Annotated in this window: 34 protein-coding genes, 2 pseudogenes and 4 CRISPR repeat arrays (1 of these 40 only partly in view); of the genes and pseudogenes, 21 read left to right on the top strand and 15 right to left on the bottom strand. The window is 67.2% G+C overall.

The window, feature by feature from the left end:
- Positions 1-660, top strand: partial view of a LysR family transcriptional regulator gene (locus tag IF22_RS0111280; RefSeq protein WP_030331001.1) — the 3' portion only. 270 nt of this gene lie to the left of the window's left edge; 660 of the gene's 930 nt are visible here — the last part of the coding sequence; the start codon falls outside the window, past its left edge; it ends in the stop codon at positions 658-660.
- Positions 661-848: 188 nt separating this feature from the next.
- On the opposite strand, the gene IF22_RS0111285 is transcribed toward IF22_RS0111280, so the two are convergent.
- A complete protein-coding gene (locus IF22_RS0111285; RefSeq protein WP_245233600.1) occupies positions 849-1286 on the bottom strand; it encodes a transposase family protein in 438 nt (145 codons plus the stop codon).
- A gap of 363 nt (positions 1287-1649) precedes the next feature.
- Here IF22_RS0111285 and IF22_RS0111290 point away from each other — a divergent pair, with 363 nt between their 5' ends.
- From IF22_RS0111290 to IF22_RS32995, 8 genes and pseudogenes are all read left to right on the top strand, one after another.
- Positions 1650-3314 carry a hypothetical protein gene (locus tag IF22_RS0111290; RefSeq protein ID WP_245233601.1) on the top strand — a complete coding sequence of 555 codons (1665 nt, stop codon included), beginning with the start codon at positions 1650-1652 and terminating at the stop codon, positions 3312-3314.
- Positions 3315-3369: 55 nt separating this feature from the next.
- Positions 3370-3614: pseudogene (locus tag IF22_RS35885) on the top strand (IS701 family transposase); the annotation flags it as partial.
- A 947-nt stretch (positions 3615-4561) separates the two neighbouring features.
- Positions 4562-5422: a MerR family transcriptional regulator gene (locus IF22_RS0111300; RefSeq protein WP_209444534.1), complete on the top strand. Its 861-nt coding sequence runs from the start codon at positions 4562-4564 to the stop codon at positions 5420-5422.
- Positions 5423-5479: 57 nt separating this feature from the next.
- Positions 5480-6340: a TrmH family RNA methyltransferase gene (locus IF22_RS0111305; RefSeq protein ID WP_051708345.1), complete on the top strand. Its 861-nt coding sequence runs from the start codon at positions 5480-5482 to the stop codon at positions 6338-6340.
- Positions 6341-6617: 277 nt separating this feature from the next.
- Positions 6618-6920, top strand: coding sequence for a hypothetical protein (locus IF22_RS34320; RefSeq protein WP_209444535.1), 303 nt, complete (start codon positions 6618-6620; stop codon positions 6918-6920).
- The gene (locus IF22_RS0111320; RefSeq protein WP_030331011.1) at positions 6914-7615 is read left to right on the top strand and encodes a GDSL-type esterase/lipase family protein; all 702 of its coding nucleotides are present in this window, start codon (positions 6914-6916) and stop codon (positions 7613-7615) included. Before IF22_RS34320 ends, IF22_RS0111320 begins: the two co-directional genes overlap by 7 nt.
- 41 nt (positions 7616-7656) lie before the next feature.
- A complete protein-coding gene (locus IF22_RS0111325; RefSeq protein WP_209444536.1) occupies positions 7657-8814 on the top strand; it encodes an MFS transporter in 1158 nt (385 codons plus the stop codon).
- A gap of 409 nt (positions 8815-9223) precedes the next feature.
- Positions 9224-10190, top strand: a pseudogene (locus tag IF22_RS32995) (type IV secretory system conjugative DNA transfer family protein); the annotation flags it as partial.
- A gap of 237 nt (positions 10191-10427) precedes the next feature.
- On the opposite strand, the gene IF22_RS0111335 reads toward IF22_RS32995, so the two are convergent.
- Positions 10428-10853 carry a hypothetical protein gene (locus IF22_RS0111335; protein ID WP_030331017.1) on the bottom strand — a complete coding sequence of 142 codons (426 nt, stop codon included), beginning with the start codon at positions 10851-10853 and terminating at the stop codon, positions 10428-10430.
- 150 nt (positions 10854-11003) lie between these two features.
- Here IF22_RS0111335 and IF22_RS0111340 point away from each other — a divergent pair, with 150 nt between their 5' ends.
- From IF22_RS0111340 to IF22_RS33000, 4 genes are all read left to right on the top strand, one after another.
- The gene (locus IF22_RS0111340) at positions 11004-11645 is read left to right on the top strand and encodes a DUF998 domain-containing protein (RefSeq protein ID WP_030331020.1); all 642 of its coding nucleotides are present in this window, start codon (positions 11004-11006) and stop codon (positions 11643-11645) included.
- A 40-nt stretch (positions 11646-11685) separates the two neighbouring features.
- Positions 11686-12057, top strand: a complete 372-nt coding sequence (locus IF22_RS0111345) for a YciI family protein (RefSeq protein WP_030331021.1) — start codon at positions 11686-11688, stop codon at positions 12055-12057.
- A gap of 67 nt (positions 12058-12124) precedes the next feature.
- The gene (locus tag IF22_RS0111350; protein WP_030331023.1) at positions 12125-13363 is read left to right on the top strand and encodes an RNA polymerase sigma factor; all 1239 of its coding nucleotides are present in this window, start codon (positions 12125-12127) and stop codon (positions 13361-13363) included.
- Positions 13364-13549: 186 nt separating this feature from the next.
- Positions 13550-13912, top strand: coding sequence for a tyrosine-type recombinase/integrase (locus IF22_RS33000; protein ID WP_245233602.1), 363 nt, complete (start codon positions 13550-13552; stop codon positions 13910-13912).
- 171 nt (positions 13913-14083) lie between these two features.
- Here IF22_RS33000 and IF22_RS34325 read toward each other — a convergent pair whose 3' ends face one another.
- The 3 genes from IF22_RS34325 to IF22_RS0111370 all read right to left on the bottom strand — a co-directional run bounded on the left by IF22_RS34325 (position 14084) and on the right by IF22_RS0111370 (position 24253).
- Positions 14084-14491, bottom strand: coding sequence for a hypothetical protein (locus IF22_RS34325; protein ID WP_081883791.1), 408 nt, complete (start codon positions 14489-14491; stop codon positions 14084-14086).
- A gap of 5 nt (positions 14492-14496) precedes the next feature.
- Positions 14497-21273, bottom strand: a complete 6777-nt coding sequence (locus IF22_RS0111365; RefSeq protein WP_030331025.1) for a polymorphic toxin-type HINT domain-containing protein — start codon at positions 21271-21273, stop codon at positions 14497-14499.
- A 199-nt stretch (positions 21274-21472) separates the two neighbouring features.
- Positions 21473-24253, bottom strand: a complete 2781-nt coding sequence (locus tag IF22_RS0111370; RefSeq protein WP_051708348.1) for a LamG-like jellyroll fold domain-containing protein — start codon at positions 24251-24253, stop codon at positions 21473-21475.
- A gap of 385 nt (positions 24254-24638) precedes the next feature.
- Between IF22_RS0111370 and IF22_RS33005 the strand changes: the two genes are divergently transcribed.
- From IF22_RS33005 to IF22_RS0111395, 5 genes are all read left to right on the top strand, one after another.
- Positions 24639-25474, top strand: a protein-coding gene (locus IF22_RS33005) for an IS5 family transposase (protein ID WP_245233603.1) whose coding sequence is annotated in 2 segments (ribosomal slippage) — positions 24639-24870 and positions 24870-25474 — 837 coding nt in all. Because the reading frame shifts where the segments join, the coding sequence is not laid out codon by codon here.
- Positions 25475-26509: 1035 nt separating this feature from the next.
- A CRISPR array of direct repeats spans positions 26510-26965; the repeat unit is 28 nt; unit sequence CTGCTCCCCGCGCACGCGGGGGTGATCC.
- 92 nt (positions 26966-27057) lie between these two features.
- Positions 27058-27818: direct repeats of the CRISPR family, unit length 28 nt; unit sequence CTGCTCCCCGCGCACGCGGGGGTGATCC.
- A gap of 323 nt (positions 27819-28141) precedes the next feature.
- Positions 28142-28897 (top strand): DUF429 domain-containing protein, encoded by a 756-nt coding sequence (locus IF22_RS0111380; RefSeq protein ID WP_030331029.1) that lies wholly within the window; start codon positions 28142-28144, stop codon positions 28895-28897.
- 13 nt (positions 28898-28910) lie between these two features.
- Positions 28911-30140: a DUF6361 family protein gene (locus tag IF22_RS0111385; protein ID WP_036411175.1), complete on the top strand. Its 1230-nt coding sequence runs from the start codon at positions 28911-28913 to the stop codon at positions 30138-30140.
- Complete coding sequence (locus IF22_RS0111390) at positions 30127-31878, top strand: phospholipase D family protein (protein ID WP_156057455.1); 1752 nt, start codon at positions 30127-30129, stop codon at positions 31876-31878. Before IF22_RS0111385 ends, IF22_RS0111390 begins: the two co-directional genes overlap by 14 nt.
- Positions 31875-34964 (top strand): helicase-related protein, encoded by a 3090-nt coding sequence (locus IF22_RS0111395; RefSeq protein WP_036411177.1) that lies wholly within the window; start codon positions 31875-31877, stop codon positions 34962-34964. The genes IF22_RS0111390 and IF22_RS0111395 overlap by 4 nt, the downstream gene beginning before the upstream one ends.
- Before the next feature lie 642 nt (positions 34965-35606).
- Here the strand turns inward: IF22_RS0111395 and IF22_RS0111400 are convergent.
- The 10 genes from IF22_RS0111400 to IF22_RS0111445 all read right to left on the bottom strand — a co-directional run bounded on the left by IF22_RS0111400 (position 35607) and on the right by IF22_RS0111445 (position 51096).
- Positions 35607-36275 (bottom strand): HNH endonuclease family protein, encoded by a 669-nt coding sequence (locus tag IF22_RS0111400; RefSeq protein WP_030331037.1) that lies wholly within the window; start codon positions 36273-36275, stop codon positions 35607-35609.
- Between the two features lie 379 nt (positions 36276-36654).
- Positions 36655-39002: direct repeats of the CRISPR family, unit length 28 nt; unit sequence CTGCTCCCCGCGCACGCGGGGGTGATCC.
- Positions 39003-39850: 848 nt separating this feature from the next.
- The gene (gene cas2e, locus IF22_RS0111405) at positions 39851-40207 is read right to left on the bottom strand and encodes a type I-E CRISPR-associated endoribonuclease Cas2e (protein WP_030331040.1); all 357 of its coding nucleotides are present in this window, start codon (positions 40205-40207) and stop codon (positions 39851-39853) included.
- Entirely contained in the window at positions 40207-41157 is a 951-nt protein-coding gene (gene cas1e / locus IF22_RS0111410; protein WP_030331042.1) for a type I-E CRISPR-associated endonuclease Cas1e, read from the bottom strand. The genes cas2e and cas1e overlap by 1 nt, the downstream gene beginning before the upstream one ends.
- Before the next feature lie 14 nt (positions 41158-41171).
- Complete coding sequence (gene cas6e / locus IF22_RS0111415; RefSeq protein WP_030331044.1) at positions 41172-41837, bottom strand: type I-E CRISPR-associated protein Cas6/Cse3/CasE; 666 nt, start codon at positions 41835-41837, stop codon at positions 41172-41174.
- Between the two features lie 2 nt (positions 41838-41839).
- Complete coding sequence (cas5e, locus tag IF22_RS0111420; RefSeq protein ID WP_030331046.1) at positions 41840-42541, bottom strand: type I-E CRISPR-associated protein Cas5/CasD; 702 nt, start codon at positions 42539-42541, stop codon at positions 41840-41842.
- Positions 42538-43662, bottom strand: a complete 1125-nt coding sequence (gene cas7e / locus IF22_RS0111425) for a type I-E CRISPR-associated protein Cas7/Cse4/CasC (protein ID WP_030331048.1) — start codon at positions 43660-43662, stop codon at positions 42538-42540. The genes cas5e and cas7e overlap by 4 nt, the downstream gene beginning before the upstream one ends.
- Positions 43659-44333 (bottom strand): type I-E CRISPR-associated protein Cse2/CasB, encoded by a 675-nt coding sequence (gene casB, locus IF22_RS33715; protein WP_051708353.1) that lies wholly within the window; start codon positions 44331-44333, stop codon positions 43659-43661. The genes cas7e and casB overlap by 4 nt, the downstream gene beginning before the upstream one ends.
- Complete coding sequence (gene casA, locus IF22_RS0111435) at positions 44330-45991, bottom strand: type I-E CRISPR-associated protein Cse1/CasA (protein WP_030331053.1); 1662 nt, start codon at positions 45989-45991, stop codon at positions 44330-44332. Before casA ends, casB begins: the two co-directional genes overlap by 4 nt.
- 162 nt (positions 45992-46153) lie before the next feature.
- Entirely contained in the window at positions 46154-48994 is a 2841-nt protein-coding gene (locus IF22_RS0111440; RefSeq protein WP_030331055.1) for a CRISPR-associated helicase/endonuclease Cas3, read from the bottom strand.
- A complete protein-coding gene (locus IF22_RS0111445) occupies positions 48991-51096 on the bottom strand; it encodes a UvrD-helicase domain-containing protein (RefSeq protein ID WP_030331057.1) in 2106 nt (701 codons plus the stop codon). The genes IF22_RS0111440 and IF22_RS0111445 overlap by 4 nt, the downstream gene beginning before the upstream one ends.
- Before the next feature lie 235 nt (positions 51097-51331).
- On the opposite strand from IF22_RS0111445, the gene IF22_RS33015 reads away from it, so the two are divergent.
- From IF22_RS33015 to IF22_RS0111455, 3 genes are all read left to right on the top strand, one after another.
- Complete coding sequence (locus tag IF22_RS33015; RefSeq protein WP_245233604.1) at positions 51332-52627, top strand: serine/threonine-protein kinase; 1296 nt, start codon at positions 51332-51334, stop codon at positions 52625-52627.
- 157 nt (positions 52628-52784) lie between these two features.
- Entirely contained in the window at positions 52785-53021 is a 237-nt protein-coding gene (locus IF22_RS34965) for a hypothetical protein (protein WP_156057457.1), read from the top strand.
- A 572-nt stretch (positions 53022-53593) separates the two neighbouring features.
- Positions 53594-55690, top strand: coding sequence for an HsdM family class I SAM-dependent methyltransferase (locus IF22_RS0111455; protein WP_081883793.1), 2097 nt, complete (start codon positions 53594-53596; stop codon positions 55688-55690).
- A gap of 276 nt (positions 55691-55966) precedes the next feature.
- Positions 55967-57356: a CRISPR direct-repeat array (repeat unit 28 nt; unit sequence CTGCTCCCCGCGCACGCGGGGGTGATCC).
- The last annotated feature ends 315 nt before the right edge of the window (positions 57357-57671 follow it).

Consider the following 57671-nt stretch of genomic DNA (forward strand, 5'->3'; position numbering starts at 1 on the left):
GTCAACGGTACGGTGCGGGTCGGCGCGTTCGCGTCCGCAGCCGGCGCGCTGGTGGCTCCCTCCGCCGCCCGCCTACGGGCGAAGCACCCGGAGCTGGATGTGCGGGTGATCGAGGCCGAAGACCAACAGAGCCGCCTCGACCTGCGCTCCGGCACCCTCGATGTGGCGGTGCTGCAGGAATACGACCACGTGCCCGCGCCGCTGGTCGACGACCTGGACCGGCATCCGGTCACCACAGACCCGATGCACCTGATCACCCCGGTCCGGTGGCGTCGTCACACCGGCCGGCTGACCGAGCTGAGCGACGTGCCATGGATCGCCAGCGCCGAGCACACGCCGTGCCTGCGGTCCACATTGCACGCTTGCCGGCTCGCCGGCTTCGAGCCGGACATCCGGCACCGTGCCGTCGACTTCGCGCTCACGCTGGACCTCGTCGCGGCCGGGCTGGGCGCCGCGCTGGTGCCGGAGCTGGCGCTGCGCCACGTGCCACTCGGGGTGCACGTGGAGCCACTGGTCGAGCCGGTCACCGAGCGACGCATCTTCGCAGTCACTCGCGCCCTCGGCGGCACGCCGCAACGGCCCGCGGTGGACGCCCTCCTGGCGGAGCTATGCGGCTCGGCCGGCGTCCCCCGTGGACAGCGCCGGCCGATCATCGCCTGATGTACGGCTGATCTTGGCCCCCAGAACGGCGAAAGGGTCGACCCGATTTCCGGATCAACCCTCTGACCTGCGTCGGGACGGCCGGATTCGAACCGACGCCCCCGCTGGCCCTGCCGCCGTGTGGCGCCTGCCTCACGGCATGGGTGCTGACCGAATCTGTGGCAGCCCTTCCTCGGTCAGCGCAACCGTCAGCCGACTTCACCGACCCGACCACCGCCTGCCTGGTTTAGTGCGGTCAGCAGGTGCACCTGGGTCCCGGTCGGCCCACTGCCGCGCAGTGTCTTGCCGTCGACCGCGATCACTCGCCTGCCGGCCCCGGTCAGAACCGCCCGGCTGAGCAGCCAGCGGCACACCGCAGTATCGAGGGCGCCGGCGTCGATACCGGTCAGTACCCGGGACAGGGTGCTGTCGTCAGGCACCCGCCGGGCAACGGTGAACGCCTCGCGGGTTGCACCGAGACGATCCCACGCCGCGTCCGGCAGGTCGGCGGCCCATTCGACGATCTCCGCGACGCGGCTCGATCTCGAAACCACCGCCGCGATCGCGATCGCGGGCAGTCCCGGCAGCGGATGGATCCGGCCGCCGGCGTCCCGCGGGTCCGGAACCCGGGCGAGGGCCTGCAGCAACCCTGGCCTGTCCTGTTTCGGAAGCGGCGAGATGCGCCGCTACACCGATCGCGACTCCTGCGTGACAAGACGCCTTGATAAACAGCGTAAGTCCCGGCTACCAGAACGACATTGATCGAGGTCTTGACTCTATGCGCCGCCCTGCTCATGATTTACTGCGGCGGTTCAACAGTGAGGGTCAATGTGATGACGCAGGTAGAGCCACCGGCAGGAGGCCCCACATCAGCCGCCACTCTCAGCGAGCTTGGAAAAAATGGCCGACTCGCGCGTGCCGGTTCAGGCACGAGGAATTGGCTGACACGTGGGGTCCATCGGCGGGAACTGAGCATCGCGGGCCTCGGTTCAGTGCTCCTCGCTGTCGCGATGATCTGGCTGATTCCGCCGTACGCGGTTCGCGCGATGACTGCCGGCGCCAGGACTGCGCCGATCGCCGACCCGGCCCACACCATCGTCGGTGACGCGGGTGACCCGACGGCCCAAGCATGGCTGGTGGGATGGGGTGGCCACGCTCTCACCCACGGCCTGCGCGGCCTGTGGGATACCAACGCTTTCTATCCCGACAAGTACGGTCTGGCCCTGAACGACAGCCTGCTCGGCTATGCCCCGGCAGGGCTGATAGGCAGCGGTGTAGTCGGCGCCGTGCTGCGCTACAACATCCTGTTCGTGCTGGCTTTCGCGCTCGCCTTCCTCGGCGGCTACGCGCTCCTGCGCCAACTGGGCGCGAATCAGGTCGCCGCCGCGGTAGCCGGGGCCGCCCTCGCCTACGCGCCCTGGCGCTACGGCCACGCCGGCCATCTGAATATTCTCTCCACCGGTGGCATCACTCTGGCCCTGGCGATGCTGGCGCGCGGCCACGGACTCTCGTTCACCCGCGGCTACCTTCCCGAACGAGTCCGGCCGGGATGGGCGTTCGCTGGCTGGCTGGTCGCGGCCTGGCAGGTCAGCCTAGGCTTCGGCGTGGGGCTGGGATTCGTATACGTCCTCGCCGCCCTCTCCCTGATCACACTGACAGCCTGGCTGATCCACCGCCCACGCCTTGGCCTCCGGCTGATCGTCAGTGATCTGATCGGGGGGCTGGTCTTCACCGCGGTGACCGGATACTTCGCTTACGCGTACCAACAAGTCCGCGAGCTCAACCCAACTGTCACCCGGGACTGGGACTACGTCGCGTACTTCTCTCCGACACTGCGCGGACTTCTCGTGGCGCCGCAGTCCTCCCTGCCCTGGGGCACCCTGCACAACGACGCCCGCATCGCTCTTGGTGGGGCACCGACTGAGAAGGTGCTGCTGTGCGGGTACGCCCTGTATCTACTGGCCTTCGCCGGCCTCTTCCTGTCCCGCTGGTCACCGACGCAACGGCTTCTGCTGCTGCTTGGGACGGTCGTCGGAGTGCTGCTCGCGCTGGGCACGAACGGGCCGATCTACCGCGTGCTCTATCTTTACGTGCCCGGGTTCGATGGATCCCGTACACCAGGCCGGTTGATCTTGTGGCCCACTCTCTGCCTGGCCATCCTCGCGGCCGGCCTGGTTACCCACCTGGCCGACGTGGCTCGCAGGGGCGCCAAGCCGAAATGGTCGGTGGGAGAGGCACGGCTACTGACCGTTCCGTTGCTGGTCCTCGTGCTCGCTGAGGGCCTGCCTGACCTGGACCACCCCCAAACCCCAGCCAAACCGGCCGCGATGGCGCTAGCCTCCGCGCACGCCCCGATCATGGTATTGCCATCCAACGACGGCATCGACCTCCACGTCCTACTGTGGTCGACCGACGGTTTTCCCGCCATGGTCAACGGTGCGGCCAGCTACACCACACCCAACCGTCAGGCGATCCGCGACGTCATGACGACCTTCCCCAGCCAGCCGGCCTTGGATCAGTTGCACCAGCTCGGCATCCGCAGCGTCGTCCTGCTGCGCGACCGGGTCCAGGGCACCCCATACGAACCACTGCTCAACATCCCCGACGTACCCGGCATCACCCGCCATGACGTCGGGCCAGACGTGGTTTACACCATCGACACCAACACGAAGTGATGTTGGGCGTGCCCTCGCCGTGGGCTTCGGCCTGGCCGGCATCCAGGACGAAGACCTGATCCGTATCACCGGGACCCGGCGGGCGATCGAGGAGTGCTTCCAGGCCGCCAAGACCGAGGTCGGCCTGGACCACTACCAGGTGCGTCGATACGACGCTGGTACCGCCACATGACGCTCGCTCTGTGCGCCCACGCCTACCTCGCCGTCACCGCCGCCCACGCCAAAAACGGGGCGCCGAATCCAATCACGGCCTCACACCCCTCCCCCTCGGCGAGGTCCGACGTCTCCTGGCACACCTGATCACCACCAACCGACCCATCGACCACACAGATCGATGGCCATGAGGGCGACGCCGACACCAATACCGCGCCAAACCAGCCAACTACCAGCGAAGACTCCAACTCCACCAGGTACGGCTGGAGTACTACGGCAAGGACCAGGGGCCAACTGGCGGTCCTGCCGCAAATCGAAGGCTCATCCGGCCGCCCGATGCAGCGACATCTGCAGCGCTTGACGCGCAATCAAGAGCAGACCTGCCGGTGCGTGCCAAGGACTCGTGGAGTGTCGAGTCGTATCGCACTGCCCGCAGCCCGCTGCACGACTACTCGATCGAACGCCGTCATGCCCCATGGGTGACGTCCGCCGACGTCCAGGCGCTGAACCAGGTCGCGGCGGCAGTGGTATCCCAACAACCCGGACTACCGGATGTGGCGAACGGATCTGCCACGACGGAACCACCCACCGCACTGCTGGAGATCACCTCAATCGGGCCACGAAACGACTGGTTCTTCCCACCCCGGGAATCGGTGGAACGGCTTCTGCTCGCCTTAGCCCTGCACGGGCACGAAGTCGGCGCAAGCGTCGCCACCGAGGCAGGGGTGCCCGCCTGGGACGGCTCGGGACGGTGGAGCGGCCCGATCCAGGCCCCGGCCGGATCGCATCACCCGGTGACTTTGACGGTGGAGTCACTCACCGTCGCCGTCACCACGGCCCGTCGCCTCGCCGCTCGCTGCCACGAGAGCAGGCATGACGGGGTGAACGGCAACTACAGGACCCGTTCGAGCACGAGACCCGCCGCACCGACCCGCGCTGCGACGGGGCAAGACGCAGCATGTGACAGGCCCAGCTATGCACACGTAGCGCGCGTCTGTTCATAGGAACAGGCTGGTGCTGTGAAGCGACGTTGGGGATGGGAAAATAGGAGGGCGCAGTAGCCTCAGGTAGCGCGGATCGGGAGGGAACTGAGAGTGGATGTGAACGTGCCGGAGTCGATGACGCCTTGGCTCCGGGGTCAGACCGATGAGGCAGCGCTTGAGCAGGTGTCGCAGGAACTGACGGTCGGTGATGTGGCGTCACTTGTCGGCGTTACCGTGCGGACCTTGCATCATTGGGATGCAGTGGGTCTGGTTCAGCCCCGAGGCCGCACGCCGGGAGGGTATCGGGCATATTCAGCCGTAGACGTAGGGCGCATCCATCGAGTGCTCGTCTACCAGGAACTCGGGTTCGCCCTGACGAAGATTGCCGCGCTTCTAGACGATCCCGCTGTGGACGAGACGGAACAGCTTCAGCAGCAACGGCGACTGCTCGAAGAGCGGATCACGAGGCTTCGGCAGATGGCTGACGCCGTCGATCAGGTCTTGGCATCGAGCACGGCGGGAGCCACGCTCACCGCGCAGCAGCAGGCGGAGATCTTCGGTCAGGGCTGGCGTGAGGATTGGGCGGAAGAAGCACGCGAACGCTGGGGAGACTCCGACGAGTGGGCGCAGTTCGAGCGGAACGCGGCGGTGTTCTCGGAGGACGACCGGAGACGGATGCAGGCCAATGGTGATGCCCTGTATTCGGAACTCGCGGCAGCGAAACGCTCTGGTGTCGCACCCGGCAGCGATGAGGCCAACGACCTAGCGGAGCAGCATCGAGAGATGATCGGTCAACTCTTCGCCTGCACCCATTCGATGCAGGTGTGCCTTGGACAGCGCTACGTCCAGGACGCACGATTCAGCGCCTACTTCGACGCGCGAGAACCAGAGCTTTCCTCGTGGCTTTCCGAAGTCATCGATGCGAACGCGCTGCGCCACGGCGTCGATCCTGCCAACGCTCGGTGGGAGTAGGCGCGCGCCCTCCCGCATCTTGACCCCGACGTCGCGTGAGGGCCCACGCTTCTGCGCATGGAGGCAGCGACGATTGCGAGCGAGACGCGTGAACCGGCGACGGTGCAAACGATCGACAGCACACGCCACCCGGTCGTTCGGCGCATCGCCGACGTGCTGCGCAACCGCTCCGAGAGACCGAGCATCTTCGTCCTCGACGATCTGGAGAACATCGAGCAGGCCATCGCCTGCGGGGTCGAGGTGGACACCCTGTACCTCTCGGCCTCCGCCGACCCTTCTACGTTCGCCGGCATCGACGCAGACGTGCCGCGCTACGTCCTTGACGACAGTGTGGCGCGAACGCTGTTCGGGGAGCAGAAGCGTTCGCGCGCCTTTGCGCTGGCGCGTGCACCGAGACGTCCCAGACTCCGCGACCTGATCGGAACGACGGGTGACATCATCATCCTCGACGGGGTGCGGATCGTCGGCAACATCGGAGCGATCACGCGGACGGCCTGCGCGCTCGCCGCGGCGGGCATCGTGCTGGTCGACAGCGGCCTGCGCACGATATGGGATCGCCGCCTGATCCGCGCCAGTCGCGGATTGGTGTTCGCGACCCCTGTCGTGCTCGCGACTCGCGCGGAATGCGCCGAGTTCATTCGGCAGGAGGGGCTCGTGCTCGCCGCGCTCTCGGCCGATGCTGTCGAACCGCTGAGCTCGATCCGCACGGCGCGAGAACGTCTCGCGCTCGCGATGGGCAGTGAGCGCGAGGGAGTGTCGCGTGAACTGGATGCGCTGACCACATACCGATGCTCGATCCCTATGGCTTCGAACGTGGAGTCCTTGAACGTCTCGGTCACCGCAGGTATCGCCCTCTTCGAGCACAGAACCGGGGAGCACCAGGACTCCCGATTGCGCGAGGTCGGTGGTCGTCTGTGACGGGTCGATGGTCCTTGAGAGCAGTGATCGCGGCTCACCAGGATGTCAGCGACCTCCCGCTCAGGCCTCCGGGGTCAAGGCAGCACATTCCCGAACCCAGCCCGTCCCCGCCCGCATGAGCAAACTAGTCGAAGAGGCCCAGCTCCCGATGGTGGGCGCGAGCCCTCGCATCCCCAAGCCGCACGATGACGCGGTAGTCGGCTTTCGGGATGCTCCACAGGATGCTCTCCGCTGTCGTCGTCATGTTGCGCGCCGCCCTGTCGCTCAGCTCCGGCGCGTGAGCACGGCGATCCGCGAACTCGTGTCATGGGGATTGGTCCGCACGATCCCACAGCCGGGCAGTCGTCGCTTCCTCGTCGAGGCGGCCGACGGATTCGAGCAGCTCCTCGCCGCCAGCCATCAGCGCACTCGTACCTTCACCCGCACGCTGCGTGCTGTCGAGGAACTCACCGAGAACGCCCAAGCGGCGGACCGCCCTCGCGACATCACGGACCTGTTCACGTCCTACGTCGACGCCGGCGAACAAGTCCTCCGCCAACGTCCGCAACGGCACACGAACACACAGGGAAGCTCATGCTGATCTTCATCACCGCCGCCGTTCTTCTCCTCATCGTCGGGGGCGTCGCCTTCGCTGCCCGGCGGACGATGCATCCGCCCGTCCCGCGCCCGGCAACCGGCAAGATCACCGTCGCGGCGATCGGCGACAGCAACACCTATGGCGCAGGTGTGCTGCTCAAGGGCCGCAACAGATGGTCCTATCCGGCCCAGCTCGCCCAGATGCTCGGCGACCGGTACCAGGTGCTCAACTACGGACTGAATCGGCGCACACTTCAGCGCAACGGTGATTGGCCCTATGCCGCGAACCGATTCGCCGAGGCGTCTCTAGGAGCGCGCGCCGACATCGTCCTCATCATGCTGGGAACGAATGACGCACGAGGCGACAATTGGAACGCGAAGGCGTACGAGTCGGAACTCGCCGACTTCGCCGCCCGCTACAGCGCCGACGGCACGTCGACCGTCTACCTCCTGACGCCGCCGGTCGCGTTCTCCAATCGCCGCGCCGTTTCCGAACGCATCGTCGCGGAAGAGGTCGCGCCGATCGTGCGTCGCGTCGCCGAGCAGCACAGCCTCCCGCTCATCGACATCTTCGATGTCACCGAACGAGGCGTCACAACTCACCGCGACGGCATCCACCTTGACGCCGCCGCAAGCAGACTCGTCGCGGAAACGATCGCGGCTACCATCGGTCCCGAACAGGACCGCACGAGCGGATGACTCATCAAGCCTCCCGAGAAATGGTGCGTATGCCTGCTTGGTTGTTCACCCTGCTCGCCGCCGCGTTCGTGCTCTACACCGACGACTACGTGATCGCCGGAGTCCTGCCCGAACTCGCCGCCGATCTGGAAGTCAACGAAGGCCAGGCCGGGCAACTGATCACCGTGTTTTCCCTGAGCGTCGCCATCGCAGCACCGGTCACAGCCGTCGTCCTCGCGGACGTGCCTCGCCGAAGACTGTTCACGACCGCGTTACTGGTCTTCATCGCCGCGAACATCGGCGCAGCGACCACGGAGTCGTTCGCGGTCTTGACGACGCTGCGCGTGGCTGCTGCGCTCGCGGCCGCGGCGATGACCCCGGCGCTGTTCGCGTTCACCGCACGCCACGCACCACCGCAGAAGGTTGGCAGGTACATCGCCATCGTCTCGCTCGGCGTCACCGGATCGATCGCCGCCGGGGTGCCGTTCGGCACCTGGATCGGCGGCACCCTCGGATGGAGAGCCACCTTCGCGACGATGGCCCTCGCCGGTACTCTCGTCCTCATCCTCTTGCTCGATACCCTGCCCCGCTGCGAGGAAACCGACGGCGCGCCACGGCTGGCCGATCAGTTCCGCATCCTGCTGCGGGCTCAGATCTCACTCGGATTGCTGGCGAACTGCCTGCTCATGACCGGCTCGATGATGATGCTCACCTACCTCGCCCCATATCTGTCCGCGACCACGACAGCAGGCATTGAGCAACGCGCACTCGCATTCAGCCTCTCCGGAATCGCAGGCATCGCGGGCATCTGGCTCGGTGGAATCGCCACCGACCGCCTCGGCGCAGACCGAACCCTGTTGATCGGTATCGGTACGATCGTCGCCGCGATGGTCGTGCTCTGGGTGCTCTGGACAGCCAGGCCCGCTCCACTGCCGCTCGTGCTGGTCACGGCGACGCTGTGGGGCGGTATGGCGTTCTGGAACTCGCCAGCAATCCAAGCCCGCCTGCACCACCTCGCCGGTCCTGTCTCCGGGCAAGCCTTGGCGCTGAACACTTCCGGCACTTACCTCGGGGTATCCATCGGAGCCGCGACAGGAGGCACCATCCTCACCACCGCCGGAGTGAGCGCCCTCCCGCTCACGGCAGCAGGCTTCGCGATCGCTGCACTTCTTGTGCTCACCCTCGCCCGCAGCGCTACTCGAATCCCCGCGACTGGCTGATCGTGAGCAAGCCACCTCGTGCGCGAACGACAGCCGCCACCCGTCAAACGCGCAGACCGCTGGTTGACGACCTCGAAGCCAGCGAGACGGCGGCGTTCACCAAGCCGATCCGGGCGCTCAGGTAGTGGAATCCAGGCGTCAAGAATTCCTATTGCCGCGAGAATCCGCACGGTTCCGACTCGTAGCCCATGAAGTCCCCCTTTCCCGCAACACCACGACGGTTGCGTCGGCCTCACGTCCCTTCGTCTGGTAAAGGTTCATCAGCTGGACCTCGCGCGGGTTGAGCGACCTGCGGGAACTGAGTGCGCTTCACCTGCACTGGCTGTCCGCATACGACCCCGAGCAGAACGGCTCCGCGCCGCCGGGCTGGCATCGCGACTTCGCTGACGCCCGGCAGCGGCTCCGTGACTGGGTCGCGGCCTCGGGGACCCGGCGCCCCGGCACAGACCCGACCGGCCGGCTGCGGGGCATCGCCGACACCCTCGCCTCGGCGTTCGCCATCCACACCGGCCGCAACCGGCTCACCCACCGCGCCCGAATGCCCGCCCCGGTGGCCGTCCTCGCCGCACGCCGCCTCGGACCCGGATTCCTCATCTCCGCACCGGAACTCGCCGCCCTCGCCGCCCTGCCGCAGGACCTCGCCGTGCCCGGCCTCGACCGGGCGCGGGCCGCGTCCATGCCGGCACCGGTCGCCGTCCCCGGGCTCCGGCAAGACCACCCTGCTGGTCAACATGGCCCTCGACGACATCAAGGCAGGCCGCGGCACCGTCGTCATCGACCCGCACGGCGACCTCGTCCTGGACATCCTCGACCGGCTCCCCGCAGGCATCGCCGACCGCGTCGTGCTCTTCGACCCCGACCAGGACAACCCGCCGACGCTGAATCTCCTCGAAGGCGACGACCCCGACCTGGTCGTCGACAACCTCGTGTCGATCTTCGGGAACATCTTCGCCAAGGCGTGGGGGCCGCGGATGGACGACGTCATGCGAGTGGCCTGCCTGACTCTGCTGCGCCACAACAACGTCACCCTGCAGCACATCCCCCCGCTGCTCAACAGCCCCCAATTCCGCTCGGCGATGACGGTGGACCTCGACGACCCGGCCGGGCTCAGCGGCTTCTGGCAGTGGTACGACAGCCTCGACGACAGCCTCCGCTCGCAGGTCATCGGACCGGTCCTCGCCCGGCTGCGCGCGTTCCTACTGCGCGATTTCGTCAAACGCACCATGCGCTACCCGAAGTCGAGCTTCGACATGGGCCGCGTCCTCGACGGCGGAGTGCTGCTCATCCGCATCCCCAAGGGCGTGCTCGGCGAGGACACCAGCCGGCTGCTCGATGCTGCTGCGCGAGGTGATGACCCCGACGCCGCTGCGCGACGAGTGGAGCGAGGACACACGGTGGTGCTATCCGGGGATCCGCGCACAGGTCGTGGTGACGTGGCTGCGAAAGAACTGGCGGGTATGCAGTACCTGTTGGCCACGAGACCCTGGCCTCGGCCCTGGGTCCTCCACGGGTAAGGCCGGGAACGGTAGACCGAATCGGCCGGAGAGCAATGACCTCCGAGATGCGCGCGGAACACCGCCTCCGGCCGTTCGGGTCGGCGTGGCCTTCCGATGTCAGATCCGGGTCATGGTGGAGGCGTATCCGCCTCCACCGGGGTAGGTCCATGCGCCGGTAACCGTGGTGTCGTCGGCGCTGAACGTGCCCTCGTAGTAGGCGGGACCGCCCTTCGCGCCAGCCCAGATGGTCAGCTTGTCGCCGACGAGTTCGTAGACGTAGTCGAAAGTGTTGCCGGCCGCGTCGTAGAACCGCGACACCACGTCCGCACCGACCGGCTCGCCGAACGGGTGTAGGTGTCCGATGACCTCCAAGCCGGTGACCGGCTGCCCGAACTGGCTGAGTTCCACGTGCTGGAGCAAGAAGAACCGGCCGGCCATCCACTCGTACCGCACGGTTCCCTCGGCGCCGCCGGTCACCGACCAGGTGCCGACCAGACGGTCCAGGGCCTGCAGTTCGACGCTCGGCTCGGTGTTCTCAGACATCGTGTCCTCCTTGGTGAATGCTTGCCGGTACCTCGAAGGCGGCACCCACGCTTTGACACCCACTGGGCGTAACTCAGGTCACATCGTGGTCGTGTCGGAATCCCCGGATCGGCCACGAGGTAGCGGCAGGAACTCACCAAGGAGGAAGTCATGGCCCCCGTCGCCGCCACCGTTCCCGCCGTCCGCCGCTCGTCTGACCGGCTGCTCCTCGCCGGAGCCCTTGCCGGGCCGGTCTTCTTCGCCTCGGCCGTGACGCAGATGCTCACTCGTGAGGGCTACAACATCACGCGGCACCCGATCAGCCAGCTCGCCACCGGTAGCCTCGGCTGGATCCAGATCACCACGTTCGTGCTCGCCGGTCTCGGCGGCCTGGCGCTCGCCGCCGGTATCCGGCGCACGCTCACCGAGGGAACCGGCCGGCGTGTGCTGCCGATCTTCGTCGGGATCTTCGGTGCCGGTCTCGTCGCGGCCGGCGTGTTCACCATGGATCCGGAGCGCGGCTTCCCGGTCGGGACCCCCGACGGGCCGGTCGACCAGATGTCCTGGCACAGCATCGCGCATTCGGCCGCGGCCGCCATCGCCTTCACCGCACTGGCCATCGCCGCCATCGTGCTGACCGTCCGCCACGTCCGTCGTCGGGCCGCGCTGCCGGCGGTGCTGAACGGCGTCGCCGCGCTCATCCTGCTGCTGCCCATGTCGCCGAGCCACATGAGCATCCAGATCGCCGTGAACGGCCTGGTCGCCTTCACCTGGACGACGGTCCTCGCCCTCTCCCTGCACCGTTCGTCCTGACCGGCGTAACGTGATCTCCCGCGCAACAACAAGGATGACCATGAAGTATCTGCTGCTCAGCTACACGCCGGCCGCCGCCTGGGACGCCGCGACCGCCGACACCCCGTCCAAGGAGGCGCTGGCCGCGTTCGCCGCGTACCAGCAGTTCGAACAGGAACTGATCAAGACCGGCGAGTTCGTCAGCAGCGAGGGTCTTGGCCACCCGGCCATCAGCACGACGGTCCGCAAGAGCCCGGCCGGCGTGGTGGCGACCGACGGGCCATTCATCGAGCTCAAGGAGGTCCTGGCCAGCTTCGCGGTGATCGACGTGGCCAGCCAGGAACGCGCCGTCGAGATCGTCTCGAGGATGGTCGAGGTGCTGGGAGAACCAGTGGAGATCCGGCCGATCATGGGCACGGACTTCGCGGCATGACCGATTCAGCTGAATGCTGCCATCCGGAAGCGACAAACCGGGAGGGCACAAGAACGGCAGACCCGGCGTGACGCCGGACGTCGAGCACCTGCTGCGCACGGAGGCGCCGCAGGTGCTCGGCGCGTTGGTGCGGCGCTTCGGCCACTTCGACATCGCCGAGGATGCGGTACAGGAAGCACTGCTCGTCGCGAGCCGGACGTGGCCGACCAACGGCGTGCCGGAGAACCCGCGCAGCTGGCTGATCCGGATCGGCTACCGGCGAATGGTCGATCTGCTCCGCACCGACCAGGCCCGACGCCGGCGCGAGCAGCACGCGGGCATGACCGAGCTGGCGATGCAGGACCCGGCCCGCCAGGCGCACCCTCCGCTGGAGACCGACGACAGTCTCACGCTCCTGCTGCTGTGCTGCCATCCTGCGCTGAGCCCCAGCTCCCAGGTGGCGCTCACTCTGCGCGCGGTCGGCGGCCTGACGACCGCGGAGATCGCACACGCCCACGGGACGACCGAGAGCACCATGGGTGCGCGGATCAGCCGCGCCAAGCAGCAACTGGCCCGTGCCGGCGCCCGCTTCACCCCGCCCACCGACGCCGATCGGGACAGTCGGATGAACGCCGTGATGCAGGTGCTGTACCTGATCTTCAATGAGGGCTACACGGCCTCCACCGGCGACGAGCTCGCCCGCATCGACCTGACCCGCGAAGCGATCCGGCTGACCCGCATGCTCCGCGACTCTCTGCCGGACGACCCCGAGGTGATCGGTCTGCTCGCACTGATGCTGCTCACCGAGTCGCGGCGCACTGCCCGTACCGACGGCGACGAGCTGGTGCGGCTCGACGAGCAGGATCGGACACAGTGGAATACCGCCCTGATCCGCGAGGGCACGGAACTGATCGACAGCGTCTGGCACCGACGCGAGATCGGCACGTACCAGTTACAGGCGGCGATCGCCGCCGTGCATGCCGCGACCACGTCGCCGGAACAGACGGACTGGCCACAGATCGCGGCACTGTACCTGTGGCTCGAAAGGCTCAACCAGACCGCGCCGGTACGTCTGAGCCGGGTGGTCGCGGTCGCCCACGCCTACGGGCCGGCCCGAGGACTGGCGCTGCTCGACGACCTCAACCGGCGCTACCAGCTCGATCAGGAACCCCTGACCCGACAACGGGAACGCGCCGTGCGCGCCCACCTGCTCGAGATGACCGGCAACCCGAGCAGCGCGGCGGCACGGTACCGCGAAGCAGCGGCCCTGACGGAGAACCAGGTCGAACGGCGATACCTCCTCGGCCGGGCCCATCGCCTCGGCTGACCGGTCATCGGCCCCGGGCTGCGACGGTGGGAAACATCGGCAACCCTCTCCCCGCCACCTCCGCAACGGCCGCCGGAAATGCCGGCGTCCGGGAAGCGACGTTCACTGACACAGTGTCTGCAACGTCCATGCCACCGGCAGACAATCGCGGGGCGGATGGTCGTCCTACCCCGGTTCGCCGTCGGCATGATCATGGCCCGCAAGCTCGTCGCCGCCGACAACCCCCACGACGCGATCTTCGCTTCCCGGCGCGGCACCTGTCTGTCGCCCAACAGCGTCCGCCGTCAGTGGCGTGAGGCCCGCGCCGACACCGACCTCGCCTGGGTCAGCCCCCACACCTTCCGCAAGACCGTCGCCACCCTCATCAAAAAAGAGACCGACACGAAAAGCGCCGCAGCACAGCTCGGACACTCCAGCGAGGAGGTCACCGCCACGTACTACATCGCCAAACCCGCCCAAGCCCCGGACGTCTCGGACATCCTCGAGCGACTCGGCACCGACCGCAGGCGCCGCCCCACACCCGCACTGCCCAACGATGCGCAGGGATGACGAACCTGGTTCCCGACCCCGGTAAATGGGGGGTTTCGGGGGGGCGGTTCAAAACCCCATAGACAAACTTAAAGCCCTGACCAGCATTTCCGCTGGTCAGGGCTTCTTGTCTGTCGGGACGGCCGGATTCGAACCGACGACCCCTTGACCCCCAGTTTTACAACGATTCTGTCACGGCGTGTCGGAACAGGCTGATAGGTCCTCCAATGCGATCCCACCCGATGCCAGCGAGAAGATCCGGGCAAAAGCCCTCCGAACGTCTAGATCACGATCAAGTCGGTCCAGTGATTCAAACCTTGCTGGGTCAAGATCGATCGTGACAATTCCGCCAGCATCTCCACCATCCGCGGAAGAGAACAGCACGAGACACCGATAGGCACGCACAGCTTCCCCCCGCTCCTCGCGCATCAATGACTGGAGGAGCACTGCTTCTTCCTTGACTTGTCCACGGAGTGCATCCACCGAGGTCCAGCGAGTTGCCAGACCGCGCTCCTCTGCCTCTATCTGGATTTCGAGTAGCGTATCGAAACTGATTCGACAAACGCGGAAGTCGTTGTCAGATGACTGAATCATAGGCATGAATACTACTCTCCGTCGCGTACCTGGATCTTGATTTCGGTGTTTGGGTCAATGCGCCCGTCTTGAATCCGTGTTTGGAGCTCGTCCCAACGGTGATGACCGCCAAGGATCGTGCCGTTACGCGAAACGACGATTCCATCACCCATTGGAGCGTTGTTGATCCCGTCCAGGAGTTCGTCGTTGCTCAGATACTCGTGGTACCACTGAGACGCCGGATCCCGCGTGGACTGGCCCGGCTTATATCTCCCGGCGAGGCCACTAGCCGTTTCGGCCGTCGTCGACCAACACCCAGTGTTATGCACAAGTACAGGAGTCGTGCCAGCCAACACATAGTACGTGTGAATATCATCGACTGTGAGGTTGTAGGCGCTTGCTCGGTGGGCGGTCGTCCAGTCTATCCCGTTGGCAGGGAGTCGCTTGCCGGTGCCCGTGTAGAGACTATCTCCGTGGTCTAGCTGTTGGCTTTGCTGCCATTGCTTGTCCGTTGCGTTCCAGAACGGGTGGTCTTCCGTGGTGGTGATGCTTGTGCCGTCGGCGAGTTTGAGTGCGACGAGTTGGTCGTCGTGTACCCAGACGTGCGTTACGATCCGCGGGCCTTCTTCCCCGGTTTCGGGGTCGGTAGCAAGAACCTCGTCGCCTGGGGTGATCTCGCTGATTGGTTTCGTGGTGCCGTCGGCGAGGAGGACCTTTGTCTCGGCGGAGAAGCTGCAGGCCTTCGCTGCAAGGTTGGCGAGCCTCTTCGCGCCTGCGGCTTCTCCGATAATGGGTAGCATCGCAGCGGCGGATAGTGCGGCGCCTTTCCAGTCTCCGCGTGAGAGGGCGATGGCCGCGCTGAGGCCGTCGGCCGGCTCACCGACGACGGGGAGAAATCCGATGATGGTGAGGAGCGCTTCGAGGTCGCCGCCGCTGGAGTAGTACTGCGTGATGCACATGCTGTCGCCGCCACAAAGGACTTCGATGGTCGCCTGGTCGGGGTCCATCCGATTGCCTTGGACGAGGTTCCGCATCATTTCGCAGTTTTTACCGAGGTAGCCTGCGCAGACATAGTGCCTTTCGGTGAAGGTCGCCAGGAAGGCCTCTTTCGCTTCTTGGCGGGCTTCCCCTGCGTCCTTGTGCGTCGCCGCGATGCTCGTGTCGGTGTGGGGACTTGAAGGAGGGGGCGAGGTTGTATTGCCGGGTGTAGGCGCTCCCCAGGTGTCCGAGCAATGGCCGTTGTCGCAGGCTTGACCGCCCCCGGGGTCGAGTCCGCTGGGGTCGGAGAGGGTGACGGGGTTGTTGTTGGCGTAGGAGTAGCCGCTCCAGTGTTGGGGGTCGGTGAGGTCCATTAGGGGGTCGACGCTGATGAATCGACCGATGGAGGGGTCGTATTCTCTGGCGCCGAGGTGGGTGAGGCCGGTGGGGTCTTGGGTGCCGCCAACGAAGCCCTTGTCCATACCGGCTGCCCAGGTGCCGATGGTGGCGCCTCGTTGTTCGCCGTAGGGGGTCATGCGGCGTTTGGCTACGGCGAGGGTGGTGGCGTTGATGGTGAGTTCGGCGGTGCCGTGGTGGTCGCTGGTGATCCAGTTCAGGCCGGTGGCGGTGCGGATGGCGATGGTTTGGCCGGCGTGGGTGTAGTAGCGGGTGGCTTTTTTGGTGGTGCCGCTGGTGGTGTAGCGGACTTCGGTGCCGTCGGGGAGGTAGAGGGTTTTGCCGGTGGCGTCGGTTCGGACGAGTCGATTGCCGTCGGCGTCGTAGATATAGCTGGTCGTGGTGGAGTCAGTGGAGCTCAGGACCTTCCCTTCGCGGTCCCAGGTGAGGGTTTGTGTGGCGCCGGTGGTGGTGGGTCGAGTTTTGGTGTTGCCAGCGTTGTCGTAGGTGTAGCCGCGGGTCCAAGTGCTAGCGCCGCTGGCGCTGACACTGGTGACGGCGTGCGGTCGGGCCGCGCCAGGGGCTGGGTAGGTGTAGGTGAAGGTGGCGTTGGTGCTGCCGTGCCGGATGTCGGTCTTGCGGTTTCCGTCGGGGCTCAGGGTCCAGGTGCGCCAGTACGGGTAGGCGGAGCCGTCGACCTGCGTCCAGGCGGTGGGTTTCGTGGTGCAGCTACCGCTTTCCGGGGACCACGCCTCGGTCAGGCGACGCAGGTAGTCGAGGGTGAAGCACTGGTTGTCGGCGACGCCGCCGACGGGGGTGTCGTGGATCTCGGTGATGTTGCCCGCGGGGTCGTAGCGGTAGTTGTAATTGGCCGCTTCGGCCTTGAGTTCGGGTACGACGTTGGTGCTCGTGAGGCGGCGGGTGGGTTCGTCGATGGTTGAGGTGACGGCGACGCGTGAGCCGTACGCGCCGAGTTGCCGCTGGGTCAGCTGGCCGAGCTTGTCGTAGATGACGGAGTAGACGTAGATCTGGGAGGCCGACAGGAGGGTTCCTGGGTCGCCGACGTCGGTGTAGCCGAACGTCAGCTTCTCTGAGGGCAGGTCGGCGGCGGCGGGCATGGTGACCTGGTAGGGCTGGCCGTTTGCCCGGTAGCTGGTCGTGGTGGTGTAGGTGCAGGTGTTGGGGGTGGCGGCGGCGCACAGGGTGGACTCGCTGGCGGGCAGCACGACGGACGTGACGGTGGGTCGACCGTAGGCGTCGTATTCATCGATTCGGGAGTCGTAGCGGTTGCCGTTGGCGAAGCGTGAGGCGGACGAGATCTTGCCCTTGCCGTTGGCCCTGGTGTCGTACACCCAGTTGCTACGCAGAGCGCCGGTGACGGAGTCGTCGCGCATGCTGATCTTGCGGCCGAGCTCGTCGTAGGTGTAGGCCGTGGTGGCGGTGCCCGTGCCGGTGCCGACTTGAATCTTGGTGGTTGCGATGTTGCCGGCGACGTCGTAGGTGGTCTCGGTGGTGCCCTTGTCGGGGTCGACGGCCTTGATCTGGCGGCCGCGCAGGTCGTAGGTGTAGGACCAGACGTTGGCGCCGGTCGCGTCTGTGAGGGTCTTGGTCTGTCCGAGCAGGGTGTAGGTGTAGGTGGTCTGGTCGAATTTGGTCGTGTCGTCGCTGCCGACGTCGGCGGGGTTCTTGTACTGCCTCAGGGCGGTGGTGCGGCCTTGGGCGTCGGTGATGGTGGTGGTGGCGGTGCCGCCGGCCGGTGGGGTGGTGTTGACCCGGTCGCCGCCGTATGCGGTGGTGGTGCGCCACTTTTCCGCGCCGTTGGCGAGCAGAATCTGCGCGACCTGCCGCCCTGCGCCGTCGTAGGCGTAGGTAGTGATGGAGGGGATCTGGCCCTGTGGTTGCGCGAGGGCCGTGTCGTTGACGGCGGCGTTGGTGCTGTCCGAGTAGGGGGCGGAGGTCCAGTCGGTGGCGCCGAGGCTGTTGGTTCGGTTGTCGGTGATCGTTCGCCCGCCGACGGTTGCCTGGAGCTGGTTTTGTCGCAGTCGTAGGAACCCGTCGTAGAGGTTCACCGATTTGCGGTACGCCGTGCCGGTTGGCAGGAGGATTTCGGTGGTGACCGCTGATGGGGCGCCACTGCGGCGCAGCTTGTAGGTGAATTTTGCGCTGGCGGTCTGCGTGGCACTGTCGCGGCCGGGTACCCAGGCGTTGGTGAGCCGGCCGAGCCCGTCGTAGGTGAGGTTGGTGACAGCGCCGTTGGGGTCGGTGACCTTGGTCGCGGATCCCCAAGCCGGTGCGATGGCCGTCGTGACCGTATGGCTCTTGGGGTTGGTCACCACGGTCTGGGTGACCAACCCGCCGTTGGCCGTCGTGTAGCCAGTGGTCGTGGTGTAGCCGCGCGGATCGGTGACCGATTGGAGTCGACCGTTGGCGTCGTAGGTGCTGCTCGAGAGCCGGGTGTAGACCGGGGTGGTGCCGCTGAACTTCTCCAGCTGCTCGGTGCGGACGACGTTGCCGCGGGTGGGTGCCTGCCCGAAGGAGCTGTCGTCGACGTAGGTGTCGAAGAAGGTGCGCGACCGATTGAGGACGGTCGACGGTTCCGCAGGGTTCGGAGCGCCGGCACAGCGGATGGACAGGGTTTCGCTTTGTGAGACCTTGTCGATCATCCAGGTGCTGTCGTTGCGGGCGTAGGTGGTGCGGGTGCAGGTGTCGTCCGCGGTGGTGGACTCGTCGCCCTGGTCTTCGACGGCGGTGGTGAGGCCGTCGGTGTTGAAGCTGACAATGGTTTTGGTGTAAAGGTGGCCGCCGACGGCCCGAGCGGTGCGTGTGCGGGTGATATCGGTGTTGGTCATCCACGCCCGGGTGGTGATGCCTTCTCGGTTACGGGTAGCGGTCGGCCCGTTGATCCACGGATCGTTGCGCGTGGAAGAGGTTTCCGCGCCGCCTCGACCGTTGTAGGTGATGGCTTGCAGCTCGAAGCCCTGCAACGCTTCGTGGTCTTCGACCGTGCCACCCCAGGTGTCGCTGACCCATACGTCTTTGACACCGTCTGCGGCCTTGTCACCGTCCAAGCCGCGCAGGTAGCGGTGCTCGACGGCGGTCTGCTGCCCGGCCGGGTCGCCGTGATAGACAACGACTTTGCCGTAGCCGCGCCAGTCGCTCCAGGTGCGGTACTTGTCCTTGGTCAGCTCATCGTTGTTGTAGGCCCAGGCGGGGTTGTCGTAGGCGTACTCGGTGACCTCGGTTGGCTGGTCGGTGACGGTGTCATCAAGGTCGATGCGGGTGACGACGTACTTGTGGAACCAGTCCAGGCTCAGTTCCTGGCCTTCGGGCGCGTAGTAGGAGGGCATGCACCGCTTGGTGTTGCTGGCCGGTGAAGGCAGGGTCGTGCGGGTGCAGTCTGGTCCGGAGTAGCTGACGATGACGTCGCCGCCGCTCTCGGTGTGTACGGTCTTGATTCGCCAGCGATTCAGATCCGAGCGCTGGTCGGAGGGTCCGTCAACCCGGTTGGGCAGCGGTTGGGCGCCGGTGTCGAAGGTGATTTCCGGGTCGGAGACGGCGGCGCCGCCGGCGGTGGTGACGTGGCCGGTGCGGGTGATGCCCCGCAGCCACATCGGGGTGGACTCGCCGGTGCCGGCGTTGATGAACTCGTGCCGCAGCGACCACGATTCCACGTCTGCGTAGGTGGACGTGCCGTTGCGCACCTGGGTGGTGACCTTCTTGAGCCGGCGGGCGGTCCAGTAGGTCGGGGCGCCTTGTTCGGTGCATTGGTCACCAGAGTTGCAGTACTGGTCCCACGGGGTGTCGAACCATTGCGCGTTCACCGGGTCGGAGGTCCATGCCGCGCCCGTCCAGCAGTTCGACAGGCACCGCTCGGCGGTGTCGAACACCACTCGCAGCGGCGCGGCCTGGGCGTACTCGGCGTCCTTGCGCATGCCGTACTCAATGCGCTTGAGGTAGCCGCCGCGGTCGTAGGTGGTGCGCTTGGCGGGGTCGTTGTCCTTGGCGTAGGCGCCGCTCTCCTTGCCGTAGAAGTAGGCCATGGTGTTGGAGTTCGGGTCCACGACGTAGTCGAGGTTCCACCGCCACGCCTGCGTGCAGAAGGCGTTGACGAAGGTGGCGTCGTAGCAGGGCTCGCCAGAGTTGTTGCCGTTGACCGGGACGGTCCACACCGAGTCGGTGACCGGGTTTCCGCTGACCCAGTTGGGTAGCTTGTGGTAGCCGAAGAAGTACTGGGTCCCGTCGGTGGTGGTGACCTTCCAGTACTCGTTGTCGTTGTCGCCGTTGCCCCGCGCGGAACTCGCGAGCTTCTCAATCTTGGTGCCGTCGTCGTTGCGCAGCCGCCACACTGCCCCGTCCTTGATCAGCTCACTGGCGTGGCCGTTGAGTGACAGGGTCGCGTTGTCCGTGAACCAGCACTGGTCCCCGGTCTTGTGGTTGGGGTTGTCGTCAGCGCACGACCGGTATGTGCGTTCGATGAAGCCGGGCCAGGAGTCCCAGCCGTCACCGATCCAGGAGCCCTGGTTGTTGGTCAGCGCGGTCTTGCCGTCGATGCTGCCGGAGGAGTAGGAGAAGCTGACATTGGGAGCGGGACCGCCGAGCGCCGGCGGCATCCTCAACGGGTGGGACCACGAGAAGTCGCCGCTCTGGGTCGATACCTGCCACTGGCCCGCCGGGGACAGGCTGGTTGCGGTGTAATCGCCGCTGTCGCCGGAGGCACCGGCTTCGGCGGCGAGCAGCATGGGGCTGCTGCCGGTAAGGGCGATGTCGGTCGACAGGAGGCTGTCCGGAGTGTCGTTGACCGTCCGCAGGGCGCTGCGTTTCTGACACGACGACATTTCAGGGGTGGTCAGTGCACACGCGGGTAGTGCCACCAACCGCAGCCGGGAAGCCCAGTCGCCGCCATAGGCGTCGGCGAAACCGGCGTAGTCGATCTGCAGACCGGTGCGTCCTGCCGCCGATGCGCCGTCGGCACCTTCGACCGAAACCAGAAGGCCTTGCACACCGGCCTTCTCCGTTGTCGATCGGTTGTGCACGGTCACCTTGACCGCGTCGACGCTTGCAGCGGCACTCTTGCTGAAGCCCTCGGCAGGCGGAGATATCGTCACCGGCAGCGCCCCGGCGCGGGCGCGCACCGGGCCGGTAAGACCCGCTCGAGTACTGGCAGCCTTGGCCGCGGCTGCCTGCGCCTGGCTGAGGTCGGCCGTAGCGGTGCCGGAAGGCCAGGTGATTTTCTTGGCCTTGGTCGTCACGCTCGACGCGGCATGCGTGGAGCGGCTCTTGCCGGGTACCGCGTCACGTACCACCACACCGGTGGCTTCCTTCGGCGTCGGCGCCGTCCACTTCGGTGCGGCCTCAGCTCGCTGTGCTGGTTGCCCCAGCCCGCTGGCCAGCACGGCGATCGACAGACCGCTGGCGAGCAACGCCGATCGCCACAGCCGCCGATTGAAGAAGGCCACTCGCGCTCGACCGGAACCAGTTCCACTCACCAGAACGCTCCCCATGCGGTACAGACGACAGAGTCGACCGGCGTTGGCCGGTGTCTTGCCAAGCCCTGCGGTGGGTGGCACCGCCACCCGCCTTGTTGCTGCGCCGCCACGGCCGGCGTCTCTCCGGGCCGTGGCGGCCTTTAGCTGGTTACTGCGAAGCTTGTTGACAGATCTCCGAGTCCGACAGGACTCTCTGATAGGCGCGCACGTCGTCGATGTCGCCGCTGAAGTCGTGCCCGATCCTGAACGGGGCAGTGGCCGACCAGGAGGGCGGCGCGGTTGCCTCGGTGACCTCGCCTGCGCAGGAGTTCGGGTCGCCCATCACGTAGACGCGCATCTTGCCGGTGACCCGGTCGTAGCGGCCGGCCACGTGGGCCCACTCACCGTTGGTCGGGATACCGACGTTCTGGCCCGCGCAGGAGATGGTCTTGCTGGCGCCGGTAGCGTCCGCGCTCGACAGCGTGAAGCACCAGCCGCCCCGGCCGCCGTTGGCGTCTTGGCGGTACTGCAGCTGGAACCGCGACATCCAGGACCCGTCCTGGGTAAGGAACGTCTGCAGGGGGCGCGCCGACAGGCTGCCCGGACGTACCCATGCCATGACAGTGAAGCTCTTCGTCGTGTCCAGTACCGGCCCGCTCGTCACCGCGCCGTCCCCGACCGCACCGGACACGTGCAACGCGTTCTTCAGATAACCAGGCACGAAGTGCGCACCGCCGGTGAGCGTCCCAGGATTGCGCGCGCTGAAGCCGCTTCCGGTGTCCGCCGCAGTCTTCGCCGGGTCCGTCTCGTCGAACGTCCAGTGCGAGTACGCGTTAGGGACGGGAGAGACCCAGAACTGGTAGTCGTACGTGCTGCTGGTGTTGCCAGCGCTGTCCTTCGCCTTCACATGAAGTGTGTGGACCATGTCAGTGGCCGGGGTGTAGGTCGCCGACGCCGACGTGGTGGTGGTCGCGCTTCCGCCATCGATGTCCCAGGTGTACTCCGCGGCGCCGGCGGCCGTGAACGCGAACGTTCCCGCCGTGCCCGGCGTGGCACCCCACGACTTGAACGGATACTGGGTAGAGGTCACGTTCGACACCGTCGGCGGGGTGTTGTCGATCGTGAAGCTGTACCAGGAACCCCATCCACTCCACAGCCCGGCTTCATCCATGCTCGTCGCGTGCCAGTAGTAGGTGACCCCGGCCACCAGCGACCCAGCCGGCACCTTCGACGTAGCGACGCCCGTGGCATTACCTACCGTTGTCACGGAGGCGAAGGGCATCGTGGTGCTGCTGACCGCGATCGTCCCTGTCAGGCTCGCCGAGGTCCGGATCTCGAACGCGGTCCCCAACACACCGCCGAAGCGGTCCTGCACCTGTGCCCGCAAGGTCGGGGTGAAACTACGCAGCACCGCGGGTGACGCGCACTGCCGGTAGCAGTCCGTCGTGGTAGTGAACGCCAAGCCCACAGGCGGGTTCGGCTTCACGTCGAACGTGGCCACCAGGTACGTCCTGTCGGTGAAGAACTTCTTCCACCGGTCTTGAGCGCTCTCCCATTCATCTTCCTGGTTGCAGGCGCACAGGCCCACCCAGTAGGAGTTGCTGCTGCCCACTTGCGCCTGCACGTCCTGCAGAAGGGTGCCGCCTTCGAATACCGCGTCGGAGTTCTGCTGCTGCGACCCGCACCCGCCCGCTTCGTTGGCGTTGCCCTCCCAGGAGTCCAACCAGGTGGCCGATGATCCAAGAGGATACGAGGACCAGGCCAGCCGGTTGCCGCTGGACGCCGTCCAACTCCCGGTGCGGTACAGGTGCACCCAGGTTGGTTCACACGACGAGGAGTGATCCAGCTTCATCAGGACCTTGGCGGTCAACACCGTTGTGTCACTCATCGCGGAGGTGTCGAAGCTGAAAAACGAGCGGTAACGGGCACCCGACTCCGGACTCAGTCCCACCCGCGCGGAGCTGGTGTCGTTGTTCTCCCCGTTACTACTCGCATACGCCCACTTCGACCGCAGTTTGCTGAAGGCCGGATCGATGAACAGCGGGAACGCCGCCGGCGACGCAGCCATCATGTTCGGGTCAGGCGTCAGCGTCAGGTCGCTGCCGGAAACCGCCACCTCTACCGGAGCTGACGCAGCCAGTACTCCCGGACGCTGCGCGGTCGAGACCAGATCGGACGGTACTGGCACCTCAGTGCCGGTCCCTGCCTGACCTGTGTCCTCTGGGCTTGCCACCCGTTCCTGCAGGCCGGGTGTGGGCGTCGAGATCGACGAATCCCACATCACTGCCGGCGACGCCTGCAGTAACTCCTCACCCGACGCGTCCGCCAGACTCAGACCGCCGTCGACCGCGCGGGTGACCCTCATGTCGCCGCCCAGGCCGTAGCGAACCTGCCGCAACGCCGGATTAGTCGCCGCCTGCGGCGTCAACACCTCCAACACATGCCGGAACCCAGCCCGATCCGCCGTGACGTGCAAATTCACCCCCGGCAGAACATCGTCGTAGATCGCCGTCGCCCCACTCACCCGGGGCACAGGCAGCGATCCCGGCCAGCTCAGCTCGAACGTGGCAGCGCCTTCCCGCCAGGTCACCAGCGCGCCTGTACCACCACCGGAGAACGTCATGTCCGCCGTCGAGGCCACCGGCGCGAGTCCACCAGACACAGGTCGCAGCGCCAGATCAATATCCGCCCACGTGCCGTCCTTGCGATGCACCCGTTGCGGCACCACCGCCGACTCCAACCGCCCCACACCTGACGCGTCGACGAACACCTGCGTGGTCTCAGAGCGCTCGCCGAGCACCTCAACGCTCTCGTCACACTCGGCAGCGAGCAGCGCCGCCGCCCGGACATCCTCACGAACCAACGTCGCGCAATCCGCCGGGGCCGCAGCGGCCTGATCCGGCGTCGCTATCAGCGGCACCACCGCGCCAAGGCTCACCGACAGCAGCACAGCGGCGAACGATCCGAGCCCGCCCCAATGCCTGCCGCGCCTACGCGGCTCAGCTCCGAAGCGGAGACATGCAGCAACCACCCAAGGCCCCCGTTGATCACACCCAATGAGTGGCCGAACTGTAGGAGCCCTGACAATCGCCTGTAAAGATCAATCACAACTTGAAAGGATCAAAGGGACAGTAGGACACCTGTCCGGCAGCAGCCTCACCTACAGTGACTCGTTCCGCATCCGCTGCTGTTCAGCTCGTCGTAGCACCTGATCGTCTCGTCCGCAGTGGGTGGCAGCAGCCCTTGCTTCCTTAGAGCGCGTTTGGTTTGTGGGTTGGTCGGGTGTGTCGCACAGCAGGTCCGATCGATGAGGGTGACTCGGTCGGTAGACGGGTATGGATCGAGTGCGGCGGTACCCCTCTGACCTGACCGACGCCGAGTGGGAGATCATCCAGCCGATGCTGCCGTCTCCGCAGTGGATGGGCAGACCCGAGAAGCATCCCCGCCGGGCCGTCATCGACGCCATCTTGTACGTGGTGCGCACCGGCTGCGCGTGGCGGTACCTGCCGGTCGACTTCCCGCCGCGGCAAACCGTGTACGCCCACTTCACCCGCCTCAACGACCGGGTGTGACCGAGCGGATCCTGACCGAACTACGCGAGCAGATCCGGGTGACTCACGGCCGCGAGCCCGAGCCGACGGCGGGCATCATCGACTCGCAGAGCGTCATAGGCGCCGACACCGTGCCGCGCGACTTCCGCGGCTACGACGCTGGCAAGAAGACCAACGGCCGGAAACGGTTCATCGTCACCGACACCCTCGGCCTCCTGGTCACCGTCTGGGTCCTCGCCGCCTCGTGGCAGGACCGCGACGGAGCCAAAGGCGCCCTGCTCGCCACCTACGCAACCACCCCGATCCGGCACGTCTTCGCCGACACCGGCTTCGCCGGTCGCCTCGTCGACTGGGCCCGCGACCTGCTGCGCACCACCGTCGAGATCGTCCGCAAACCCGCCGACCAACGAGGGTTCGTCGTTCACCCTCGCCGCTGGGTCGTCGAGCGAACCCTGGCCTGGATCACCGCCCACCGCCGCCTGGCCCGCGACTACGAAACCCACCGCGCAACGTCAGAGGCCATGATCCGATGGGCCGCCCTCGGCGGCATGCTCCGCCGCCTCGCCCGCGGCGAACCCGCCACCCGCCAACAACGCCTCACCTTCAACACACCCGACTGACAGCAATGTGAAACGCGCTCTTAGGCAGGCGGCAGCCGCAGGACGACCCATGTTGAGCTCACCGTGCCCAAATCTGGTTCCAGCCGACCGACGAAGCGACATCTGGCGGCAGCTGTAGCACTTGACGCGGAATCAAGAACCAAACTGCCGCTCCATCCAGTACGCCGACGAAGCGGCAGGCCAGAGCGATCTACAGCACGCGCGCCGACGGCCAACCATCCACGCCGTTACCGCCGAGAAAGATCATCCGTTACCGGATGTTAGTCGGGACGGCCGGATTCGAACCGACGACCCCTTGACCCCCAGTTTTACAACGATTCTGTCACGGCGTGTCGGAACAGGCTGATAGGTCCTCCAATGCGGACAGAACCGCATCCCCTAATGATGCCCTCTGCCGACTCGTGTCAGCCACTCCTCCGCCGCGGACCTCGATCCGTTACCGAAGTGGTTACGGCGGTCAGTCAAGAGTCCGCGCTGACGTCGAGTCCAGGAAGATATGGCGGACCGCACTTCCCGCACGGCGTCCTAGGACAATATTGATGGCGGGTGACCACAAAGCCCGAGCCCTGTACGGCAGGAATGGGCCTCTAGGACTTTCCGTCCTGCCTTGCAGCCACCCATAGTGGCGAGCTGCTCGGCTTGCCCCGGGTCGATGACCGACTGGACTACTTCTCCAGATCATCCGATTCGGGCGGTCGCACCTGCCCTGCCGGGAGTCGGCATGTCTCCACCGACGGCTCTCGCAACCGCCTGTCAGGCAACACCTCGATGCGCTGGTGTAGAGCGATTTCGTCCCTCACATCGCGCCTGTGGGCCCACTGATCGCTCGTAGGTGCGAGCTCGGACCTACGGCGCTCAGCCGGCAGACGACGCTGGTCGTCTCGCTTGAGCCTCACCAACTACGCTGTGGCCGAACGCCCTGACGTCCAGATACCTCGTTACACGAACCGGAACCGAGCCCGAATGGGATGATCTTGCGGAACCTAGTGAACAAAAACCGCGAAGTCGATCTTTAACGCCCCAGGTCAAGAAGACCTGCTCCCCGCGCACGCGGGGGTGATCCGTCTGCTGGGCCGGCTTGGTCGGAAGGCGGCGACTGCTCCCCGCGCACGCGGGGGTGATCCTTCGCGGATCGCGTCCAGGGGCCCGCTCACGGCCTGCTCCCCGCGCACGCGGGGGTGATCCGGCCGACCCGGCAAGGGCGTTTACGTCCGACCCCTGCTCCCCGCGCACGCGGGGGTGATCCGGACTCCCGGGTGTCGCCGCCGTTGCTGCCGAGCTGCTCCCCGCGCACGCGGGGGTGATCCCGTCGGTGGTCCGCTTCGCCTGCCCGCCACCACCTGCTCCCCGCGCACGCGGGGGTGATCCTGACCCGTACGACGCGCGCCCGGGTTCGTACGCCTGCTCCCCGCGCACGCGGGGGTGATCCCGCGACGCGTCGCTGTGGATCGACGCTCACTTTCTGCTCCCCGCGCACGCGGGGGTGATCCGGCCGAGGTGCAGACCATCGTCTTGACCAACGGCTGCTCCCCGCGCACGCGGGGTGATCCGGTCGACGGCGTCCAGTGGGCCAGCTCCAACCCCTGCTCCCCGCGCACGCGGGGGTGATCCATACGGCATTGCCATTCACAACACATCGAATGACTGCTCCCCGCGCACGCGGGGGTGATCCGGCAATCGCGCTGCTCGGAGCAGAGGTGCAGCCCTGCCCCCTGCGCACGCGGGGGTGATCCTACGTCGGAGTGTCGACGACCAGCCGCACCTATCTGCTCCCCCGCGCACGCGGGGGTGATCCCTGACCGCACCCCGGATCGCCGGCCAGCAGGCCCTGCTCCCCGCGCACGCGGGGGTGATCCGGCGCTCGCGGCGGCCGAGGACACCACCGGGCGCTGCTCCCCGCGCACGCGGGGGTGATCCCGCGACGCGCTCTACGAGGCGCTGCTGACCGAACTGCTCCCCGCGCACGCGGGGGTGATCCGAACCAGCGCCGTGCGTTCAGGTTGATCGGCTCCTGCTCCCCGCACACGCGGGGGTGATCCGGTCACCTTTGGGAGCGTGCCCGGGAAGGTGCCCTGCTCCCCGCGCACGCGGGGGTGATCCGTCGACGCCGATGGACAGGCCGTCGTACAGGCCCTGCTCCCCGCGCACGCGGGGGTGATCCCTTCGTCGACGTCCCGAGGATGAGCGGCACAGCCTGCTCCCCGCGCACGCGGGGGTGATCCGGGCAGAGCGGCCGGCTGTTAACCGGTAGATCTCTGCTCCCCGCGCACGCGGGGGTGATCCGATGATCGCCGCCAAGCACATCCGGTTCGAGGGCTGCTCCCCGCGCACGCGGGGGTGATCCCCGGGGGGTGACGCCCGCCCGGTGGTGCTCACGTCCTGCTCCCACGCACGCGGGGGCGATCCGTAAGCCGGAGTGGCTGTGGGTCGGAGCCGCTGCTCCCCGCGGACGCGGGGATAAACCCGAAGCCCTCATCTGCGAAGCAGAACAAAGTGGAAGCGTCGGCTTATTGCCAGTCATCTTCATCGCCAGCGATCGCATCCGACGGCCATAGCAAACAAAGAACCGGCGCGTAGCCATGCTGGTACTGATATACGGCTGAACGGCTTCCAACGACCATCGATCGGATCATGACCGCCGACTCCAGCGGTACCTAAAGTGGTGAAGTGTTAACCCTCGGCGTTGACCTCGCAGCCGCAGACGAACATACGGCGACGGCCGCGATCGAGTGGCTACCAGGCCGGGCAGTGGTGCGGGAGATAGCTCTCGACATCAGTGACGCTCGGATCGTCGAAGCGAGCCGGCACGCGGACAAGACCGGGTTGGATTGCCCGCTCGGTTGGCCGGAGCCGTTCGTCGCCCTCGTCACGACCCACCAGGTCGGCCATGTGAGGCCCCCTGACGGCGAGGGCGGACCTTGGCGGCGTCACTTGGCCTATCGCCAGACTGACGAAGTGGTGCGCAAGGAGACCGGAATCATCCCCCTCAGCGTGGCCGCGGACCGCATCGGGCACGCCGCCTTCCGCTGCGCCGGTTTGCTGGCGATGCTCGCCGCCGATGGTCAGGATGTCGATCGTTGCGGCGACGGCAAGATCGTCGAGGTGTACCCGGCAGCGGCCCTGAGCCGTTGGGGCTTCGCGCACCGCGGTTACAAGGGGCGCCGTCAGCAGGTCCAGCATTCCGAACTCGTAACCGCATTGTGTGGGGCCGCGCCCTGGCTGAAGCTTGGAGCGTTCGAGGCGTTGGTGCGGCGCAGCCATGACGCGTTCGACGCGGTGGTCGCATCGTTGGTTGCCCGAGCCGCAGCGACAGGCAAGGCGAGCAGGCCGGATGACGAGCAGCGCTCAGCCGCGCGTTCCGAGGGATGGATCGCTCTGCCTACCTACCCTCTCGCCGGCCTGCTCGGCTTGGCAGCGGCGTAACCGGAAGGTAACCATGGCTTCAGGACTGAGCTGGCTGGACAGTTCCCGCGACGATCAACATCGGATGCGGGAATTACTCAAGCTCTTCAGCGACACGGAGAGCCGAGTCGAGCTGGGCATCGGCCAGGTCCGGGACGCGTTCAGCGACTTACTTTTCCCGGGCACCTCCGTTTTGCAGGCCCGGGCGCGGTACCTACTGATCGTGCCGTGGTGCTACCAGGAGGCGCAGCGCCGTGGACTGCACGGTGACCGTCTCACTGCGCAGGTGGACCGCACCGAACGAAAGGTGATCGCCGCGCTACTGAAAGGCGACGACACGGAGGGCGTGATCGGTCGCCGGGCTGGTGTCGGGGTACAGACGCTGCCGTCGAGCATCTATGCGGCGGCGTTGCTCGAGTACGGCATCCGCACTGGTGACGATGAGGGCGCATCGAACCGCCGAGTGGCCGGACTGGCCGACGCCGATGAGCTGACGGAGCGAGCGAGCGGGATCTGGCACCCAACGCTGCCGGCCCGACCGTCGAAGTTTCCAGACGAGGTTGAGGGTGGATTGAGGCTGACGCCGGATGAGGGCCGTTGGCTGCGAGAGCGCATCCTCACTGCGGCGCCCGGCACATTGTTGGCGTACCTCCTTGAGCCCGAGCATCGACCCGGTTGGGACAGCGACGCACCATGGGAGGAGCCTGCGGGGCTGACCGCGCCGGAGCCGATCGGCTCGCTGGTACGAGACGCGGCACTGTTCTCACTGGCGATCCACGGCGCGGCGTTGCTGTACAACCTCCTCGTGGCGGAGCGGTACGAGGAGACCGGTCTGACCGAGCGTGAGGCGCCGGTGGACAGGTACCGAGGCAAGCTGTCGCGCTGGAACCAGCGCGTGTCGGCGGAGCAAGGCCTCAAGGGCTGGGCTCGGTCGGGCATGTGGGACCGGTTGATCGAGAGGAATCCGCGGATAGCGTCGAACGTCGCTGCGCGCCGGTTCATTGACCGCTGGCTCGATGCAGTCGCAAGCGGAGCCGCGGCAGCGGCCGCCGCGGACCAGAGCTTGCGCAATCTCGTGGCCGAACGGGAGCGGACCGTGAAGAAGGGGCAGTCACGGTTAATCAACGACAAGCTGCTGCGTACGTGGAGTGGCGCCTCCGGCAGCCGACGGCTGGTGTCTCGATGGCCTCAAGTCCGCCGGATCCTCGTCGACATCCACGAGGGCTGTGCCGCTGACTCGGAGGCTGCGAATGCTCGCGCCTGACTCTCGTTCGCTGCTGCTCGATGCCTTGCGCCCGCCACCGGGTATGCGGCTGTCCCGCGCCGTCGCGTTGACCTTCACCCTGGATCTGGAGAGTCTGCTGGTCGCCCCGCTGGCCTTCGCCGCACACGGCTTACGCGAGACGACCGACCCCATCGCGGTAATGGAGGGCGTACGGCAGTGCGCCGACCGGATCGACGTGTTCTGCCAGGCCGGGCAGATCGCGGTTCCACCGACCAAGTCGGCGCTGCTGGCGTTTGTCGAGCCGATGGTGCATCAGGTGCGCCGGCCCAGGCCGGGTCGGCTGTTCCACCCGAAGCTGTGGGCGCTGCGTTTTGAGGACGAAGCGACCGGGGAGACGTCGCTGCGGCTGCTGGTGCTCAGTCGCAACCTGACCAAGGACCGCAGCTGGGACGTGTGCCTGCGCCTCGAAGGCTACCCAGGCACCCGCCGGGTGGCGGGTAACAGACCCTTGTTCGACCTGCTGCAACACACGCTGCGACTCGCGGTCGCGCCCCTACCGCCGGATCGGCAGGCGGCGGTCGAAGCGCTAAGCGAGGATCTACGTCGCGCCGCGTGGGAGTACCCCGACGGCGCCCGGGAGATGTTTTTCCATGCGCTAGGAGTTCCTCGTACTCCGCCAGTGGACTTCGCCGGCACACGTCACCTGGTCATTTCCCCGTTCTGCACCCCCGAGGGTCTGGACCGGTGCGCACCGAGCGGCAAGCTGGCGTTGGTGAGCCGGCAGGAAACTCTCGACTGCCTGCCCGAAGAGAGCCTGGCCGGTTCCGAGACGTTCGTTGTGAACGCCTTGGCCGGTTTGCCAGCTGAGGAATCGCTGTCAGGCCAGGAAGTACTCAGCGGGCTGCACGCAAAGGTGTACGTGGTGGAGAAGGGCCATCAGGCGCGGGTTTTCCTCGGCTCCGCAAATGCCACAGGCGCGGCGTTCGACGGCAACGTCGAGCTGTTGGTCGAGCTGGTAGGTGGCCGTGCTCAGTGGGGTATCGACGCTCTCCTTGGCCCGAAGGCAGCGCTTCGCGAGATCCTCGAACCCTACGAACGCCAGAACGCCGCCGAACTGGATCCCGAAGCGGACCGCCTCCGCAATCTGGTCCGCGACCTCGCGGCGACCCCGCTGCTAGCTACCGTCATGCCCGAGGCAGACAGCTACCGGCTCCGGGTGACCTCCCAAGACACTGTGCCCGAAGTGCCGGGCGTACGGATCACCGCGCAGCTGCACACTCGTCGCGGTGAGGCGACCGTGCTCGCGTCGGGACAGCCGGTCGACGCCGTGTTCACCGAGCTTGCGCTGGTCGACATCACCCCGTTCATCATCGTTTCCGCTGAGAACGGCAGCGGTCGGGAACAAGCAGTCGTCCTCGCCACCCTGGTCGGCGATCCCCTGCACCGCCTCGATCACGTCATCGCCCAGCAGATCGACACGCCAGAGAAGTTCCTACGGTTCCTGCTTCTGATGCTCGGCCTCGGCACTGATGCCGCCGCGTTGGTTAGCGGTGGCGCTGAAGCGGGCGGCGCATGGCGTACCAGCGGAACTGGGATTTTCGAACTGCTCCTCAACGCTCTCGTTGACCGGCCGCAGCAACTCGACGACCTAGCCCGGCTCGTCAGCCGCATCGAGGCCAGCGGCGACGGCAAGCGACTGCTGCCACCCGGCTTCACCGAGCTGTGGCAGGTCGTCACGCAAGCGCGGGTAGCGATGACAGAGGCGGTGCGCACATGAGCCGGTACGACGCCGGCCCGGTCATGGCCGGCTTGAAGGACTTCCAGCGCGCCACCGTCGCGCACGTCATCGACCGGTACTTCGGCGCCAACCCGACCCGCCGATTCCTGGTCGCCGACGAGACCGGCCTCGGTAAAAGTGTGGTCGCCCGCGGCGTGATCGCCCAGACCCTGCAGCGGCTGCAGGACGACGACAGCGTCGAGCGGGTCGACGTCATCTATGTCTGCTCCAACCAGGATGTGGCGCGGCAGAACATCGGCCGGCTGCGGGTCACTCCCGACGAGACCGTCACACTGTCCAGCCGGCTCACCCTGCTCGCCAAGCACACGGACAAGCTCAACGCCGCCACGGGTGCCGCCGGCAAACCAATCAACCTGGTCGCCTTCACCCCCGGCACCTCCTTCGACCAAGGCTGGCGCACCGGAACGGCGGAGGAACGCGCACTGCTGTTCTTGATCCTTCGACAGGCGGGCTCGTGGAACGGCTGGCGTACCCGGGCCGCACTGCGCGCGTTGCAGGCCGGCGTAGCGAACCCCGAGCGTTTCGAAGACCAGTGCGACCGGCTGTGGGAGAACCTTGGCGGAAAGATCGATCCCACGATTACCAGGGAGTTTCTGCGCCGGGCCCGGCAGCAGGGACTCCTCGACAGATTCAACGCACTGCTCGACGGCATCGGCCGGCGTCCGAAGCTGCCAGACGCACTACGGGAGAGCGCCCGGAGGCTTACCGGGGATCTTCGTACGGCGCTGGCCACTGCGGGCGTCGAGGTCCTCGAACCAGACTTGATCATCCTCGACGAGTTCCAGCGTTTCCGGGAGCTACTCGACCCGAACGGCGGCGAGGGCGCCGAGCTCGCCCGCCACTTGTTCGACTACCAGGACGCACGGGTCTTGTTGCTGTCCGCCACCCCGTACAAGCCGTTCACCTTCGCCGAAGAGGCAGTTGCCGGCGAGGACCACTACAGCGACTTCCGACAGGTACTGCGCTTCCTCAACGACGACATGTCCTGGCATGCCGATGTGGCGAAGGCGTTCGAGGCGTACCGGGAAGCTCTGGTCCGCGGCGAGCCGTGCGCGGACCTGCGCGGCTGGCTGCGCGACCTGCTGCTACCGGTCATGTGCCGCACCGAGCGACCCCTACTCGGGCAAGATGGGATGCTGCGCGAGCACATCACCCTGGCCGACGACCTCCACCCGCAGGACATGCGCAGCTACGTGGCGATGCGCAAGATTGCCAAGTCCGTCGGCGCTCCCATGACCGTCGAATACTGGAAGTCCGCACCGTACTTCCTGAACTTCCTCGACGGCTACCAGCTCGGCACCAAGGTCCGCGCGGCGCTCGATGACCAGGCAGACTCAGAGATACCAGCACTACTGGCCCCCGCGCAGTTGCTTAATGCCGGGACGATCCGCCGACGCGAGCCGGTCGACCTTGGCAACAGCCGGCTGCGGCAGCTCGCCGCCGACACCGTCGACCGAGGCTGGTGGCAACTCCTGTGGCTGCCACCATCGCTCCCCTACTACGCGCTCGGCGAGCCGTTCGCGACCGCAGCAGACGACGGCATCACCAAGCGGCTGCTGTTCTCATCCTGGAACGCCACGCCCACCGCAGTGGCAGGCCTGCTCAGCTACGAGGCCGAACGCCGACTGGGCGCCGCCGGAGAGGGACACCGGCACCTCGACTACCGCCTCGAAAACGGCCGCCCGGCGGCAATGAGCGTCCTCGCGCTCTTCTGGCCCCATCCCGCCCTGGCCGAGGTGTGCGACCCACTAGCACTAGCTCGACAGCGACCAAACGACACTGCGCCCCTCGACGCCTTCGAGCGAGACGTCCGCGAACTGCTCCGCGCTCACACATCCGCTGATGCGACGCCGGCGCTGACAGGTCCGGCCGAGCCGTGGGAGCTGCTCTTCCAATGGCCCGGCGCCGATCCCGGCATTGAGGATCCCGCTACCGCCCTCGGGTCCTCCGCGGACGAGGGACCGGCCACGGGTCTAGACGGGCACGTGGCCCGAGCCCTCGACTTGGCTCACCACGCTGTCTACCCGACAGAGGACCAACTGGACGGGCTGATGGACAGCATCACGGCCATCGCATTGCACGGTCCCGGCAACGTCGCCTGGCGTGCGCTGTCCCGGCTGATCGAGCCGGGAAGCCAGGTCACCCCATCAGGACACTGGCGCGCCGCTGCGCTCCTCGCCAACGGACTGCGCTCCCTCTTCAACCGGCCGGAGTCGGCACAACTCCTCGATCACCTGGCAATGGGCAAGGTCTACTGGCAGGCGGTGCTGCGATACTGCGCCGCCGGCGGGCTGCAGGCCGTTCTCGACGAACACCTGCACACGTTGCGCAGCGCGGCCTCGGACACCCTGCTCGACGACGACGAGCTATGGAAGATCGCCGACGAGGCGCGGCAGGCGATGGCCAGCCGACAGTCGACGTATGAAGCCTTCGACCCGCACAACCCGCAGCGGCCAATCAAGCTGCCCGGGCGCTTCGCCCTGCGGTACGGCGGGCGCGGCGAGGAGCAATCTCAGGTCGACCGCAAGGTGGTCGTGCGGCGCTCTTTCAACAGTCCCTTCTGGCCGTTCATCGTTGCCACCACAAGCGCCGGCCAGGAAGGCATCGATTTTCACCAGTGGTGCTCGGCCGTCGTGCACTGGAACACACCTGCCAACCCCGTCGACTTCGAGCAACGTGAGGGGCGGGTGCACCGCTTCGGCGGCCACGCCGTACGGCGAAACGTCGCCGCGGCACACCGGGCCGACGCACTGCGCTCTTCAGAGCCGGATGTCTGGAAAGCCCTGTACGACGCCGCCCGAGCAGAGTCCGGAGGGCTCGGCGACTTCGCGCCGTACTGGGTGTTCCCGGGGGAAGCAAAAGTCGAGCGGCATGTTCTGCCCTACCCGCTCAGTCGCGACCAGGCGCGGTTCGACCGACTCAAGGCGGACCTGGTGAGGTACCGACTCGCTTTCGGTCAGCCACGACAGGAAGACCTGCTGCTGCTTCTACAGCGGCCGATCGGCGAGACCGATATGCCTGAGGTCCTCGATCTACGGCCCAAGCCTGATGGAAACCAGCCGTAGATCCGCATTCAAAGTGGACTATCGTAGAGTCGATCTCTAACGCCGCAGGTCAAGAAGGCTGCTCCCCACGGACGAGGGGATTTCAACGGCTCAACGTGGGCCCGGCCCTGCTCCCATCCTCGCGGGGTGATCCCGGGAGGGCGTTGCGTCGGCCGGTGCCGAGGATCTGCTGCCCGCGCACGCGGGGATGATCTCAGGACCGACGGCGCGGTGGACTGCTCCAGCGCGCCGACGGGGTGATCTCGTACCGGACTGCCTTGCCGTTCGAGCGGCGTACTCCCTGCGCACGCGGATGATTCTCCGTGGCGGTGCTGACGTACCGGATCGCCGGCTTTCGGCGCCAGCGTTGCTATCTCAGCCTCGCCGATGCGCAGAAGCAAGGGCCAGGTGCTAACGACCGCGGACATACGCCTTCCGCCGGGACCAATCCCCGGCCCGACCTGATCGCACCTCGGAGTCCATCCACGATCCGACGTGCGGCACCTGCTGAATACCGACGACCGTGGTCCAAGCGTTAATTGCTCAGGACGCAGCAGACCACGTGCCGCAGACGATCGGGCCCCGGTCAACGCGACAGGCACAAGACTCAGCTTGCGGACGTGAACCACTAGAACTGCGAATCGCAGGGCGCTGGGGGTCTGGTCACGAGCTGCAGTTGTTGAGCATGCTCTGCAGGGCGGACTTCTCCGACGACTGCAGGGTCAGGCCCCAGCTGTGCTTCACGGTGATCCACATCTTGCTGTAGGTGCACCGGTACGACGACAGCGGCGGCTGCCAGGTGGAGGGGTCCTGGTCGCCCTTGGACTGGTTGACGTTGTCCGTCACTGCGATCAGCTGCGGGCGGCTCAGGTCGTTGGCGAAGCTCTGCCGACGGCTGGTCGTCCAGGAGTTGGCACCGGAGCGCCAAGCCTCGGCCAAGGGGACGACGTGGTCGATGTCGACGTCGGAGGCCGCCGTCCAGGTCGCGCCGTCGTACGGGCTGTACCAGCGGCCGGAGGTGGCCGCGCAGGAGCTGTCGACAACGACAGAGGTGCCGTCGCGCTTGAGGACCTGCTCACGGGTGTTGCAGCTACCGCTGATCGTGATCCAGTGCGGGAACAGATCCCTTGAGTAGCCGCTGGTCGAGCCTTGGGTTGCCACGGTCAGGGCGTTGAGCTGCGATTGGGCCGTTGCCTTGGACGGGATACCGGGAGGTGCGGCCGACGCCGGCTGCGCGCTGACGCCAACCACGCAGGCGACGGCGGCGAGGACGGCTGCGCCGGCGTGGCGCGTGACGCGTGGGAAACGGGCGGAGAGTCGGACTACCCGCATGAGGGCCTCCTCGGAACTGGGTGGACGGCAACCGTCTCCGACGATCATGTACATCTATGTGCCTGCTTGTGAAGAGGTGGGGAAGCAGTTACGAAACTTCGATGAGCTTGAACGTCACTGGTTCGAGGGTGTGGGCTGGGGGTCGGGTATTCCACCCATGCCTCTCATTGCGCGTTCCGTCGGCACATGGTCCGACCCCTACCCTCAGCCAGGCAATGCAGCGCTCGCTCGTCGTATCACACAAGCCTTACCCGCTAGGCTGTCGCCAGGCTCGCTCGCCTAGATAGCCCCACGCCAAACGAGACCGAGTGGAATGATCTTGCGGAACCTAGTGAACAAAAATCGCGAAGTTGATCTCTAACGCCGCAGGTCAAGAAGCCTGCTCCCCGCGCACGCGGGGGTGATCCACGTCCGCTGACCAGCGGCGGAGCGCCGCGAAACTGCTCCCCGCGCACGCGGGGGTGATCCCATGATCCCCGACACCAGCCCGCCCGCGCAGCCCTGCTCCCCGCGCACGCGGGGGTGATCCCGGAGCTGATCAGCGCATGAGCACCACCGCACCCTGCTCCCCGCGCACGCGGGGGTGATCCTGGTGTATCGGATGCCAAGTGACGGACGGGGAGCTGCTCCCCGCGCACGCGGGGGTGATCCGAAGCGGTGACCGGATGTCTATGGAACCGGTCGCTGCTCCCCGCGCACGCGGGGGTGATCCGCAGACCCTGGACTACACATCCGGGCTGAAGATCTGCTCCCCGCGCACGCGGGGGTGATCCCTACTCGCCCCGCAACCCGCTCGGCACCTGGTACTGCTCCCCGCGCACGCGGGGGTGATCCGGACGCCCCAGTGGCGGACCCCAGCAAGCCAGCCTGCTCCCCGCGCACGCGGGGGTGATCCCGCGACCCGGTCACCGGCCGGGAGGTCGTGAAGCTGCTCCCCGCGCACGCGGGGGTGATCCCCTCGCGGCGGACTTCCGTGTCCGCAAGTCGGTCTGCTCCCCGCGCACGCGGGGGTGATCCGGACACCTACTCGCGCACGATCGGCATGCTCGGCTGCTCCCCGCGCACGCGGGGGTGATCCGCTGACGAGCCCGGACGCGCCGACGGGTGAGCCCTGCTCCCCGCGCACGCGGGGGTGATCCCCCGCTTCAACGGGCGTTCATGCTGGCCGGTGGCTGCTCCCCGCGCACGCGGGGGTGATCCCAGCCGCGGCGTCGTGCTACCCCTGACGCTGTTCTGCTCCCCGCGCACGCGGGGGTGATCCGCCGCCGCCATGGTGGGTGCCCCGATCGCGGTCCTGCTCGCCGCGCACGCGGGGGTGATCCGGCGCGCACCGCGCTGAACGCCGCCGCCCGTCACTGCTCCCCGCGCACGCGGGGGTGATCCCATTCCGCTCGGGCTCGGTGACCCTGAACGGCTCTGCTCCCCGCGCACGCGGGGGTGATCCCGGGATGGCTTCGTTTGCCATGGCTCAGTTCCCCTGCTCCCCGCGCACGCGGGGGTGATCCCATGGCGTCGTAGATCGCGTTCAGCTTGCGGCTCTGCTCCCCGCGCACGCGGGGGTGATCCCTTGAAGACGTTCATCGTCTTCGCGGCGATGTCCTGCTCCCCGCGCACGCGGGGGTGATCCCAACCCGTTCGGTAACAGCATCGGTGACCTGGCCTGCTCCCCGCGCACGCGGGGGTGATCCCGACTTCCTCGCCGGCGCCGAACGGTCGGCGTTCTGCTCCCCGCGCACGCGGGGGTGATCCGTTGTCGAACCGCGCCAGCACCGGCAACGTGGACTGCTCCCCGCGCACGCGGGGGTGATCCCTCACCGCCCGGCCGGCGAGCGCGAGCAACCCACTGCTCCCCGCGCACGCGGGGGTGATCCCTCGAAGACGCGTACGCCGACGCCGCGGCCGCCCTGCTCCCCGCGCACGCGGGGGTGATCCGCCGGCGCCCGGGACGCCAGTCGCGTTCCCGTTCTGCTCCCCGCGCACGCGGGGGTGATCCCTCTGCCCGCTCGGCGCTCGCGCGACCCTCCGCCTGCTCCCCGCGCACGCGGGGGTGATCCCGGCGTGATGTCGTCGAGCGTGCCCTCGTTGATCTGCTCCCCGCGCACGCGGGGGTGATCCCGGGAGGTAAAGGATGAAGTACGAGTTGCCGCCCTGCTCCCCGCGCACGCGGGGGTGATCCGTCGTGGACGTGGGTGAAGCTCGCCGCCATGGCCTGCTCCCCGCGCACGCGGGGGTGATCCCGTTGCGGAGTCGCTGTACCCGGTGCGGACCAACTGCTCCCCGCGCACGCGGGGGTGATCCCTGCAACCTCGGCCACGTCAACCTGGACCAGTTCTGCTCCCCGCGCACGCGGGGGTGATCCCTGGGTGTGGTTGTCCCCGTAGACGTGGAGGGTCTGCTCCCCGCGCACGCGGGGGTGATCCCAACGCCTGCTCGCGGGCCGGGGTGGACTGCGGCTGCTCCCCGCGCACGCGGGGGTGATCCCTTCAGCGGCAAGCGTCGCTTGACCTCGCGAACCTGCTCCCCGCGCACGCGGGGGTGATCCCGACATCATGATGTGGCAGTCGATCAACCCGGTCTGCTCCCCGCGCACGCGGGGGTGATCCCGTGGGGACGCTGGCCGTTCACAGCCTCTCTGCGCTGCTCCCCGCGCACGCGGGGGTGATCCCGCCACCGGCGTCACGTCGTCGAACCCCATGCCCTGCTCCCCGCGCACGCGGGGGTGATCCGGTCGCGCACGCGATCCCGGGCCCGTGCTCGTGCTGCTCCCCGCGCACGCGGGGTGATCCGAACCGACGGACGGGGGCGTACGTCGATCTACCCTGCTCCCCGCGCACGCGGGAGTGATCCCTCGGGCATCAGCGCGATGACGGTGAACGTCGCCTGCTCCCCGCGCACGCGGGGGTGATCCGGTCCCGGCGGAGTCGGTGGCCGTCTCCACGGACTGCTCCCCGCGCAGCGGGGGTGATCCGGCCGGCAGCGCGACGCCGATCATCCCGATCGTCTGCTCCCCGTGCACGCGGGGGTGATCCGTAGGTGCCACCAGCGAACTCGGACGGCTTGGTCTGCTCCCCGTGCACGCGGGGTGATCCCTTCGGCGGACCGATCGTGCTCAGGAGGTGACCCTGCTCCCCGCGCACGCTGGGGTGATCCACCGTCCGAGCGGTGCCAGATCCGTCCGTTGTACTGATCCCCGCGCACGCGGGGTGATCCGGCTCTGGCCTGAAAGGACGCCTTCGGCCAGGACTGCTCCGCGCGCACGCGGGGATGATCCGCTGCGAGGGGCGGCGCGCGGCCTGACCCGTAGCCTGCTTCCCGCGCACGCGGCGTGATCTCGACGCGAACACTGAGAACCGCAATACTCGGTCTGCTCTGCAGCGCATTCGCGGGTGAGCCGTGGCCGACGTCAATGCGGCACTCCGACTCCATCTGCCTGCTCCCGCGCAGGCATCGGGGGATCCTAACGATGGGATGGACAAGAACACCGCAAAGGGAGGTTCTCCCGCGCACGCGAAGAAGGTCAGAACTCCAGCCGCCGGATGCAAGGGCCGAAGTCAGCTCCTCGCGCCTTGCTTTTACTACGCCGGACGTCCGCGCTTCCCAAACCGGCGGCGCCTTGCTGCTTTGCTCCAGCCGCCGGGTATCGCAGGATTGACGATCGGGTCAACAGGGCGACGCATCAAGGTCACCCCATCGAGATCCACAGGCACCCAGTGATGGTCGTGGGCCACGAACGAGAGCCGCTGCTCACCGGGGACCTGGTAGACCAACAGAGCGCGGCCAACGCCTGCCATCTCGGTCACCCGAGTCCACAACCTGTCTCGCACTCGGGTGCTGACGTGCCCCACGTACACACCTGCGGTCAGCTCCAACAGCCACTGCGTCAAGTGCCCACGCAGCCCAGGTGGGCACGCAGTCAGGATGATGACGGTCATCAGAAGTCGACCTCACCGATGTCGGCGTAGTTGCGGCCCGCAGTGAATTCGATGCCGCTGTCGTCCCAGAGGCGGAGGGAATCCTCGTCCTCAATCTCACCGCCGGGCTGCGGCTGGAGGAGCAACATCCGGATATCACGGACGCAACGCGCGAGGATCGCGCCGTCATGAACACGGTCGCGTACGGCCCGTCGGGTGTCCGCGCCGATGTCAGTCGAACCGCTCGCCACCACGTCGAAGGCGACGGGGATGGTGATCTCCGCCTTGTAAAGGTCAGCGATGTCGTATACGAAGGCGCGCTCATGCCCAGTGTGCACGAATCCGAGCCCGGGTGCGGCACCAAGCGCGACGATGACGGCGTGCACGATGCCGTACAAGCAGGCGTGTGCGGCTGATAATGCCTGGTTGATGGGGTCGCCAGCAGCGAAGTCGGCCTGGTCGTAGTCACGGTGACTCCAGGCGACCCCGCTTCTCTGGGAGTGTTCACGGTAGGTCCGGCGGACGCGTGCGCCTTCCTTGCCACGTAGTTGCTGCATGGTGAGATTGGCGGTGCTCTCACCCGGGAAGCGCATCGCGTACATGGTGCGGGCGACGGCGAGCCGGCGATCACGGTGACTGACCGCAGCGGCCTGTGCAAGGAGCAGCCGGCTGGAGGCTGCGAGTGAGCGACCGTGGGCGTAGTAGCGCACGCCCCGCTCGCCGACCCAGATGGCAGTGGCACCGTGGTCGGCGAGCAAAGCGATGGCCTGGTGGGTGATGCTGGTTCCAGGTCCGAGCAGCAGTACGCCCACTGCTGCGGCCGGGATGTGCACCACGCCTCGGTCATCGGTGGCGGTGATCGCGTTGCTGTCTCTGTGGATCACGCTGCGCTCGAGGTAGAGGAAGCTGATTCGGTCCTCAGCGCGGGTCAGATCGGCAAGTTCGGCTGGCGGTACACCTGGGATCTTCATTGGTCAGCCTGGCGTCAGCTGGTGGGTGCAAGCGTGAGCAACCCGCAGCCGTACGCCTTTGCATGCCCGATCCCGCTGGTCAGCGTTCGGCGGAAGGCATCCGCGTCGGTGACCTGGAGGATGCCGTCGTAGGTGACGGTGGTCAGGGTGACGGTGCCCATGCCGCGCTTGAAGGCTTGCGTCTGGCTGTGGTGCAGCCGCAGGTTCGGGCGTCCGTCTTGCTGATGTGCCAGCGCGAATCCGTTTCGGTCGGCTCGGCTTGCCAGCCATTGCAACTGCGCGTCCTCGCGCAGGAAGCCGAAGCGCTGCGTTTCCTTCGAATCACTGGTCTTGCGGCCGCTGTGGGTTGGGTTGGCGGTCAGTCGGAACGCCCACTCCTGGCCCGCGCTCAACGAGAGGAGCAGACCGTCGTAGTCGCGGGTCACCCACGTCTCGGTAGTCGGCCAACCGGCCTGCTCGACGAGATGGGTGAGGTCGGGACGGCCAGGGCTGACGACGTAGAGGTAGACGGTCGCGGGCGCTGACGTGTCGAGCCGCCACAACGTACGGGCGCCGTCCCGCTCGTGATCCTCGGGGTTAGCGAAGGCCGAGCGGACCGCGGCGTGTATGGCATGCGGTGATGACAGCAGCTTCCGCGCGCCCCTGCGGGCCGGGTTGATCTGGAACCGGGTAAGGAACAACGTCAGCCTCCCAGCAGGCTTAGCGGGTCATGCTCGACAACGTCTGCCCGATCCGAGCGATCGTTGGTGACGTCTACGTGCCGGCGCAGAACCGACCGCCACGTGTGTTGCCGATGCGCTGGATCGAAGCTGACCGGCTCGTCAGGCACGGTCTCAGTGACCGGCTCGCCGGGTCGGGCGTCCCTGATGATCTCCAGCCGGACCGTCCGGGCTGCCTTGCGTCGGTACCAGTCAGCGGCGAGCCAAGGCCATGAGGCCAGGGCATTGTCGAGAGTCTCCTTGTGGACGCCGAGGCTGATGGGCCCGATCGGCGGGCAGGAGCGGCGGCCAAGGTAGAGGGGAAACTGCGGCCGGCTCAGTGCCTCCGCCAGGCCGTGCAGCAGCTCGCTCTCCCCGCTGACGGCGGCGAGGAAGGCTGCGTCGGACAGGTAGAAGCGGTAGGTCAGTGGTGCGCTGAGACGGCCGTCGAGAGAACGGGCGGTCTGAAAGTCCCGCAGGATCTGCCCCGGCTGATCGAGCCGTACTCCGAACTCCAGACCGAGCAGGTCGGTGAGCGGCTCGGTACGTCGTACACCTCTGGCTGCCGCGAGCAGCCCGATGACGCCGCTCTTGGTCGGTGCGACCTCAGTGCCTCGGCGGGCGAAGCGGCTGGACGACCCCCATGACTGCAGTGGGCCGGCCAGCCGGAGCAGCAGGACGCTCATGCCGGCTGGCCGAGCGCTACGCCGACGTGCTCTCCCACTCCGGCGACCAGTTCGCTGAAGCTGACCGCCTTGCCGAGGTCGGCGAGCACAGCGGTCTTCTCCCCGACCTGGGTGACCCAGCTAGCGACCGGCCGCTCTCCGAAGGCGTTCTCAACTGCCGTGGTGTGCTTGGCCAGGGCTGCTGCGGCCAGTTCGACGCGGCCGGCAGCGTTCGTCTCACGGATGGGCGTTTCGAACGCGCCGACGAGATTGATCGGCTGCGAGTCGCGCAGTCTCACCAGTACGGCGTCGGGCAGCGTCCGGTGGGCGAACGTGTTCTGCTTCCCCGACGGCATGCTGCGCGCGAACGCGACCAGGAATGCCTCGACGGCCGCGCGGGTGGCTGCCGCGTCGCCGAGGGTGTGATGCAGGGCGTCGACGTCGACTGTGGCGTACCGGTAGAGGGTCGACGAGTTGAACTCGATGGTGCCGATCATCCCGGCGCCGGTCTCGGCGGCATCGGCCTTTCGGTCGTCCACTGCGGTGAAGTAGTCGAACTCGTTGTCGACCGCATGCACGCTGATGGCGTGGGAGACCTGGCAGGCAGCGTCGACGTTGATGTCCGTCATGTCCGCCATCATTCGTCCAAACATGGCAATGTCGATCGAGTGATCCGTATTGGCCAACGCTTTGAACCGGGCCTTGTCCAGCGGAGTGCCGGTGCGCGCCGCTTCCAGCGCGGCGGCGGCAAGGTTGTCCAGCTGCTGGTGGCTGAGGAAGAGCAGGTAGCCGGACTCGACGTCCTTGACCTCGCCCTTCTTCTTCTCAGCCTTGGCCAGGCCGGAAGCGACGAACACCTCGGCGGCCAGTGCGGACGCGGTCTCGTCGGACTGGCTCGGGTCGAGGGCCTTAATCCGTGTCGCGAGCGACTCCCCCACGCGCTTGGTTCGCTCGCCGAGCTGGGATCGGTCGAGTAGGCCGGCGAATGCTAGCCGGACGGCTCGCTTCCAGGCCTGGCTGGAAACGCGTGCACGCCGGACGCCACCATAGACAGCGGTCTTGGGTGACCCAGTGTCGTCGCGGTTGAGGTTGCTGGGCGGCACCGTCTGCAGGGCGTAGACGTCAATGATGGTGCGGCTCATGATGGGTCCTCCTCGGAGTTCTCGGTGGCGAGGGTCTGAACGTCTGTGCTCGGCTGGCTGCGGAACGACTCCCGGCCCCAGATGGCCTGGATCTGCGCACGACCGCCCGGCCGGCGAAGGGTGTAGAGGTCGTCGGCGAGCAGGCCGTAGTCGAGGGGCACCTGGTGCTCGCGCAGCATGGTGGTGAGACTGCGTAGGTGGTAGATGCTCTCGCGGTAAGTGCTGGCGGTGCCGAGCGCGGCGAAGCGGCGGCGCACCCCTTCCGGGCCGTTGGACTTGCGGACGAGGTCAGCCATGGCGAGGCCCAGCCCGCGTCCGTCTACGTGCATCCGCTCCCGGCGTGACTGCTGGTGCAGCGCGTACAGGGTCACTGCGTCGTGTACCGCGTGCTCGGTGTCGGCCGCCTCTGCATCGTCGGCCGGCCGGTAACCCAGCAGGTGCTCCGGAACCTGCAGGTACCGCTCCAAGGTGAAATCGAAGCCCGGAGCTCGGCCGATGCCGCGCCTTAGCCGGGCCAGGGCGCTGACCGCCTCCGGTTGCGATGCGTCGCTTAGCAGTCGCGCCTGCAGGCTCCCCACGGTGCGGGCGACGTGCTCACCGAGGTCCTTGCGGCGCCGGACCCACGGTTTACGTGCCGGCGCAGGTGGGGGATCAGTCTCCACCACGGTCATGCTGGTTCCTCCTGCCGTTGTTGCGAAGTCTCGGCCGCCATGGGCAGCGCCTTGGCCAGGCCGACGCGGAACCACGCCTCGGCCTGCGAGCTGGAGTAGTGAACGTCTCTGCCGTTTCGATCGACGCCCGCGCGGCCGATCCAGGCCGCTGGCCCGGACGCGGCCACCAGTTCCTCGCCGAGCCGAAGAATGGCTCGGCGCACCAACCGCTGCCACGAAGCGCGCTCCCCCGCCGGATCGCTGTCCGGACCCAGGCGCGCCAGCCAGTCACGAAAGTTCTGGTCCAACCGGGCGTACGCCTGCTCGGCGGCCCGCTCGGCGTCGCCGCTGTCGGTGTCCCGGCTACCGGCCGCGCGGGCCAGGTTGTCAGCGAGCCGACGCAGTACCTTCACCGCGCTCTCGGCGTCACCTGCGGCGTCGACGGCTGCCGTGCGCAGCGCAGAGTTCTCGACTAGCAGCAGCACATTCATGGTCAGCGCGTCGCTGAACACCTCGTCGACGACTGCCTGTTGGGTGCCGTAGGTGACGCTGGTGGCCCTCGGACGAACCCGAAAATCCGACCCGACCACCCCGGTGACAGTCAGTCGGGCTAGCCACTGCACCACCATCGGCGAGAGCCGCTGTGGCGGTTCGGCGCCGGGTGGTGGTGGCGCCGGGAGGAGTGTCTGCAAACCACGCCACAGGGCACGGCTGTGGTCATGTGGCCGCGGTAGGTAGATCGGGGTTCGCTTCTGTTCGCGCTCGCGCGGCCCGCTGCGTCCCCACACGCTCATTGGTTCCAGCAGGTGCCGATCCTGCCAGTCGAACCTGTCTCCGATAGCGATCATGGCTCCGGTGACGCCACTGGCACCACCGAAGAGCCGGATACGGCGAGACTGCCAGGTGTACAGGCTGAGCAGTCCGTAGGGGCCGCGGGTCGCATCACTCTCTTCGGAGGCCGTCTGCGGCTCACGCTCCCACACCGGTAGGTCTCGATCGTCGGCCTTTTGCCAGCCAGGAGCGATCGGCACCAGGTTGAGCAGCAGCGTTTCCCGCAGAGTCGAACCCTCAAGGTGGACGCCACCCAGCGCGCCAACAGACGCCACGCCGATCGGATAACCTCGCCCGCCCTTGACCCGTGGGTCTCCGACCGCACCCGTCTTGATGCCGGACGGGTCGAAGGCCTGGCAGTGCACCAACCAGCGGGCGGCCTCGGCCGGCGAGATCGACTTCATTCCTTCCCCAGCACGTGTGGTCAGGAACGGAATGCCATTGGGCACGTCAGCGATGAGACGCTCCAGCCCGAACGTGTTGTTCTTGGCCGCTCGCAGGTCTGCGACCTGGTAGAACGGCTGTTGCGGGTGCAGCAGATCGAAGCGGTCTCTGAACGCTCCGAGGTAGTCGGCTATATCCGCCGCCGGGAGCTGCGGGGCATGCCACAGTGCCCGCCACGCGCCGTCGCCGGGCGGGCCGCCCGTCGTCCGGTGCAGGACGGCGAGCGCGAGTCGCAAGATCGCGAACGACTGCGTGGGCAGCTCGCAGGCGATCATGCGGATGTCGCCGGCCTGTTCGAAGAGGCCGAGCAGCGACACGTCGCGGCGCTGACCCGCAGCGTCCAGCACCGGAATCCACGCGTCGTCCACCAGCGAGAACCCAGGTACCTGATCGAAGCTTGTCAAGTCTCTCACCGCCGTCTAATCTCGACCGAGTCCACTGAACAAAGTAAGCCCACCGTGTACCGACAGGCAATAACTGCACATCTGGCTGCAACTGCCCTCACAGGAGGGGTGATCCTTAAGCTCACCGGGTCGCAGCCACGCTCCCCGCGTAGGCGGGGATTCTCACCCAGCTCGGATGACATGGAGACCCCGGTGAAGGTCGTAGTGGAGATCGAAGGGGCCCACGCGGGCACAGCCGTCACCATCAATTTCAAGGACGAGCTCGCCCGCGAGCCAGGGGTTGTGTTGCCAGGCAGTCAAGTCGATCCGACCCTCCAGCTCGGCGATGACCTCGTCGATGACGTCGGGTGCGGTCATGGTCCGTGGCAGCGGGAGAGTACAGCCGGCGACGGAGCGACCCAGCCGCCAGCTAGGGGTGGAAGCGGTCGGGATGACTACCCCACCGCCGTCGATCCATGGGGCGAGGCTTAGTCCGTCAGGCGTCCGTACCAGCAGCAAGACCTCGAGGGTTTCGGCGTCGGTGTCGCGGACGTGGCCTTGCGCTGCACGGTCGTCGGCACCTGCGACCCCGCCGGAAAGCCAGCCGATCAGAGGCACCCCGGGCTCGTCCACGCTGGCGAGGCGGAAGCCATCCGCCTTCATCTCCTTGGCGGCGATCTCGTCTCGCTGCTTCTCTTCGGCCTCAACCATCGCTGGCTGCCACGACGGTGGACCGAGGGGCTCACCGCCGTAGGCGGATTGGGTAAGCGGCGCGATGTCCGACGGGATTCGAAGCGGGGCGCCGTCCAGGTGTGGCAGCAACACTGCAGCGCTGCGCAGGAGCATCGCCAACTGGTAGACGCGACGTGAGCCGGCGACAGGGTGCGGCGGTTCGGTGTTCCAGTCAGCGCCGGTGATCCAGCATTCCGGCCTGCCAAGGCAACCGGGGCGACCGTCGCGGGGATGACGGTGGAGCCGGCCGATGCGCTGAAGCACCAGGTCGATCGGGGCCAAATCGGTGATGAGCAGGTCGAAGTCGATGTCAAGGGACTGCTCGGCGACCTGGCTGGCCACCACGACGTGCCGGTGAGGACGGTTGCCGCTGCCGGGTGGCCCGAAGGTCTCTCGCAGCCACCGATCCTTAGCAGCGCGGTCGACAGCCATGAACCGGGAGTGCGCGACCGATACCGGGGTGCCTGGGCCGAGCATCGCACGGAGTGCGGTCGCGGTCTCTTGGACTCGCGCCACGGTGTTGCGGACCACGAGCACGCAACCCCCGTCGGTCAGCCGCTCGCGCAACAGGTCACCCAACGCCGGCAGGTCGTCGTCCAGACGTCGTAGCGTCACGTCGACGTTGCGCCCTGAGTCGGAGCAGCTGGTGGCTACGGCACCCCGATCGTTCGTGGAAACCGTGACCAGGGGGTATCGCAGGTCGGTTCGGAGGGCCGCATACGGGTCGACCTTCGTCTTGCCCCGGTCGCGCCAGGAGGGTGGGGGCAAGGGTCCATGGCGGCCGTTGTCATACGCCGCCATGAGCTCGGCCCGTCGGTGGGCCGGGAGTGTCGCGGAGAGGACGATGACCGGGACGCCATATGCGCCCAGCCACTCCAGCGCCCGGTCGAGGAATCGCCCCATGTAGACGTCGTAAGCGTGCGCCTCGTCGATGACCACGACCTTGCCGGCGAGACCGAGGTGGCGCAGCACCAGGTGCTTGCCGCGCAGCGCTGCGAACAGCAGCTGGTCGATGGTGCCGACCACGAAGCTGGACAACAGCGTCCGCTTCGGGCCGGCAAGCCAACCGTGTACGCCGATGGCCGCGCCACCAGAGTCCTCGCCAATGCCACTCGGCAGGGACGTCATCCGCAGCTGGTCGTACTCGGGGTTGAGTGCCGCCTTCCCGTGCGCCAGCCGTACGTCGCGATCGCCTCGACCAACCTGGGTATCGGGTAGCTGGCGCAACCAGGAGAGCATCCGGGCGAACATGGCATCGCTGGTGGCGCGGGTAGGGAGCGCGAGGTAGCAGCCGGATGCTCCGGTACGCCGCGCCAAGATCTCAACCGCCGCCAGCGCCGCCTCTGTCTTGCCCTCCCCCATTGCCGCCTCGACGATCATCATCCCGGGCGCGGGCATGGACGCAGCCAGTTCAGCGACTGCCCGCTGGACCGGGCGGGCCGTCGCGCCGGCGGGTAGCTCGAATCGCGCGTCGAACAGTTCGTCAACGCTCGCCGGCGGTGCAGCTGGCAGCCACGGCACGGGCAGGTCCAACAATTCCCAACCGGCCGACAACCGGTCGCCGTCCGCGCTGTCCAAGACGTAGGGGAAGAATTCCTCGTTGCTCGCAATCCAGTCAGCAACAATGACCAGGCCCGTGAGAGCAGCCTGCACCGGCTGCGACAGCGGCACACTGCTCCAGTCGACAAGCCGACCTGCCGCACCAGAGCGTTCGGCCATCCAGGTCAGGATCTCGTGCTGCACGTGCTGCCAGGCCTGGTCGCCGAGCAGGTGTCGGCGCACCTGCGCGTCGCAAAGGCTCTCATGGGTTGGCGGGGTGCCGTGGTGGCCGCCGACGACGACCGCGTACGGGTGCGGATCGACCCAGTCTTGCTGCTGGAGCCAGTCGGCCAGAACGAGATGCCCAGCGGTGGCGTGCGGGGCGTACTTGCGGTCGGTACGGATCAGGTCGCGGTCGTAGTGGAGCCCATGGTCACGCATCCGTTCGGCCAATGCGTACGCCTGGCAGGCGAAGGCAGGCGTGGCCTTGCCGATGTCGTGTACGCCGGCGATCCAGACGGCCAAGGTGCGGGCGTCTGCGTCACCTCCGGGCAGTTCGTCCGCGATACGTCGACGAACTGCCGCGCTCAGCCAGTGATCCCACAGCCGTCCGGCCACGTCGGCGGTGTCGGCGAGGTGGCGCCACAGCGGCAGCCACCCGACTGGTGAGGTGCCCGTACGGTCGGTCTTGCCCCAAACTGACCGGGCCGCGTCTCCAAGCTTCGGAGCGCCGGCAGCGATGCGGGTGCTCATCGGACCGCCGGCAGCAGTGAGCTGGGTGTGCCACTGTGCGACAGGTAGAGCACGTCACGAGCGCGGGTCAACGCGACGAAGAGAAGGCACCGCTCTCGCTGCAGATCCTGCTTGTGACCGTGTGGATCCTCCGTCTCCGTCGCCAACGCATACGGCGCCGGCAGCACTCCTGCATCCAGCCCGACAACCGCGAGGCACTGAAACTCCAGGCCTTTCATGCGATGCATGGTGGCGACGTGCACCCCGTCTACACCCCGTTGGTCGTCGGCTACCGGAATGTGGGCGTCGCTCAAGGTCTTGCTGATGGCCTTGACGAGCTGCCCCGTGCGGACGGCTACGCCGATCGCATGCGGCTCTACGTCTTGATCCAGCCAGGTCCCGACGCGCTCGATGAGCGCTTCGAACTCGCTGTCGCGGTCGTCGCAGGCTACGACCTTGGGTACGCCGCCGCGAGTGAGCGAGCGGTAGCCGCGCAGCGTGTCGCCCTCGCCGTCCAGGCCGATGGCGGCGTCGCCGCTGAGGACTTTCACTGAGAGGTCCAGAATCTCATGGGTTGTGCGGTAGTTGACAGTGAGCCGGCGGGTTCGGCCGCGCACTTCGATGCCGAGCTGTGCGAGCGACACGTGGTTGTCGTAGATGCGCTGGTACGGGTCAGCAAGCAGGAACATGTCGTTCGGTCCGGGCGCGACCAGTGCGCGCAGCAGCCGCCACTGTGCGGGGTGGAGATCCTGCCCCTCGTCAACGATGACGTGTCGGTACGGGGGCGGTGACTGCCGGGCGATCGTGGCGGCGTCGTCGGCGAGTTGGGTGTGCGTGCTCAGCCGCCGCTTCGTCAGGTCGCGCCTTACAGCTTCGATCGCGCTCCACACCTGCTCACGTTGGGTCCCGCGGAGCCCTTCGCCGCGGCCCTTGCGGGGGGCGTCGCGGTAGGCCTCGAGGGTGGTCAACTGCTGGGCCAGCACCACCTGCTCCCACTCTCGTCTGAGGAAGGCGGCGCTGAAGGTCCTGACTTGGCCGGTGCGACTCAGGTAGGTCGGACCAGTTTTGGCGGTTGCTTCCCACAACCGATCCGCGGTTTCGCCGTCGGCGACCGTGATCTTCCTGCCGCCCCGAGTCGCGATCTCGTAGGCCAGCTTGTCGACGCTGACCACGTCGATACGGGCCCGAACCGCCGGGTCGGTGGTGAGTCGGTACAGCTGCCTGCCCAGGGAGTCCGCGAGCGCGCGGGTGAACGTGGTCAGCAGCACCTTGCCGCCACCCTTTGGCAACCGCTCGGCGAGAAAGACCGCCCGATGCAGACCAGTAACCGTCTTTCCAGTCCCGGCGCTGCCGGTGACCAGTGCGGGACCGCTGTAGGTCTCTCGGTAGGCCACGTCGCGTTGCGTGGGGTGCAGAAACGTCCGCCAGACGTCGAAGGGGTGAGCGAGAATGGCCGCCAGCTCCACCGGGCCGGAGACGAAGGCGATCCGCTCCGGAGTGCGGTGGGCTGCAGTCAGGAGGTCGTCGGTGTCCACGCCCGACACGATCCGGTCGGCCAGCTCCCCCCAGACTTCTGTCACGGACAGCCCACTGGCCAACCCACGCAGGACGTCGAGCTGCACGTCAGGCAAGCGTGCGCCAAGACTCTCTAGCTGCTGGTCGGTGGCGATGACCCGCAGCAGCGGCACCAGATCCTCGTCCACGCCGAGTCGGAGGAGATCGGCAGATGAGACGCCGTCGAACAGTCCCCCACTCGGCGGTGCTGACGGTTCGGCTCGGCTGAACTCCTCAATACCGATCTGGTCTCGCATCTCCAACACGCCGAGCGCCTGGTTGACGGTGAAGCGGCGACTCACCGCGAAGGCGATCGCGTCGTCGTGCGGCAGGACGTTGAGCAAAGCGTATTTCTGCTCTCCAAGGGCAAGCACGACGCCGCGGTAGAACTGGTCGATGCGGATGGTGCGGATATTCGGGTCGCGTGCGCCGGTCAGCTTCTCCAAGTGCAGGCCAGCGTGGGTGTGTTCAGCGAACCTGCTGATGGCCGCGATCACGGCGTGTTGCACCCGGCGCTGCAGCCTGGCGTAGGCGGGAAGGAACCCCCGCTCGATGGCCAACTCAGCCACACCTCTCACCTTTCTCGTCGCCCGGGTTTGACCGGAGCACACGCCACACCGCACATCGAGGGACAGGGTGGGCGGCGCCAACCACCGCGTGCGCCCGAACCAGCGCAGCGCCAGTAGACCATCTTGTGAACACTGCTTGCAAGTGTCTTGTCGTTCGGAATATTCACCAGATCGGCTCGCGACTGGCCGCGTTGGTGCCCAAGGCAAGGCCTCCAGGCCCGTTATGCTGGGCCTCGTGGCGGCGGGCACGATCCTCAAGGACCGGTACAGGCTGGGTCGGTTTCCGCTGGCGCACAAGGGCATGGGCGAGGTTTGGGCGGGACAGGACGCTCTGCTCGATCGTCCGGTGGTCGTGAAGTTCGTTAACGCCTCCACGCCGGACATCGACGTGGTACGGCGATTCCGCCGTGAGGTCCTGCTGACCGCGCGCCTCGATCATCCCGGCGTGCCCGCCATCTACGACGTTGGTGAGCAGGACGGCCGCCCGTACGCCGTCCTGCAACAGATCCACGGCATCTCTCTGAGTGACCTCGTCGCAGAGCAAGGTCCACTTCCAATCGACTGGGTAGCTGCCATCGGGGCACAGATCAGCTGCGTCCTGCTCGCAGCTCGACAGATCCGTCTGGTGCACAGGGATATCAAGCCGAGCAACGTGATGCTCGACAAGAGCGGCGCCGTGAAGGTGCTCGACTTCGGACTGGCTTCCATTCCTGACGACGACCGCTACTCGCGGATCACCCAGAGCGATCAGAGTCTCGGCACGGTGGGCTACATGGCGCCCGAACAGATCCTCGGCGAGCCCACCGATCACCGCACCGACCTGTACGGCCTCGGGGCCACTCTCTTCGACCTGCTCACTGGACGCCCGCCATTCGATGGGGTCACCACTACAACCACGTTGCGACACCAGCTGGACGATCCGCCTCCGCGCCCGACCCAGATGCGATCGGATACCCCGGCCGTGCTCGATGACCTGGTCCACGCGCTGCTGGCGACTCACCCACAGGACCGACCAGCCACGGCCACAGAGGTCTACAGCGTGCTGGCTCCACTCGCTCAGGACCTGGCGCCGATTCCGGGGGTGCTTGATGACCCCGCCGGGGCCGTACGGGCCTATGCCGCGATCGTCGGGCGAGCACCACTCAAGTCCCCCCTCATGGCAGCGCCCGTTGAGCCGCCCGAATTCGATGTTGAACGGACCGCTGCGCAGGCCGAGCAGTTGCATGCCGCTGGCGAGTTTCGTGCTGCCGCGCGACTGTGGCGACAGCTCGCCGACCACCTCGCGCGGCAGCGGGGCAGTGATGATCCCTCTGTGTTCAACTTGCGACTGCGTGCCGCCCGCGCGCACGTACCACTTGGCGAGCATGACCGCGCCTTGCGCCAGCTCAACCTGCTGCTTCAGGACCGCATCCGGGCGGACGGACCCGGGCACGCCGCTGTGCTGGACCTTCAGCAGGAGATTAAGCAACTCGGTAAGCAACACCCCGCTCCGCGGCAGTCCTCGCGACACGAGGCAAGGTCGGATCGCTGAACCACCGGGGTAGCAGCGCCGCCTTCTGCTCGGGAAAGCGGGCTCCCCGGTAATGAAAGTTCAGGGCGCAGTTCTGCCCGCGTGTTTCGGTCGTCAAGGCGCGTCGAGCCAGAGACGAGTACATGCTGCTGTGCTTCAACCATGCCGCCTCTTCGCCGTGCCGATCGAAGCCACGGCCGCTCGCCGCATGCCCGAAGACATCGTGGACCGCGCGGAACATGTCGTTCTCATCGTCAGTGAGGTATGGGTGCGGGTTGCTACTGGCAGCGCTAGCCCAGACGTTCAACCTTCGCCGCCGCACGTCTTCGACCATGGATCCGACATCCCTGTACGGATCCTCGTCGACGATCCGCACCGACAAACCGAGACCACCGAACTCGATGCGGCCTACTAGGAATTGGTACTGCTGCACGGTCTCCCGACAGAACGCGGCGTACGCAGGGCAGGCCCGATCGTCTCGAACGGGCGCGGCCATGTACGCGTCCGCAATGGCCATGCCGACGACCGGGTCAAGGCGCACTTTCGCGTACGCGTTCGGAAGGGTAGTGCCCACAGAGCCCCGGCGATACCGCCGTGCGCCGTCGTGCACGTAGGTGACCGGCGTAAAGGTCGGGGACGGAGTTGCCAGCAGCGTGGGTGCGAGCAAGGGTGTTCATGGTCCTCCTTCGATAGTCGGGTTGGCGGATCAGGTCAGGTCAGGTCAGCGAGCTTCTACGCCCTCTCGCGCAGCGAGCGCCTCCGGACCTTGGTTGGGCTGCGTGCACTGCTCGCGACGCAGCATCTCGCCGAGCACGCGGATCTCCGACGCTCGACGGTTCTGGTGCAGCTTTGCGAACTTTCCGATGGTGGTGCTGTGCCCACGACGCGGCATGGGAGCCTCCTGTATGAGTCGTGAATCGAACCATCAACAAAGTACACGGCTGTGAACCGTGTGCACAATGCCTTTGCTGATGGTACCGTTCACGGGTGATTCGAGAGCCGAGATCGGCCGCCAGCGACGCCACCCTGACCGCCAGCGGCATCGCGCGGCTGGCCAACGTCGGCCGGGCCGCGGTGAGTAATTGGCGGCGACGCTACGCGGACTTCCCGGCACCCGTCGGCGGCACACCGACAAGCCCATCCTTTGACGCACGCGAGGTGGAGAGCTGGCTTCGTCGTCACGGCAGGCTCCACGAGGCCGGAGCTGAGCAGTGGGCCTGGCGGCACATCGAGAGCTATCAGCCCGCTGCGCGGATCAGTGACGCGCTCAGCATCGCCGGCGCCTACCTGCTCTTCCGGTCCGACCGGCCCGAGACCGCACCTGACAGCCTGCCTAATCCACGAAAGCTTGTCACGCACCTTCGCGCAATCGACAGGGATCTGGCCGAGCTAGTCGACGACGTGCTGCCGAAGCAATGGACACCGCAGCTCACCACTCTGTTGAGCTCGCTCGACCAACTCGGCCGAGAACAAGAGCCGGAGGCCGCCTTCGAGTACCTGCACAGCCAGTACGTCGCCTCGGCTCACTCGCTTTCCGGTCTTGCCGGCACACCTGACGGCGTTGCAGAAGTACTACTGAACCTCGCCGGCACCGGAGCCCGCACGTTCGACTTCACCAGCGGCACCGGATCAATCCTGCGGATGGCCGCCGACCGGGCAGTCCAAAACGCTAGCGTCACCCGGTGCTACGCACAGGAGATCAACCCGCAGTACGCCCTGATCACGCTGCTGCGGCTCTGGTTCGTCCACCTGCGCGCTAGGCGTGCCGGGCACACAGCGGACCCTCCCGTCGTACACATCGGCGACAGCCTTCTCGCCGACGCCTTGCCCGATCTACAGGCCGACGTCGTCGTGGCCAACTTCCCGTTCGGCATTCACGATTGGGGCCACGATCGCCTCGCCTACGACCCTCGCTGGACCTATGGCCTACCACCGCGCACCGAGCCCGAACTCGCCTGGGTACAGCACGCCCTGGCCCACCTCTCCCCCGACGGCACCGCTGTTGTTCTCATGCCCCCGGCTGCCGCTACGCGGCCAGCCGGCCGCCGTGTACGTGCCGAACTGGTCCGCCATGGGGCGCTACGGGCGGTCATCGCTCTACCTGCCGGTCTGATGCCACCAACCGGTATCGGACTCCACATCTGGGTGCTCAAACTGCCCGACCTGCGTCAGCCACATGCTGGAGCCCTACTTTTTGTCGATACCACTACCGCACCAACCACGCGGGCGATCGCGGACGTCGCTGGCGCCGCCTGGCACGCCTACCTCTCCGACCATTACGTCGAAGAGCCCGGCGTCCACCGCGCCATACCCGCAATCGAGGTGCTCGATGACCAAGTCGACCTCACACCACAGCGCTACGTGCCCCGATCCGATGAACTCGCCACCAACCCGGCAGAGACCATCGCCAGGATGAACGACTTCGACCAACTACTGGAACAGGTACGACACAGCCTGCCGGCGGTGCAAGAGGTGGACACAGCAGCGCTTCGACTCGCCCCCCAGGCCGACATCGCCGACCTGATTCGGTCGGGCGGCATGTCCATACGGCGCGCGGTTTCCCGTAGCCGATCAGCCCACACCCCCGCGAGCGCCTTGGTGCTGACTGGAGCCGACGTCCTGGCCGGTGCCTCGGCCACCGGCACTGCGACCCGTGCCTCAGACGACGACGCCGGGCCGGAAGTACAAGCCGGAGACATCCTCATCCCAGTTGTCGGACGCAAAATCAGCGCCCGAGTAGCCACCCCAGAACAAGTCGGCGCCGAGCTCGGACCCGGCGTACAGCTGCTCCGCGTCGACCCGGCCCGATTCGATCCCTGGTTTGTCGCTGGCGTCATCTCCCGCACAGACAACCTGCGCGTCGCGGGCCGCTCATCGAGCACCGGCAGCGGAGCCCTGCGCATCGATATCAAACGGCTCGCCATCCCGGTACTGCCGCTAGACCGGCAGCAGGCGTACGGGAAAGCCTTTTGCCAGCTTGTTGAGTTTCGGACCCGACTCGATCGGGCCGCAGCAACCGGGGCCGCACTGGCCCGCGAAATTGGCGACAGCCTGACCGCCGGCGCCCTCGGTCCCCCGTCCTAATCAGACCGTCTACGTGCGGCCCACGTGTTCGTGTCCGAGCCGCGGATTCGCCACCGCTTCTTAGGCGCCGGTGTACGTGGCCTCACCTCCTCGCCGCGCCGGTGGGGCAGCCATAAGCGTTGCTAGTCGCTGCATGGGAGACTCATCAACTACGCTGCAGTAGGGGTCGTTTACGCTCGAGGACATACTCCCTCAGCCAAGACCAAGTGAGACGATCTTGCGGGCCTAGTGAATGAAAACGGCGGAGTTGATCTATAGCGCCGCAGGTCAGGAAGTCTGCTCCCCGCGCACGCGGGGGTGATCCCGTCATTCCGGCCCCGGTGCACACCCGGGAAAGCTGCTCCCCGCGCACGCGGGGGTGATCCGCAGGCGGGGGAACGGGCATGACAGGTTGGGCTCTGCTCCCCGCGCACGCGGGGGTGATCCAGCCCGTCTCCGCGAAGCGCCTCGGGATGGACCCTGCTCCCCGCGCACGCGGGGGTGATCCGGGCGGAGCGCGCGTCCGGGTGGGCGGCCAGCACTGCTCCCCGCGCACGCGGGGGTGATCCGGGCGGAGCGCGCGTCCGGGTGGGCGGCCAGCACTGCTCCCCGCGCACGCGGGGGTGATCCGGCCTGCGCTGCCCGGAATCCGCTCTGCATGGTCTGCTCCCCGCGCACGCGGGGGTGATCCGGCGCAGCACTGGGACTGGATCACCTACCTGCACTGCTCCCCGCGCACGCGGGGGTGATCCCCGCTGGCGCCCCGGCGAGTCCCGTCGAAGGGACTGCTCCCCGCGCACGCGGGGGTGATCCCGCCACCCAGTACGGGCCCTGCGGGGTGGACAGCTGCTCCCCGCGCACGCCTGCTCCCCGCGCACGCGGGGGTGATCCCTGGGCCCGCGCGTACAAGGAGTTCCTCGAGCACTGCTCCCCGCGCACGCGGGGGTGATCCCGGCGAATGACCCAGGCCGAAGCGCCCGTGCACCTGCTCCCCGCGCACGCGGGGGTGATCCCCGGCGTCAGCCCGGCCCGCGTATGTCCGATGCCTACTCCCCGCGCACGCGGGGGTGATCCGGTTCCCCTAAGGTTCGGTCCGCACAGCTGTTCCTGCTCCCCGCGCACGCGGGGGTGATCCTAGGGGAGTGACGAAACGGGGGTCACTTCGTCACTGCTCCCCGCGCACGCGGGGGTGATCCCGGCGTCCACCGGGCCCTCCTCTCTTCTTGTGCCTGCTCCCGGCGCACGCGGGGGTGATCCGCAGGACTGGTGGAACAACTTCCACTCGGAGCGCTGCTCCCCGCGCACGCAGGGGTGATCCCTTGATGCCGTGCAGCTCGGCCGCCTTGTGGATCTGCTCCCCGCGCACGCGGGGGTGATCCGCTGGCCCGCAACATCGGGGACGCCCTGGAGGACTGCTCCCCGCGCACGCGGGGGTGATCCCCGGCCCGGTTGCGGGTTCGAGTCCCGCCTAGGCTGCTTCCCGCGCACGCGGGGACGATCCCAGCGCCGGCTGCTCGTAGCCCCGCAGGGAACCCTGCTCCCCGCGCACGCGGGGGTGATCCGGACCCCGTGGCGTGGGAGGTCCTGATGGCCGCCTGCTCCCCGCGCACGCGGGGGTGATCCGTTCACCAGCGCGTCGGGCCTGGTCGGGCCGCACTGCTCTCCCGGCGCACGCGGGGGTGATCCCCGGACCCCACCACCCGGCGTGAAGCCGATGTCATGCTCCCCGCGCACGCGGGGTGATCCCACGCCCTCGACGCGTTGCGCGAGTACCGACGCCTGCTCCCCGCGTACGCGGGGGTGGTCCCGCCTGGCCACGCCACCAGTCGAAGTGCTTGCCTGCTCCCCGCGCACGCGGGGATGATCCGCACGGCACGTTCGCCGACAAGGCGTATCAGCACTGCTCCCCACGCGTGTGGGGGTGATCCCGCCACGGGGTTGACTTCGTGGTCTCGGGTACGGCTCCCTGCACATGCGGTCCGCCACCGTGTAGTTCGGAAAT

The sequence above is a fragment of the Micromonospora parva genome (genome assembly GCF_000718515.1).
GTDB classification, from domain to species: Bacteria; Actinomycetota; Actinomycetes; order Mycobacteriales; family Micromonosporaceae; genus Micromonospora; species Micromonospora parva.

Excerpts from the sequence above, each read along its gene's own strand:
- IF22_RS0111290 (WP_245233601.1), top strand. The coding sequence starts at position 1,650 with ATGATCTGGCTGATTCCGCCGTACGCGGTTCGCGCGATGACTGCCGGC.
- IF22_RS0111305 (WP_051708345.1), top strand. The coding sequence starts at position 5,480 with ATGGAGGCAGCGACGATTGCGAGCGAGACGCGTGAACCGGCGACGGTG.
- IF22_RS0111320 (WP_030331011.1), top strand. The coding sequence starts at position 6,914 with ATGCTGATCTTCATCACCGCCGCCGTTCTTCTCCTCATCGTCGGGGGC.
- IF22_RS0111335 (WP_030331017.1), bottom strand. The coding sequence starts at position 10,853 with ATGTCTGAGAACACCGAGCCGAGCGTCGAACTGCAGGCCCTGGACCGT.
- IF22_RS0111340 (WP_030331020.1), top strand. The coding sequence starts at position 11,004 with ATGGCCCCCGTCGCCGCCACCGTTCCCGCCGTCCGCCGCTCGTCTGAC.
- IF22_RS0111345 (WP_030331021.1), top strand. The coding sequence starts at position 11,686 with ATGAAGTATCTGCTGCTCAGCTACACGCCGGCCGCCGCCTGGGACGCC.
- IF22_RS33000 (WP_245233602.1), top strand. The coding sequence starts at position 13,550 with ATGATCATGGCCCGCAAGCTCGTCGCCGCCGACAACCCCCACGACGCG.
- IF22_RS34325 (WP_081883791.1), bottom strand. The coding sequence starts at position 14,491 with ATGCCTATGATTCAGTCATCTGACAACGACTTCCGCGTTTGTCGAATC.
- IF22_RS0111385 (WP_036411175.1), top strand. The coding sequence starts at position 28,911 with ATGGCTTCAGGACTGAGCTGGCTGGACAGTTCCCGCGACGATCAACAT.
- IF22_RS0111390 (WP_156057455.1), top strand. The coding sequence starts at position 30,127 with ATGCTCGCGCCTGACTCTCGTTCGCTGCTGCTCGATGCCTTGCGCCCG.
- IF22_RS0111395 (WP_036411177.1), top strand. The coding sequence starts at position 31,875 with ATGAGCCGGTACGACGCCGGCCCGGTCATGGCCGGCTTGAAGGACTTC.
- IF22_RS0111400 (WP_030331037.1), bottom strand. The coding sequence starts at position 36,275 with ATGCGGGTAGTCCGACTCTCCGCCCGTTTCCCACGCGTCACGCGCCAC.
- cas2e (WP_030331040.1), bottom strand. The coding sequence starts at position 40,207 with ATGACCGTCATCATCCTGACTGCGTGCCCACCTGGGCTGCGTGGGCAC.
- cas1e (WP_030331042.1), bottom strand. The coding sequence starts at position 41,157 with ATGAAGATCCCAGGTGTACCGCCAGCCGAACTTGCCGATCTGACCCGC.
- cas5e (WP_030331046.1), bottom strand. The coding sequence starts at position 42,541 with ATGAGCGTCCTGCTGCTCCGGCTGGCCGGCCCACTGCAGTCATGGGGG.
- cas7e (WP_030331048.1), bottom strand. The coding sequence starts at position 43,662 with ATGAGCCGCACCATCATTGACGTCTACGCCCTGCAGACGGTGCCGCCC.
- casB (WP_051708353.1), bottom strand. The coding sequence starts at position 44,333 with ATGACCGTGGTGGAGACTGATCCCCCACCTGCGCCGGCACGTAAACCG.
- IF22_RS0111440 (WP_030331055.1), bottom strand. The coding sequence starts at position 48,994 with ATGAGCACCCGCATCGCTGCCGGCGCTCCGAAGCTTGGAGACGCGGCC.